The sequence below is a fragment of the Streptococcus sp. IsoGale021 genome (assembly GCF_031142795.1).
GTDB lineage: Bacteria > Bacillota > Bacilli > Lactobacillales > Streptococcaceae > Streptococcus > Streptococcus hominis.
The window spans coordinates 57672-99958 of record NZ_JAKZJH010000009.1 but is presented as its reverse complement, the minus strand read 5'-3'; the positions used below and the strand labels follow the sequence as shown (position 1 = coordinate 99958).

The following is a 42287-nucleotide window of genomic DNA, read 5'->3' as shown; positions in this document are numbered from 1 at the left end:
GATAGCTGGAAACATTTATTTGTTAAAGAAGTCCCCATGGCTAAAAAATATGAACTTCTAATTTTAGAAATGTCATATGAGATGGATACAATTATTAAAAAAAAGGAAGCAAGTAACAGGAAATTAACTTACTGACTTCTTTACTTTTAGGAAGATGGTGGCTGATATTTTTGAAGCTAGTTGATTCAGCTAAACAAGTTTATCTTATTGCTATCTTAACTAAAGCAAGGAAAACTATCAATCCAAATTTTTCTTCGGCTTATCAAAATGATAATTTCACCACTTTAATGATTAAATTTAATTCCCAATTGTCAAGTCAAGTGCAACAAAGTTGTTCCTCTGATTAAGTGAGTATCTTTCAAGCTGTTTGAGTTAGCTCAAACAGCTTTTTTGCGGACTGATAGCCATGGATTCGTCTAGGTCTTTCATTGATAGCCTTTGTATAGTCCTCTAAAAGTGTCGGATTTAGTTTTTTTAGTGAGGATCCTTTGGGAATGAACTCTCTTAATAATCCATTGAAATTCTCATTTGTGCCTCGTTCATAAGATGAATAGGCATGTGCCAAATAAACATCTAATCCCTCTATCTTACTCAATGATGAAAATTCGTTTCCATTATCTGTAGTTATGGACTTAATGGGATAAAGTTTCATACACTCTAAGACTGCTTGATTGACATACTCTGCTTTCTTTTCCACGAGTTTCTTTGTGACAGCATAGCGTGTTTGTCGTTCTACCAATGTTAAAATAGAAGGTTCTCCTATTGTCTTTCCACCCAGAACAGAATCGATTTCCCAATCTCCAAAACGGGAACGATTATTAATCTCTTCTGGTCTTTCTTCAATTGACTTTCCTAGATGTTTCTTGGTAGAGGGACGCTTGTTAAATTTCTTACGGATCCGCACTGCTCTTGGTAAATCAATAACCTTAATCTCTAACAAACCTTGATGGATATAGTTATAGAGCGTCTTGGTTGAAGGAACAACTGCATCTACATGTTGGAGTCTATAGGTATGAACAAAGGTATCCACGCTATGCACCCTTGGTTTCTCTAGCATCCCGATAACGGTTATGGGCAGCATCTGCATAATAGTGTTGGTAGTAGACCTTCTGCCCATTGACTTTTTTCCATTGTGTTATGGAACCACGATTAATTTCACGAATAATAGTAGAGCGATTTCTCCCCAGTCTACGAGCAATTTCAGCAGGTTTGAGTCCTACGCTTAAATAAGCTTCAATTTCTCCTCGCTCAGCTTCAGATAAGTGCTTGTAGGATTGATTTGTGGTAGAATAATTTGTGGACATGTTCATCTTCCTTTATACTGTTTTTCGCAACTCTAGTATATCAGATGAACATGTCTTCTGTGTTGCACTTCATTTTACAACAGGGCGATTAAATTTAATCGGAAAACACTAAAATTTTACAAAGAGAAACCAATCTACACTCTTGACGAAAACGATTTTTTAGGATAAAATAATAAACGTTGTGGCGGTATAGCCAAGTGGTAAGGCACGGCTCTGCAAAAGCTTGATCGTCGGTTCAAATCCGTCTACCGCCTTCCGTAACCTGATTTAACAGGAATTAACCGAATGAAAAGCCCGTAAAATCGGGCTTTTTTATTTTTTTGTTCGGTTAAATTAGGTCAAATATAATAAAATTGGTGGGTGAATTTGAGACAAACATTTTCAACAAGAGTTTATTTTTCATCAAAATAGTACAAAAAGTGAGCTAAACCAATAACTATAAAAATTGATTTCTAGCTCACTTTTTATTATAATTCAGCAATTTGGTTCAGATTTACTTCGGCAACTGTATCATTTCCGAATAGCGAAATAATCATTTTAACTTTGTTGTTGTCAATTTCGGTGATTTTACCCGTATAATCTGCAAAAGCTCCGTCAATAATCCGAACTGTATCGCCAACTTTCACATTGATGTCAAATTCTTGAACGGTTTGTCCCATTGAAATCAAGATTTGGCGGATTTCTTCTTCCAATAGTGGTGTTGGTTTGGAGCGGTTTCCGTGCGAGCCAACAAAGCCTGTTACGTTTGGTGTGTTCCGTACGACAAACCACGCTTCATCTGTCATCACCATTTCTACCAAGACGTAACCTGGGAAACGATTTTCTTCAACTTCTTTGGTTTTTCCATTTTTCTCCACTTGTACCGTTTGCGTTGGGATTTCCACGCGCAAAATATTTTCCAACATATTATAGGTTTGTGCACGTTGTAAAAGATTTTCTTTTACTTTATTTTCATATCCTGAGTATGTCTGCAAGACAAACCAGCCTTTATCAAAACTGTCCATCGTTCTTCCTTTCCTAAATAAAAAAGCCTGAGGGCTTCAGTTTCTTTTCTAGCCCTATTATACCACAAAAATGGCAAATGCAATCTTTTTACTACCATTTTTATAATAAAAGCCTACTTGATAAAACAACAAGCAGGCTAAAAATTAAAAGATATTTAACAATCGTACCAAACCTCTTGTGACAAGTAAGTCGAAAAGATAAATAATGACGACAAAGAAAGCTGTATATTCCATGACTGAGATAAAATCTATCCAGCTTTGCTTTCTAGTTGGCCAAGTTGTATCTTTTAATACTTGAAATGTATCTTTAATGAATTTCACAACTTTCTCCTATCTAGTTTCTTTATGAATCGTATATTTACTGCAATGCTTACAATATTTATTTACTTCCAGACGTTTTGGTTTTGGCGTACTACTCAATTTGATTGAATAGTTTCTCGATCCACAAACCGTGCACGCCAGACTCGCTTTTTTTAGTGCCATAACGCCTCCATCTTGTTTATTATATCAGGAAAGCCCATTTTTGACAAGTCTATTGGAACCAACTCTTAACCGTGTCCCAAAGATTCTGTGCTTTTTCAGGAATCTTAGCATCGTCAATTGCTTTCTTAGCTTGGTCAACCAAATTCTTGGCTTTATCTTGCACATCTTTCAAAATATCTGAATTATTGTTACTTTGATTCGTAGTGTTATTTGTACCATTCGTATCAACCGGTGCAATGCCATTTTTTGCATAGGCATTTTCGTCACCAAATTTCGTACCATTTGTGTACGGTAAGATACTATTTGCCACACTTCGGAAAATAGCTGAAGCTTCATTGGCACTGGTGCCTGTCAGATAATGATTTTTATCTGTCTTTGGGAAACCTAGCCACTGACTAATCACCACATCTGGTGTGTAACCAATAACCCATTGATCTCCTGATAAATCTGGGTTAAAGTCAGTCTCTGTCGTTCCTGTCTTCCCAGCCATATCATAGCCGTAAGGAGCCGCATAAACACCTGTACCATTAGTAAATGTTCCCAGCATCATACTCGTCATTTTTTCTGTTGTTGAGCGGTTAAGCACTCGCGTTGAAGTTGATTTATGAGTTTTGACTACTTGTCCACTAGCATTTTCAATTTTGGTAATCAAATGAGCATCATTCATAACACCATTATTGGCAAAAGTCGAGTAGGCTTGTGCCATTTGTAGCGGATTGGTTGTTACGCCACTACCGAGAGCCACCCCAAGAGTCTGATCCACTTTATCCATATTCAAGCCAAATTTTTTACCATATTCAAAAACTTTTTTCAGTCCCAACTCATTAGCAGCAGCAACCGCTGGAATATTTAAGGATTGCGCTAAAGCCTGATACATTGGCACAGTCGGACTGGCTTGAATTCCACCATAGTTGTTCACGGTGTAATTTCCGTAAGTCGTTGTGCTATTGTCCAACTCTTTATTGATGGACCAACCTGCTGCAACTGCAGGGCTGTAAACCGCCAAGGGCTTAATAGTCGAGCCAGGGCTTCTTGAAGATTGTGTGGCATAGTTAAAACTTCTAAAACCAGCACTCGTACTATTGATTTGCCCGACAAGCGCGCGAACACCTCCAGTTTTAGGGTCAAGCGCTACACTACCCGATTGGGCTCTTGTCCCATCGGCTGCTTGCGGGAATAAATCTTCGCGATCATAGATGACTTGCATGCTAGCTTGGTAATTCTGATCTAGCTCCGTGTAAATACGATAGCCGTTATTAACAATATCGGCTTCTGTCAAACCATAATCTCGAACTGCTTCATTGATAACCGCATCAAAGTAAGACGGATAGCGATAATCTGCCGATTTTCCTGTGTAAGCATCTACCAATTGACTGCCCAAACCATTCGCTGCTGCCTGATTGGCTGTTGCTTGATTGATATAGCCAGCAGCTACCATATTTTGCAGAACGGTATTGCGCCGATTGGTTGCATTTTTGATAGAAGCAATGGGATTGTATAGCTCCGGTCCTTTAAGCATTCCTGCTAAGGTAGCTGCTTGATCTAGTGTCAGCTGGCTAGCAGATACGCCGAAATATTTTTTAGAAGCATCTTCTACTCCCCACACACCATTCCCGAAATAAGAATTATTGAGGTACATGGTGAGAATCTGATTTTTACTATATTTCTTGGTTAATTCCAAGGCGAGGAAAAATTCCTTTGCTTTCCGCTCAATGGTCTGATCCTGAGATAAGTAAGCATTTTTGGCTAATTGTTGTGTAATGGTAGAACCACCACCAGAACGTCCCGCTGTCAAAATCGCCATGATAAAACGACCGTAGTTAATCCCACTATTTTTATAAAAAGAACGGTCTTCTGTCGCAATGACAGCATGTTGTAAATTCGGGCTAATCTGGGACAATTCTACGTAAGTTCCCTTTTGCCCTGACAAACTTCCAGCTTTTTTGCCGTCCTTATCATAAATAGATGTCGTTGCTTTCAAAGCATTCTGCAAATCATTCACATTAGTGGATTTGGCAACATAAAAGAGATAACCTCCTGTCACCAAACCAAAACCAAGTCCCAAAATTAAGACAATCTTTGTCAGGTGATAGCGACGCCAAAATCGACGAAATGGGTGTTGAGAAATCGGCTTTTTCCGACTTTTCCCAGATCGGCTCAAATGCGGCTCAGATTCTTCAACCTCTGTCACCTCTTGATGCTTGCGCTCAGGACTTTCCTTTTTAAAATGATTCACTACTATTTCAAATAACTCACTTAATTTTTTCATATCCTTATTCTATCACCTTCTCCATATCCAGACAAGAAGGGACCTCTTATCAAGCGTTTAGTTTAGAAAACTTTAAGAAATTATTTAATCTCGAGCTGCTTATTTTCAATCATCGGCTATTTTGTTACAATAACTATATGCAATTTACGATTACGATTCCACAAGGTTTACCAGAAATGACAGTCAAAGAGCTGCTGGAAGAACATTTTTTGATTCCACGAAAGATTCGCCATTTTCTACGCATTAAAAAACACGTCTTCGTCAACCATGAATCAATCAATTGGCAGAGTATTGTCCATCCACATGACGAAATTACGTTGATTTTTGACGAAGAAGATTATCCACAGAAATCCATTCTCATGGGAAATGCTAGCCTGGTGGAAGAACTATACCAAGATGAACACATCACCATCGTCAACAAACCCGAAGGCATGAAAACACATGCCAATGAACCAACGGAGCTGGCACTTTTAAATCATGTCTCTGCTTATGTTGGAAATACTTGCTATGTCGTTCATCGCTTAGACAAGGAAACAAGCGGAGCTGTTCTTTTTGCGAAGAATCCTTTTATCTTGCCAATCTTAAATCGATTGCTAGAAAACAAGGAAATTTCGCGTGAATATTGGGCTTTGGTACAAGGAGTATTCCCCCAAAAACGTCAAATCTATACAGATAAAATCGGGCGCGACCGTCACGATCGGCGAAAACGGCTAGTGGATAACAAAAACGGTCAATACGCTGAAACGCAGGTCACTAAGCTCAAAGAAATTGGAAACAACACCCTTATCAAGTGTCAACTTAAAACTGGGCGAACTCATCAAATCCGTGTACACCTTGCTCATCATGGGCTTCCTATCGTTGGCGATCCATTGTACAATCCTCAAAAGTCAGAGCGCCTCATGCTTCATGCTCATCGTTTAACTTTCACACATCCTTTTACACTCGAAAAAATTAGTGTCGAAGCTACCTCTCAAAGTTTTGAAAAAGGATTGATTTAAAAATAAAGGGACTACGAACTAAAAATTTTCGATTTTTAGTTCGTAGTCCCTCCCCCGCAAGAGTGCTCTTCCGAGCTTGAAAAGCAAACAGCTTTGATACTTGCTTCGCAAGTTTTATCTGCCACTATGATTGCTGGGCAAGGCTGATTTCCCGCCTTCAACAATTTACTGAATTGTTGAAGCTGAGTTATTCGTTTATTACTAATTCTAATAGAAGCTGGGACACTTTTTGCCCAGCCTCATTTTTTATGCAACATTAACAACTTTATAAATCGTTTTAGCCAGAGCAGCTTGATAATCTTCTGCACTGTATGCACGATTGGTAGTTACAGTCGCAACCTTTGTATCTAAATCAATTTGAACATCCGATACACCTTCCAATTTTAGGAAGTGCTCGGTGACATGCTTCACGCAATTTTGGCAAGATATATTTTCTAAAGTAACAATTTGTTTCATGATGAACTCCTTTTATGATTCTATTTTAAAGCGCCGTAAACGCAGCGCATTGGTGACGACAGAAACCGAGCTAAAGCTCATGGCAAGACCGGCTAGCATAGGATTGAGTAGCGGACCGCCAAATACATATAAAAGACCCATTGCGATTGGTATTCCTAAGGTATTGTAGGCAAAAGCCCAGAAAAGATTTTCTTTGATATTTTTAATCGTAGCCTGACTGAGGCGAATGGCTGTCACCACATCTAAAAGGTCGCTGTGCATCAAAACAATGTCGGCTGAGTCAATAGCCACATCCGTTCCAGAACCAATAGCAATCCCGACTTCAGCTTGCACCAGAGCAGGTGCATCATTGATTCCATCACCCACCATGGCAACCTTTTCCCCCTGCACTTGCAAATCCTTGACGGCATCTGCTTTGCCGTCTGGAAATACTCCTGCAATCACTTGATCGACACCAGCTTCTCTTGCAATAGCTTGAGCTGTTTCCTCACGGTCCCCTGTCAACATCACAACTTCTAAGCCCATTTTTTGCAATTCAGCAATAGCTTCACGGCTATTTTTTTTGATTGGATCAGCAACTGCTACCAGCCCCACCAATTGTCTATCCAAAGCGACAAACATGGCCGTCTTTCCTTGATGAGATAAGGAAATCAAGTCAGAGATATGTTCTCCGAGCTCGACTTGGTATTGTCTCATCAAGCTTTCATTCCCGATTAAAATTTCTTGAGCTTTTACTTGAGCTATAATCCCTTTACCTGAGATTGCTTGGAAATCCGTTACCGGTGCCAAAGATACGACTTCATCTTGAGCGGCTTCCAAAATTGCTACCGCCAATGGATGTTCTGAATGTTGCTCACTACTTGCAAGCAAATGTAGCAATTCCTCCCGTGTGACATCACCAAAAGTCAACACATCCGTCAAACTTGGTTTCCCTTCGGTAATCGTACCTGTCTTATCCAGAACGACAACTTCTACCAAATGAGCCGCTTCAAGAGCCTGTCCCGACTTAATCAAGACGCCATTTTCAGCACCCTTTCCTGTGCCTACCATAATAGCCGTCGGAGTTGCTAGCCCAAGCGCGCAGGGACAAGCGATAACCAATACCGCAATAAAGATAGAAAGTGAGAATTGCAGGCTTTCTCCTGCCAGAAAGTACCACAACAGAGCTGCTAAAACTGCCAAGCCCAAGACGATTGGTACAAAGTAGAGCGAGATTTTATCTGCCATAGCTGCAATAGGCGCTTTCGAGCCTTGCGCTTCCTCTACCAAATGAACAATCTGAGCTAAGGTTGTGTCCGAACCGACTTTAGTTGCTTCATAGTCAATAGAACCCGTTTGATTCATAGTGGCACTGGTAATCACATCTCCGATGTTTTTTTCAACAGGAACACTTTCACCTGTCATCATGGACTCATCTACATAGGTTTGTCCAGAGATAACCACACCGTCTACTGGCATACGTTCTCCCGGTTTGATCCGTACAATGTCTCCAACCTTGATGTCTTCTGTATCAATTGTGACGACTTCGCCATAACGAATAACCGTTGCTTGATTGGGCACCAAACTCATCAAACTTTGAATCGCTTGCGAAGTTCGTCCCTTGGCATTGGATTCCAGATATTTCCCCAGTAAAACAAGAGTGATAATCACACCAACTGATTCAAAATACAACTGGTGTACAAAAGTATGATGCCCCAGTAAAACTTGAACGACCGAGTACAAACTATACAAAAACGCTGCACTCGTTCCTACAGCAATCAAACTATCCATGTTCGGATGCCGTTTTGCCAAATTCCGAAAACCACGTACATAAAAACCGCGACCAACCCAAATCGCTGGCAAAGTAAGGAAAAATTGCGCCAATACAAAGGCAATGGGATGCGTCATGTGATCTAAAAAGGAGGGTAACGGCAAGCCAATCATGCTCCCCATTGAAATATAGAGGAGTGGCACGGTCGCTCCTGCCGCAAACCAAATCTGACACGCCATTTTGCGCACGTTTTCTTGCTTTTCTGCGACTTGCTTCGCATAATCAGACCGCCTTTGTTCTCCCTTTTCTGTCGCTTGGTAGCCTGCTTCTTTCACAGCGTCTAAGACTTGCTCGCTTGCAAATCCTTCTTTGGGAAAAACTGTCAATTTTTCCGTCGCCAAGTTCACCGTGGCTTCTTCTACTGTTGACAAATCGTTGACGACCATTTCAATGGTCATCGCACAAGCTGCACAGGTCATGCCGGATAATTTATACTCTTTTTTGTCTTTTTCCATTTCTTACTCCGCCATTTTCGATTGATTCGTGTCATCTTGGCAATGCGCGCCACAAGTACATTGACCTGGTGGACAATTGCACTGAATCGTCTCCGGCGCTTGTACCTGCTTTTCTTTTACAACATCTAGGATTCGAGATAAATCTGTTTGACTGAATTGATTGCTTTCTAGTATCGAAACTACTAAATCACCATGCTTGGTATTGCACATATTGTCAAGCAAGGTACGCCAACTATTTTCCAAGTGCTCATCTTCTAAAATTAACGCATCATAGTAAAACTTGCCCTCAATCTTTTCCATTGAAATAAACTCTTTAGTCTTCAGGCGATTCAGCAAGGTTTTGACAGTAGCCGGTTTCCAATCAAAATCAGCTTCTAAACGCTCTACCACTTCAGTACTCCGGCTATGAGGATACGCCCACAAAACGCGCATAACTTGCCATTCTGCCTGACTAATATTTTGTTGTTCCATTTTGTTTCGTCTCTTTTCTGATTACAATTGTAATTATCAATTCTTTTATAGTTTACATCTGTAATCATAATTTGTCAAGCAAAAAAATCGAGAAGATTGCTCAACTCGATTTTTCTCTTTCTGTATAGAAATTGTGTCTTTATCAATGCGCAAGCATTTCTTGGGCGATTTCTTGTCCACTTAATTTCGTTGGGTAATAAGTTGGCCAATTTTCCAATTCGTTAAAGAGGGCTTCTTGGCTTTCACCACCGTAGAAAATGTGAAAATGTGCTGCTTTCGTTGGGGCGATATTATGATCGCTAAATTGAACATATTTATACTTACCTGCGTCAGGGTCTGTCGCTTCAAACATGAAGCGCACGCCACGATTACCTTTCGAATACGTCAATGTATGCTTGCCAACATATTTATAAGTATATTTCTTCTTTTGTCCGTTGACTACAAATTCCATAGTCTTATCTGTGATATTGATATGAGACACATCTGTCTTGTAGCCTTTTTCGTAATAAGCCTTGTACTCAGCAGCTGTCATCTTACCACTTAATTTTGCTTTGTAATCAAAGACTTGGTCTAAAGTTCCATCTTGCAAATATGGATAAACGGATTGCCATTGACCTGCATAGTCAGACAACGTACGGTCTTTGACAGCACTATCTTCAAAGTAGCCATTTTGTACAGTCTTTGTATTTTTTTCTTTTTCAGCAGAAATTTCAGTACCAGCTTGATCTGTCGTCTTTTTCAAAGCTTTCAAGTTTGATTGCATGATGGAAATGTAGTCTGCTCCATCTTTTGTTTGCTTTTCAGTCAAACTTTCAAGCGGATTAAGCACATCTAACTTCACACCCGTTTCTTTTGCCAATGTAGAAGCCAATGCTTGAGAAGCATTTTCTTCAAAATAGATATACTTAATATTGTTTTTCTTAATATATTTTGTCAATTCAGCCAAACGCGCTGCTGAAGGCTCACTATCTGGTGAAAGCCCTGAAATAGGAACTTGTTTCAAACCATAATCCAATGCAAGATATCGAAAAGCAGCATGTTGCGTTACAAAACTTTTTTGTTTTGCATTTACTAAACCAGTTGTATATTCTTTATCCAGAGTTTCTAATTTCTTAATGTAGGCTGCTGCGTTTTTTTGGAAAGTCGCTTTCTTATCGGGATAGCGTTTACTTAAGCTGTCACGAATATTTTCCACCATTTTAATAGCACGTTTTGGTGATAACCATACATGAGGATCGTATTCATGATGATGTCCTTCTGTACCATGATCATGATCTCCTTCCTCTTCTGTACCAGGCAGTAGCAACATCTTCCCAGTCGCCTTCACCACATTCACTTTACCTTTTTTCAAGGTTTTAAGCAATTTTGGCACCCAAGTTTCCATGTTTTCATTTTCATAAACGAAAGTATCTGCATCTTGAATCGTTGCGACAGCCTTAGCAGAAGGCTCATATTCATGTGGTTCTGTCCCTGCACCGATTAGCAACTTAACATTGGCAGTATCGCCTGCCACTTGCTTGGTAAATTCATAAACTGGGTAAAATGTTGTGACAACATTTAATTTCCCATTTGCACTTTTTTGATTGGAACAAGCCACTAAAAAGATGCTCAGTAAACTTGCTACTAATAGACCAATTTTCTTCATTTCTTACTCCTATTTGATAAATTTTTTCAATAAATTTACTAGTAAAAATACGCCGACAAAAATAATCGTAATACTTGCACTGGCTGGCGTTTCTGCATAATATGAAATATACAATCCAGCAATCATACCTAAGAAGCCGATGATATTAGCCAACAAGATAACGGATTTAAAATTCTTACCCAACCGCAAGGCAATACTTGCCGGCAAAACCATAATGGTTGATACCAGCAACGCACCTGCCGCTGGAATCATGAGGGCAATGGCAACACCTGTCACAATGTTAAACAGAATGGACATGGTGCGCACAGGCAGACCGTCCACAAAAGCTGTATCCTCATCAAAGGTCAAAATATACATTGGTCGAATGAAGAGGAAGGTTAATGCCAGCACGATTGCCGCAATGATAAAGAGTGAAATCACCTGCTCCGTACTAATCGTGACAATAGAACCAAACAAATATTGGTCTAAGCTCATGGAACTAGAGCTTTTGCCCCTGCTCATCACAATCAAAGCAATGGCAAGTCCTGTCGACATCAAAATTGCTGTTCCGATTTCCATAAAATCCTTGTAAATTGTCCGCAAGTATTCTAAGAAGACTGCCGCAATCATCACAATAATGACAGTTGAAATCGTAGGTGAGATGCCTAGCACCAAGCCAAAAGCAACCCCCGAAAGCGACACGTGGCTGAGCGTATCACTCATCAAACTCTGACGACGTAAAATCAAGAAAGTTCCTAAAACCGGCGAAAACAGACTCATAGCAATCACTGCTAGAAAAGCCCGTTGCATAAAATCGTAAGCTAATAAATTAAACATGGCTCACCTCCTCCTTGTCACTTTCGTGAACATTGAAGCACCGCCATGGCGAATCTTGATTTCGCACCAAATGAATATTGCGGTCCGCATATTTTCGGACTTCCTCCGGATCATGCGTAATCATCAGCACAGCCTTGCCATGCCGATGTGCACTATGGTGCATCAAATCATAAAATTCATCCTTGCTGCCAGCATCCATCCCCGTTGTCGGCTCATCCAAGACAAAAATATCCGGATCCGAAGCAAACATGCGCGCAATGACTGCCCGTTGCTTTTGCCCACCCGAAAGCGAGCCAATCCGCTTGTCTCGATGTTCCCACATGCCAACGGCGTCCAGACTGACCTTGATATGTTCTTCATCATGCGCATTCAAACGACGAAACCAGCCTTTACGTGGATACCGACCTGATTTAACAAATTCATAAACAGTACTGGGAAAACCTGCATTAAAACTAGCGATTTGCTGTGGCAGATAAGCAATCCGCAGCTTCTTGCCAGCTGTATTCGTCTTAGAAATCGTCACCTTACCAAATCGAGGCTGCAAAATACCAAGACTAGCCTTGATCAAGGTCGTTTTTGCTGCTCCATTTTCACCTGTCAAAGTCACAAACTCACCACTATCCACATAATAGTTAATATGCTCCAGCACAGGCTCCTTATCATAATAGAAGGACAAATCTTCAACTGTGATATATCTCATTTTCCGATTTCCCCCACTAAGGTTTCTAAGAATTGTTGAATAGTTGCTTGCTCATCAGAACTATATTGATTGGCAATTTTTTCGTAAATTTCCAATGTATGCTGATGATGATGATGATGCTCCGCAGCAACTGGCTTCGCTAATTCTGTCAACCGATAAAAAATAACACGCGCATCTTTCACATCTTTAAAAGGTTCCAACATCTTTTGCTTAATCAATGACTTGATGGCCTTTGTTACCGCTGCCTGGCTAACATTTAAGCGCTTCGCCAACTCTGAGTTTGTCAGCGACTCCTCAGACAGCAACATCAAAATATGCTCTTGAGTATTGGTCAATGGCATACCACTCGTGCAAGATCCAATCAAAATCTCATGTTGATTCTCGGATTTTAAAATGATTTCATTTAAAAAACGATCAATTTCATGTGCTAGCTGACCCATTTTTCTCCTTTTCTGATTAACCAGTTAATTCTTTACTAGTTAAGTATATCATAAAGAAAATAAGAGTCAAGTGAAAATTTCAGCGCCTTTTTCATAAGAAAAGCCTGAGAATCACCTCAAGCCTTTATATAGCTTCTTTCGCGTTCGTTTTTTCCACGAAAATGACTTCAATTCTTCCATTGCTTCTCACACCATTTTCTCCCCTAAACATCAAAAAGGAAATCTAAAGAGAGACTCCATTTCTTGAGAGAATTCTCACTAGATTTCCAATTTTAGACTTATAGTTTTTCTGCAACCTTGATTTTATCAAGATTTCTTTTTGATGAGATAAACTGCACCGATTAAGGCGATAATTCCAATGAAAATAGCTAACGTATGAATGACCGTACCTGTCTTCGGTAAGTCCTTCTTCGGTGGAGTATAGCGATTTTCAAATGTCTTCACGTCCTTATCGTAGCTTACTTTAGCGTGCAACTGACCATTGCCATCGTCTGTCACTTCAACTGTAACTTTAATGACTTTCTTATCATAAGTGATTCCTTGAAGTTTTGTATCCTTCTCGGTGATCGTGTAATGATAAGTACCAGCTTTCGTGTACTCAATGGTGTCGAAAGTGACACTGCCATCTTGAGCATTCTTCTTGCTTTGAACAACTTTATCATCTTGGCCTTTCAATTCAAACTCAAACTCGCCATCTTTCAAAGCACGGCCTGTCAAGGCTTTTTTAACAGAGAGTTGGGTATTTGTTTTGGCAGCTGAGTAAGTGTTCTTGAAGGTCTGATCATCTTTTTCATAAGCAACTTTTGTTACTAATCGGCCTTGACCATCGTCTGTAACAGTGACTGTCGCTTTAATCACTTTCTTATCGTAGGTCACACCGCCGAGTTTCGTATCTTTTTCGGTGATGGTGTAATGATAAGTGCCTACCTTAGTATACTCAAGGGTATCGAAAGTGACGCTACCATCTTGTGCATTTGTCTTCGTTTGGCGAACTTGATCGTCTGTACCAGTCAGTTCAAATTCAAATTCCCCTTCTTTGAGGTTACGACCTTCTAATAGCTTCTTAGCAGAAAGAGTTGCAGTGACTTTATCTGATGAATAAGTATTCGTGAAGGTGTTTTGGTTGTTTTCATAAGCAACTGTTGCATGTAATTGACCTTGACCATCATCGGTTACAGTTACCGTTGCTTTAACCACTTTGGTGTCATATTTCACACCACCTAAAGTACCGGCTTGTTCCTTAATGGTATAAGTATAAGTTCCAGCTATTTTGAATGTCAACTCTTTGAAGGAAATCTTACCATCTTTAGCGTTCTTAACGGTTTCCACCACTTTACCGTCTGGGCCAATCAAGTCAAAGGCAAATTCATTCTCTTTCAATTCGCGACCCGTTAGCACTTTGTTCGCTTCTAATTTCGCAGTTGTTTCCTTAGCAAGGTAAGTATTGCGGAAGGTTGGATTAGCTGTATCATAAGATACTTGAGCAACTAGCTGACCTTTGCCATCATCAGTGACTTTTACAGTTGCCTTGATTTCTTTCTTGTCGTAAGTTACACCGCCTAATCCATTGTCTTTCTCTTTGATGGTGTAATGATAAGTGCCAACTTTTGTATAGTCAATCGCATCAAAAGTGACACGACCATCTGCTACATTTTTCTTCGTCTGACGAACGTTGTCATCAGATCCAACTAATTCGAATTCAAACTCTTGATCGTTTAATGCACGACCTGTCAGTTCTTTGGTCACGCCTAATTGTGCACTAACCTTTTGACTAGAGTATGTATTGGTGAAAGTTTGGTCGTTGTTTTCGTACGTTACTTTTGAAACCAGCTGACCTTTACCGTTATCGGTTACTTCAACTGTTACCTTGATAGTCTTGGTGTCGTAAGTCACACCACCCAAGCCTGTGTTTTTCTCAGTAATGGTGTACTTGTGTGTTCCTACAGTTTGGTACTTGATTGCGTCAAACTGAACTTTACCGTCTTTGTCATTCTTCTTAGTTTGAAGAACATCTGCCTTGCCATCTTCTTTCAGATCAAAACTAAACTCGCCATCCTTCAAAGCACGTCCGGTTAATTTCTTCGTGACAGAGAAAGTAGTATCGGTACCTTTGGCAGTATATTTATTTGTAAAGCTTTGTTTAGAAATTTTATTCTTACCGCTCTCGTCAAAACCGAGGTAGACGATATTGTAAATCAACTGTCCATCCTCTTCCTGTTGAACACGAATGGTAACCTTAATTGGTTGCTTGTCGTAGTCAACACCTGGAACCTTACCATCTTTTTCTTTGATAATGTAGTTGTAAAGACCAGCTTTGGTGAACTTAAGAGCTGTGAAAGGAATCGTACCATCCGCTTTATTCTTAACTGTTTCAAGTAGCTTGTTTTGTCCATCATACAGCTCAAACTCAAACTCGGCATCTTGTAGATTTCGACCCGTTAAGGCTTTCGTCACCTGCAGTGGCACTGTGATTTCTTTTGGTGTGAACGTATTCTTAAAGGTCGTTTTACCACCGTCATAAGTCGCAGTAGTACTTAGCTTCCCTTTACCATCATCCGTTACTTTAACTGTGACTTTGACTTTGCTCGAGTCATAAGTAACTCCTGTCAAACCATTATTTTTCTCTGTAATGGTGTAGTGGTACTCACCTGCTTTGTCGTAGTTAATAGCTTGGAACTGAACTTTTCCTTGGGCATCATTTTTAGCCGTTTGAAGAACATCTGATTTACCATCTTCCTTCAACTCAAACTCAAACTCGTCTTTTTGTAGCTGACGACCTGTCAGAATTTTATTTACCTCTAATCGGGCAAACGTTTTTCCTGGAGTGTATTGGTTGATAAAAGTTGGATCCTTCGTCTCCTTACCAGCTTTCGAATAAGTGACCTTTGTAACTTCAAGTTTTCCTCCCTTATCTTCGACAGTTACAGTTGCCGAGATAAGATTCGGTTCATATTCAACTCCTGGAACATCACCAACTTTTTCACTAATGGTATAATGATAGGTTCCTGCTTTAGTATATTTAAGCTCTTTGAATTGAACCTTACCATCAGCCGTATTTTTTACAGTTTCTAAAATCTTTTTATTTCGTTGTAGATCTTTGAGTTCAAATTCAAATTCACCTTCTTGAAGAGGACGACCTGTTAAAACCTTTTTCACTTCTAACTTAGCAGATGTTTTAACTGGAGTATAGCGATTATTGAAAGTTGGTTTTTTAATTTCTTCTCCATCTGTCATATAAATCACTTTGCTAACTTCAAGTTTACCGGATTTCTCCTTGACTTCTACTGTTACCGTGATAAATTTTTGGTCATAGATAACTCCTGGTGCAGAACCTTTGTTCTCTCGGATAAAATACTCATAAGTTCCTGCTTTAGTATATTCCAATGATTTGAAATTGACCTCACCATTGGCGTTATTTTTAACAGTTTGCAAGATTTTACCGACAGTTGGACTAACCTCAGTATTATCAACCAAATCAAATTCAAACTCTTGCGCTTTCAGTTTGCGACCAGTCAATGCTTTCTTAACGGAGAGTTGTACATTTGTTTTAGTAGCTGAGTATGTGTTCTTGAAAGTTTGATCATCATTTTCATAGAAAATTTCAGAATTCAGTTTTCCTTTGCCGTCATCTGTAACTTTGACAGTAACTTTTATTTCTTTCGAATCATAAGTGATACCACCTATACCATTGTTTTTTTCTTTAATAGTGTAATGGTATTCACCTGCTTTAGTATATTCAACTGTATCAAACTGGACTTTCCCAGCTGCAGTGTTTTTCTTCGTTTGGTGAATATGATCTTCCTTACCAGTCAATTCAAACTCAAACTCGTCTTCTTGTAGCTGACGGCCCGTAAGAACTTTGTTCACTTCTAATCGAGCGAAAGTCTTTCCTGGAGTATAGTGATTCTCAAAAGTTGGTTTTTTAGTCTCCTCACCAGCTTTCGAATAAGTGACCGTTGTAACTTCAAGTTTTCCTCCCTTATCTTCGACAGTTACAGTTGCCGAGATAAGATTCGGTTCATATTCAACTCCTGGAACATCACCAGCCTTTTCACTAATGGTATACTCATAGGTTCCTGCTTTAGTATATTCAATATCTTTGAATTGAACTTTTCCGTCAGCATCATTTTTCACAGTTTGGAGAATTTGCCCATTCTCTTTTAGGTCAAACTCAAATTCACCTGCTTGAAGTTTACGACCGGTTAGTTCTTTCTTCACCAAAAGATTTCCCTTTGTTTTATCTGGAATATAATGATTGGTGAATTTCTTTTTATCTTCTAAACCACCTTTGTCATCCTTACCTTTATAAGTGACTTCAGTAGTTAGCTTACCTTCTTGATTCCTTGAGACTTTTACTGTTACTTGAATATCATTTGGATCATAGTAGATTCCCTTTTCAGGATGGTCTTCACGTTTTTCAGAAATAGTATAGTTATATGTTCCTTCTTCGGTAAATTCAAGAGCATCAAATGTTACTTTCCCGTCAGCATCATTTGATTTTGTTTGAATCGGAGTTTGTTCACCCTGTTTCTTCAATTCAAACGTGAATTCTTTATCTCTCAGTTGGCGACCAATCAGTTCTTTCTCAACCTGAAGTTGAGCAGAAACTTTTTCATCTTTCTTATTAGTGATTGTTTTTCTGTAAGCTTTGTCTGTTCCAAAGTCAGTTGGCTTAACACGAATCTTTTCAGTTGATTTTTGGTATCCTTTTGGAGCTTCCACTTCTTCAATCGTATAATCGTCTTTTAACAGATTAGGAATTGTAATATCACCGTTTGGATCTGTTGTATACTCACCAATGACTTTCTTATTACTGTCACGCGTTACTTTAAATTTTGCACCAGCTAAAGCTTGTTTTGTTTTTTCGTCTTCTTTATGCAAGTTCATTGAGTAAACATAACCTTCTGCAAATCCGCCAGCAGCTCGATATACTAAAGAGATATTGACTTCTTCCGAAATTTTATCTTTTGAAGAAAGTTTTGCCTTATTTTTAAAAACTTCTCCACCCACCGGTTCATAGTTAGTTTTAACTTGATATCTGATATAGTAACCTTTAGTCCCAATATTTCCTAAGTGAGTTTGGAAGCCACGTTTATCATCATCCATTTTTATCTGGTGGTTAGTTGTAACATCTTTCTCATTATCGTGTTTCCACTCACCATTTTTCCAGGACCATCTTACTTCATATATACGGATACTGCTCTGATCAATTTGAATCCCCTTAGCATCGTCGTCCAGCCTATCTTGAACATTGACTTCTTTTAAATCAAGACCTTTTCTATTGATAGCAAGAGCATACTGAAGAAGAGATTTGTTAGCTCCATCTTGCCAAGCACTTTTTTCTAGTATACTTTCGATTTTCTTTCCAGGGCCTTGATAATGAAGTTTTCCACCAATCTTAGTTTTATGACCCACTTTAAAATCAAGATCTATGTCTTTTTCTATTTTAACTTTATTATGGTCAACAGCTGCATAAAAGAACAGTTCTCCTAAAACATCCGAATGTTCAGAAGGATATTTTGTATAGGTCAACGTAATCGTTTTAGTTGTGGGGTTGATTTTTGCATGCGCAACAACTTTATCTTTTGAATCCTTAACTTCAAAGTCTGTCCATTCTGGAAATCGTAAAGTTTCTGGTAACGTAATAGTTGTGGTGTCGCCTTCATTAACTGTGTTATTCGGAAGGCTAAATTTTACATGCACTTGGAAAGTTTCCCACATCTGTACACCCTTTTTGGGGATAGGGTTTCCATCTTTGTTTGTCACATACATTTCTGTGATAACATCATTCCATTCTTTAGCATTTGCAGCGCTAGAAAGATCGTACTTGCTTCCTTCGCTTCTAGGTGTTAAGGCAGGGGGTGCTCCTGGTTTGCTTTCGTTTTTTTCCTCCACATTATCAGTTTTCTTTGAAGCAGTATCTTCTTTTACTTGGCTCGAATCAGCACTTGCTTCCGTTTTATTTTCAGAAGCAGGCATTTCAGCCTTTTTCTCTTGGTTAGAACTGTCATTTGTGCCTGTCGAGTCAGTAGAAGGTGTTGTTTGTTTAGCTGTCTCTTCTTCTCTAGACGAATTTTCCAAACCTTTTTTCGTCTCTGACTGAGTTGTCAATGCTGAAGATTGATTCGTCAGCGTTTGAGCAACAGCACTAGCCGGTGATAAGATTGTCGAAGCCAGCAATAATGCTACCCCAACAAGATTCATCATTTTTTTAATCATTACGATTTCCTTTCTATAGTTTTTTAGAATTTTGCATAAAAGTACAAACTTCTAATAAGATCATTATAGCAACCCCTTTATGGCACTTTCAATCAAAATACCCTGTATTCTCGCTGTATTTCTTGACAGTCTGTAAAGTTTTTGATAAGTTATTTAAAAAATATTTTACTGGATCTGCAATCTCTGTAGTGAGGTAAATCCTTAGCAGAGATTAAGAAGCCCTGCTTTATTGTGATGCCGATAGTATCTGATTTTAAGTCAGTTTTTTTAAATCTAAGGCAAAATACAGTTTAGTTATGCTGTTTTTATATTTATACACATTTTTTATTGTAAATTTGTTTACAAAACGTAAACTTTTCCCAGATTTTTCGCTAGACTACATATATTTTTTACATTAAAATATGTATAAGGAGAGAGTAAGATGGTACTTAATACAAGAGAGAAGATTTTAGAAGCTTTTTTTGAACTTGCAATGGAAAATCCTCAGAAATCGCATTTTTCTTTAGCAGAAATTGCGCAAAAAGCAGGGATCTCAAGACAAGCGATTTACAAACGCCATTTTAATGGAAATTATGAAATTCTAGATTATATTCATAAAGAGCTTGATGCTGAATTTCAACTGATTTTTCAAGGTTATGATAAGAAAGTTTATCCTGACCCTTTTGTCTTTTTTGCAGAAGTGGTTATTCCTATCTTATACACCCACCGAAGGCAAATCAGTTGTCTCTTTAAGACAGCAGCAGATCCTTATTGGAGAGATTTTTTAAGAAATACGTATGGTCAATGGATTGAGCAGCACATTACGATTGATTATCAAAAATTAAACATTCCAAAAGAAAAGGCATCGCAGGTTCTTGTTGGAGGTATTCTCATCTTTATTGAAATTTGGATTACCCAACCTGAACCCACACCGCCTGAGCAGTTTTCCGAGACTTTTTTAAATTTGATTCATTTCCCTTTAACGGACTATGTTCGTTTCAAGCAAGCTTCTTCTAATGACAAACTAATCGTTACAAATAGTTTGGAAGATAAAAAAAGGAGTGAGACCGAACTAATATTGAAAATTCTTAGTTCACAGTCTCACTCCACAGCTCTTCCGAGCTTGAAAAATGAATGAAGAAGTACTTTGCTTCGCAAGTTGTAGTTGATTTAGTAGACAAAGAGCTTTGAAACCAGAGAACTGTTGTTCAGCCTCAAACAAGATAATTCAACTTTCAAGATGCTAATGTCTAATTTCTAATGTGCTATTTTAAGATTGTAGGAACGAGATAAGTTGTGATTTTCAAAAATTCAACTTGTCGCGCTCTTTTTTGTCTTCTCATCTTGTGGAGCGAATGATGAGATAGAGTAACCACAGCAATACCATTGTCGCTAAGACAAAAAGAAATTTTGCTAAGAATAGCGTATCTGGATTGAGGGTTAAAATTCCACCTGTCAGTAATAAAGCTAGGAAGATAAGGCTTAGTACAAGACGATTGGCTACGGATTCGATACGACGAAAGCGTTGATTGTAGTCAATTAAGTCATGATTGACGACTAAGCGACCATTCACAATCTGCTCCACTAGCTGATGAAGCCGTCTTGGAATACTTTTCCCATGTCGCAGCAAGTAGAGCAGTTCGATTAAGAAAGAATCGTAACTCAAAGTCTGGTACAAGATGTCTGATTTCATATTTTCAAGGAAATATTGCTTGGCTAAGGTCATCAGATTGATATTAGGAGCTAACTCGCGAAAAAGACCTTCAATTTGCAAGGCTGCTTTTTCTAAGATCGTCATCTGGGACGGTACTTGCAAATGATGACGCGTACAAATCGCTACTACATCCTCAAACATATCTGTAATAGACAAGGAGCCTAACTCTAAATTGCCGTATTTGGTTAGCATGCGTTCAACGTCTTGCTCTAATTGCAATTTATTGATTGGTTCACTAGCCGTCGTAATGGTCAGAATAGCCTGCGTCATCGAGTCAATGTCCTGTGTCGTAAAGCTAGACAACATGTCGTTTAGAGACATACGAAAACCTGTTTCCAATTCCCCCATAATTCCAAAATCAATAAAATAAATCTTTCCTTCATAGATTAAAAGATTACCTGGATGTGGATCACCGTGAAAAAAGCCATCTTTAAATACCTGCTTGATAAAGCTCAACATAAGTTTCTGACCAATATCTGCCAAATCGTAACCCGCTTCTTGTAAAACAGCATATTGATTGATACGGACACCTGGAATATATTCCTCCACAATCAAGTGCGGAGTGGTAAACTCTGGATAGACTTTTGGCACTCCAACACAAGGAATATCTTGATTATATTGGGCGAACTCATCCATGTACTTAGCTTCGTTGCGAAAGTCAATTTCGTTCAGCAATGTTGTCTGCAACTGTTGCAAAATCTTTGGTAAATCCACCATGGGCAGCAAATGTTTGGGAAAATGACGGGCTAAACGAACCAGAAGAGCAAGGTCTTCTGTAATTTGCTCTTGAATGTGCGGACGCTGAATTTTCAGTACTACTTCATCGCCATTTAACAAAACAGCACGATGAGTTTGTGCCACGGAAGCGCTCGCCAAATGCTCTTGTGAAACATCTGAAAAGAGTTGCTCAATCGGACGCTTTAACTCATCTTCAATCGCAGCCATAACTGTCTCTTTGTCCAAAGGATTGACGTCATCTTGCAGCTTGCTCAATTCCTTGATATAGATTTCTGGCAATAAGTCACTACGGGTAGATAAAATTTGACCGATTTTTACAAAACTGGGTCCTAGTTGTTCAAAAGCTTCTCGCAATTGCTTGGGAGCTTTTTTCTCGTCCAACGGTTTTTTTCGATCTTTCAGATTGGACCAGCCGACTGCACTAAAGGCTGTTAGAATCTCTCGTAAGCGTTTATTTGCCATAAGGTTATCCTCATTCTGCTTGTTATCATTATTTTTTCTTTCAAATCCTACTTTTAGTTTAGCAAAAAACGCAGTCTTTATAAAGTTGTGACTGCGTTATCAGGAAGATTATTCTTCTGTTTTTGAAAGCCCATTGAGCAACTGATCTAGTTTGTCTTCCAACCGTTCAATATCTTGCTTGGTGGCATATACATCATCGAATTGCTCCTCTGGACTTTCAGCCGTTTTTTCATTTACTTTGCGCTTTAGCTCTGACTGAAGCTGCTTGCCTTCATCCACCGTCAAGCGACCTTTGGCAATCAATTCTTTAACAAATTCAGTGGCTTTATCATAGGTCATAGATGTCAATCCAATACCTGCCAGCAAAACTTTTTTCAATTCGTCCATCTTGACACCTCCGTATATGAGAATCTTTCCACTTTCATTATAGCGCTTTTAAGCTATTTATTCTAGAGAAAATTGAACTGATAGACAAATTTTTAAAAAAGATCAACCACAAGTTTTACATTCAAAATAGTTAATAAAATAGAAACGGCATAAGCTAAGTAGGTATTCCATTTGCTGTTGACAAATTCGCCCATGAGCTTTTTATTAGAGGTGAAATATACGAGTGGAAAGATTGAAAATGGCAAAGCGACAGAAAGAAAGACTTGGGAATAGACCAAAAGATTGTCTAGCACTTGTTCTTTGTCTCCGTATAAAATAGCAACAATCACAACTGGCAAAAGAGCTAATAAGCGGGTTACCAAGCGGAGAAACCACGGTGGTAACTTCATGTTTAAGAAACCTTCCATCACAATTTGTCCCGTTAAGGTTCCTGTAATAGTTGAGTTTTGACCACTCGCTAACAAAGCCACTGCAAAGAGCGTTGAGAGGATAGGACTAGCAATAGCACCAGCAATTTGAGGGTCTTTTAAGGCATTGTACATTGCAGAAAAAGCACCAATTTTATCCGCATGTCCAAAGAATAATGCTGCCCCTAAAATCAACAGCAAAGAATTAACCACAAAAGCCAAACTCAATTGAATATTCGAGTCCCACGTCATAAACCGTACTGCTTCATGCACGGATTGTTTGGCTCTGTAATTAACTTTTCGCGTTTGGGCGATAGAAGAGTGCAAATACAAATTGTGCGGCATAACCGTTGCCCCTACAATGCCCAGTGCCAAGGTCAAAACGGACGTTCCATTTTTACTAGCCGTATGTTGATAAGCTACCACATTTGGCAAATATCCTGATAAAATATGATGAAGATTGGGCTTTGCAAGGATTACCAGATATAAGAAAATCAATAAAATAGTTAAAATCAGCGTTCCAACGATTGCTTCAATCTTACGAAAGCCTAATTTCATCAAAAAAAGCAACAAGAAAACATCAAAGACTGTAATCAGAATCGAAAATAGCAAAGACCAACCAAATAGTAAATGAAGCGCAATCCCTGCACCGATGACTTCTGCCAAGTCCGTTGCCATTAAAGCCAACTCTGTAATAACCCAAAGGAGATAGCGAACTGGCTTTGACGTATGAGCCGCAATGGCTTGTGCCAAATCCATCCTTGTGACAATTCCTAATTTTCCCGCCATTTGCTGCAATTGCATAGCCATTACAGAAGAAACCAAGACAGCTGATAAGAGCAAATAACGATAGGTAGCACCACCTACAACACTTGTAATCCAATTTCCCGGATCCATATAACCAACGGCAACCAGCATTCCCGGCCCTGAAAAAGCTAATAAAGTACGAAAGAAACCAGCGTTTTTAGGCGTTGCAATGCTTTGGTTAACTTCACTTAAGGAAACCTTTTTGTCTGACATTTCTATCATTCTTTCTATTGTAGAATTATTTCTACTATATATTATAGCACAAACTATTAACGGTGGTTAATTTATATTTTTATAATGATTAATATTTGGTGCTATTTAAACAATAAAATGCTTAGAATAGCTAAAATCGCAGGTCCGCCTTGAGTCAAGATGATTTTCTTGTTAGCTGTGGCTGCACCATACGCTGCAACCCCGATAACAAACAAAACAAAAACGGTCACAATTTCTAAATTATGTGAAATATACAAGCCATATAGTAGGAAAAGAGCTAAAAAGGCATTGTAAACCCCTTGATTTTTAAACAAGGAAGTAACGGACGGGCGAGATAATTCTTCCTTTGTCATATTAAAGACTCGGCTGGTGCTGTCTGACTGGGTAGCGATACTTTCTAGATAAAAGATATAGAGGTGTTCCAGTGCGACAAGTGTAGCTAATATAGTAGTAATGAGTGACATAATTTTTTCTTTCTAATGTTTTTCCACGGTAATCTGATCTAAGCCAGATACAAGTTTTTCTAATAAAGTGCTCAGCGTCCTTTTCTCATCATTCGAGAGAACTTTTTCCATTTGCTTTTTAACATCTACATGATAACTCGGTGGATCATGCAAAAGCTGCCCTTTTGCATGATCTGTTACATCCACTAAGACTTCTCGTTGATTTTTGGGATTGCGGCTCCGTTGAACATAACCGCGCTCTTCTAAAAGTTTGAAATGCCGAGTTAAAGCCGCAGGATCGATTTTTAAGACCTCTTGCACAGCAACTTGACTGCATGGAGCATTGTCCAATAAAAAATCCAGTATCTCGTACCGCGTTAAGCTAATTTCTAATTTTTGCTCAAAGAGTTGCGTGATAGCTTGATCGGTTAAATGCAATTGGTACAGCAGGTGAGGAATGGCAACCATATTTTCTCCTTTCCGGTTTTAATTGACTAGTCAACTATTGATGAGTCAATTATAGGTCATCAAAAACAGAAAAGCAAATATTTTGCCTTTCTTTAACGGATTATCTGTTTAATCTCTAGTAAATAGTCGATTTTGTGATTAATGTTTGGTCGATCATCGCAGAAATTGATTGATTGAATACCGCTGTTAAAGGCAACATCTACATCCAACGTCCGATCGCCGATATAGTAAGTGCTTGTCTTATCCAGCTGGTATTTCTCTACGAGATAGTTCACCCCTTCTGGGTCAGGTTTTCTTGCGAATCCATTTGCAGTAGTCACAATTTCTGTGAAATAATCCAAAATCTCTAAATCAGCTAAAACTTGGTAGGCATTTTCCCCTTTGTGGGTATAAACAAACTGCTGAATACCTGCTTCCTGCGCCCAAGCAAGAATAGTCTTAGCGCCATCCATGAGCTGAATGTGAGCATTTTTCTCTTGCAAACTTTGACCTCGAAAACAGTTCATCTCTTCAGCATCTAAACCTTTTGCTGCTGCAACTTTTTCCAGTAGTTTCTGAACAGAATGCTGCAAGATATAAGCATGGATAGCTGGTCTGTCAAAATCTAAGCCATAGTACATATAGGTTTCCTCAAGCCCTGCCAAAATCGCATCATAAGAATCCAGCAAGGTTCCGTCCAAATCCCAAATAAAAGCTTTTGTCATGTTATTTTCCTCATTTTCCGTTGATAGATGATTTGTAAAAAGATCCAGCGAAAGCCATTATCCAAAAGAGTGGCGCTCCAAACTCCGGACAAGCCCAATCCCAGAGTTACTCCCAGAAAATAGCCCGCTACAATGCGAATCAGCCACATACCAACAGTCGTGGCATAAAAAGGTAACTTGGCATTTCCCAATCCTTGCCAAACAGCCGTGTAGATGACTGTCCCTGCTGTCATAGGCATACCCAAAAGTGAAAACAGAATGACCGACAAGCTAGCTGTCACAGCGCTGCTGTCCTTTGTATAAAGATGTGTTAGTGGTTGACCCAGCGCAAAAATAAGTAAAGCCACCGGTAACATGAGCCCTAGAGATAGCCAGTAGGTCTGCTTCGTCAGCTTCCTAACTGCCTGAAAATCTGCCTGTCCTACTGTATGAGCCACCAACATAACCGTTGCGGTAGCGACTCCAAAGCCTGGCATATAGTTGAACTGGGTCAAAACCTCCCCAATAGCATTTCCCGCAACAGCATCTGTCCCGAACTTAACGATAATAGCAATAATCACCACGTCCCCAGCCCGCATCATCAGCCGCTCTCCAGCAGCTGGCAGAGATAAACGCAACAAGTCCCAATCCAACCTCCAACTCCAAGGTACTAGAGGCAGAGATAATTCTTTCCATAAAATCAAAACGCCTACCAGACGGGCTAAAATGGTGCCCAGCGCCACCCCAACAATTCCCATGTGAAAAATAAAAATCGCAAGACTGGAAAAAAGGACATTGAGCAGATTGCTCAAAAAACTGACATACATAGGCATGCGAGGGTTGCTAGTTGCTCGAATCAAGGAGCCTAGCGTAGTCATCAGACCCAAAAGGAGAATCATTCCCCCGATTAAAGCTAGATAAAGACCACCTGCATTGGCGACGGCAGGCTCCGTTCCTAGCCAAGCTAATATCCGGCGTCCAAAAACAAGAGAGAGAAACCCCAGAAACATACTCACAAGCATGGTAAGCTTAATGGCTTCGCTAGTATGATAAGCTAGATTGTCTCGATCTCCTTCTCCCAAACTTTTAGAAATGAGACTAGACACCGCTACTCCCAGCGCAATAAAAATGGCTTGGTAAATGCTGATGATATTGCCCGCAACGGAAACCCCTGAAATAGCCACGAGACCGAGACTCGCTACTAAATACGAATCCACCACTCCCATTAACATTTGCAAAAAATTTTCTGCCATAGCTGGTAAAGCGATGTTTAAAATCTTTTTGTAATTGGTCATCTATTAAAAACTCCTAAGATTGATTATACACTTTTCTGCACCAAGCTTACAACATCTTAACCACATAGATACTTTTGCAAAATAAAACACCCAGTTGGCTGACCAGCTGAGCGTTGATAATACCTTTAATTAAAGCCCTAGATAACTCTCTACTGCTGCCTGCATCTGGTCAGCGGCAACAGTCGTTTTATGGCGAACTTGTGCGGTTTCTAGGTTAGTAACTGCAGAAGGCACTGCAACTCCTGAAATCTCATGGAGTTTTACTAAAGCTTCAAAATCACTCAGACCTGTCTGCCCAGTCACAGCTTCGACTGCTACTACTGGGAATTTATAAGGACTGGCGGTTGAAGCAACGACAGTCGTAGTCTTATCACCTGTAGCTGTCCGGTATTTTTGATAAACAGCTGAGGCGACTGCTGTGTGCGGATCTTCAATATAGTTAGACGCTTCATAAACTCGTTTGATTTCAGCTGCTGTTTCAGCTTCGGTGGCATATTCTGCAGCAAAGAGTTCTAAAATGTCTGGGTCAAAATCAGTCAACTCATACTGACCATGCTGATTGAGAGATTTCATCAAATCTGCTGTCTTTTCTGCATTATTTCCTAACAGGTGGAAAATCAAGCGCTCTAAGTTTGAAGAAACTAAAATATCCATAGACGGACTAGACGTTACCTTAAAGCTACGCTTTTTGTCATAAACATGTGTCTTAAAGAAATCCGTTAGGACATTATTTTCATTAGAAGCACAAATCAACTTTCCGACCGGAAGACCAATTTGTTTAGCATAGTAGGCTGCCAAGATGTTACCAAAATTACCCGTCGGAACTGTGAAATTAATTTTATCACCAGCTACGATCTGACCAGTCTTAACCAGCTGTGCATAAGCATAGACATAATAAACAATCTGTGGCACCAAGCGCCCGATATTCATGGAGTTGGCAGAAGAAAATTGCAACTTGTGCACTGCTAGCCGCTCACGAAGAGCCGCGTCATTAAACATACGTTTAACATTGGTCTGGGCATCATCAAAATTGCCCTCAATCGCTACCACGTGAGTATTGTTCCCGGTCTGAGTGGTCATCTGCAACTCCTGAACCTTGCTGACACCGTTTTTAGGATAAAAGACGATAATTTCTGTTCTCGGAACATCCGCAAAGCCTGCCATAGCTGCTTTTCCGGTATCACCAGAAGTTGCCGTCAGAATGACGATTTTATTTTCCAGACCATGCTTTTTCACTGCTGTTGTCATCAAATGCGGGAGAATAGACAAGGCCATATCCTTAAAAGCAATCGTAGCACCATGGAAAAGCTCCAAATTGTATTGCCCATTCAGTTTCACCAAGGGAGCAATCTCTGGCGTGTCAAACTTGCTGTCATAGGCATTGTTAATGCAGTCATTCAGCTCTTGATCTGTAAAGTCATCTAAAAAAGCAGATAAAATCAATTTTGCAACTTCCTGATAGGAAGCGTCTTTGAGTTTGGCAAAATCCAGCTCTAGTTGCGGATAAGAAATTGGCGTAAAGAGACCGCCATCCGTTGCTAACCCCTGCAAAATAGCCTGACTGGCTGTTACCGTATTGTTTGCGTCACGCGTTGATTGATAAACTAAAGTCATGAATTTCTGTCCCTTTCGTGTAGTCTGTTCTATTATAACATGATTTATCAGAAAATTCTCGCATTTTATGGGAAATGTGAGAGAGTGGAGTTGGAGATTCTCAGTGTTTATATAGCTACCTCGAAAAGTTTTTTGACACTTTGAACTTTTATACTATGCCATTGTAGACATGACACTGATTAGATTGTCTCTATTTCCTACAGTGGACGCTTTGAGCTTGCCCTACTTCAATAAAGCCTATGCCTCTCTGATTTTTGAGTCATAGTCTTGTAGCATTTTATTTCAATGTCAAAAGAGACAGGATTTGTTTTTCAATAAGGATTAAATCATCAGCTTGCGATAGTGTTGGTATATTTAAAATAAAACGCTGTGCGAAATAAGCAAAAAGCAAACCAGCATTCGTTCTGATAACATCCATACCGCTGAGATTAGAATTGATTTGAGGGTTTTTGCTTTTTAATAATTGCCAATAGTCAGTAAAGTCAGTCAAGATCGACATTTGAATGTTAACTAATAGCGCTTCTCGTAATTCTGTATTGACCAAACATTCTTGCACAAGAATTTTAATGAGTTCTGCATTTTGAGCTAAAAAGTGAAAACGATCTTGAACAATGAAATGAACAGTCTCTTCCAAACGATGGTAGTTCTTAAGCCGCGGGAAAAAATCTTTCTTCAACTCAGGAATCATAGGCTGCATAATTTCTGATAATAATTCACTTTTAGTTTTAAAATATTTAAAGATGGTAGCCTGACTAACCCCAGCTTTTTCAGCGATCTGAGCAGTAGAGGTTCCATTATAGCCTTGTTGAGAAAAAAGTTCAATGGCAGCAACTAATGTTTTCTTTTTTCCAGCTGGCATTTGATGATACTCTAACCATTCTTTGTAGTTATGTAAAATATTACTGTTGTTCATAGTTACCTCACTTTTGTCTATTTTATTATACCTTGCGATAACGTTTAAGTCCAACAATATTGAGAACGGTTAAGATAGACAAGAAAATTAGGAGGACAAATAAGTCAGATTCTAGGTTAAGGATACTAGTCCCTTGTAAAACAATTTCTGATAACGCATGTCCAGCATAATAAAGAGGGAGGAATTTTCCCATAGATTGGATCCAGTTTGCCATGGAATCTAAAGGAATAATACCTGAGAAAAATACTTGCGGAACAATAATGATAGGAATGAATTGCATCATTTGAAACTCAGATTGCGCTAAAGTGGATAATAATAATCCAAAAGATAAAGCAACCAAGGCAAATAAAATATTGACTAAAATAACATCTATCATGCTTCCTAATACCTTTAGTTTTAACAGCCAAACTGTTGACAACACAATAATAGTTGTCTGTAAGGCTGCAACAGCGCCATAAGAAAGAATGTAACCAAAGACAATATCTGAACGTTTGACTGGGGTTGCTAAAAGACGATCAAGTGTTCCTGTTGTTCGTTCCTTAAGCAAGGCCATACCTGAAATGAGGAAAACAAAGAAGAAGACGAAAAAGCCCATCAAGATTGGGACCATCTTAGTAAAAAAGGTGGTATCTTTATTGCCGTAAATATAATCTTCAGAAATATCAAATGTCGTTTGTTGAATATTAGTTTGTTTGGTTTGATTAAGGTTAGCTTCACTCATATCAGACTGGCTATTATTTTGATATTGGTCTGGCAATCTATTCGCTTGGGATGCTTTTGCACTCGCTTGTTGTTGTGCCTTTTTGAGATTTTGAAGCAATTCCTGTATTTGCACTTGTTTTAGAGTGCTTTTAACAGCCTGCCGCGTTAGCGCGGTTTTGCTAGTATCGGTATTAGCATAGGTGAGCTTATATTTTTCTTTGCCTTTATAAACTAGTACGGCATCTGCCTTTTTGTCTTTTAAAGCCTTTTTAGCCGCATATTCTGTTTTATAGCCTTTAGTACTGATGTGTTTAACACCATCTAATGACTTTTTAACAGCATTTGAAACATTTACGGAAGCTATTTGAACATTCGTATCGGTACTGGCAGAAAAAGCAATATTCATGATCCACATGATGAATATTGGAGCCAAAAACAAAAGTGCCAGAGACCGTTTGTCACGTAATAATTCTGTCAATACCTTTTTTGAAATCGCGAAAATTCTCATCATAATTCTCCTTCTGCCTTTAAGAAAACATCTTCGATGGAATTGACTTGATAGCTTGATTTTAAATTAGCAGGACTATCAAAAGCCATTATTCTACCATCTAGCAATAATCCAACTTTATCTGTTAATTCAGCTTCATCCATGACATGTGTTGTCACTAGGATACCAACGCCGTTTTTTTTGAGTTGACGCAGTTCTCGCCAAACTTGACGACGCAGTGCGGGGTCTATCCCAACAGTCGGTTCATCTAGGATGAGGAGGCGAGGATTGCCCAAAAGAGCAATTGCCAAAGAAAGTCGACGCTTCATTCCACCGGAATAGCCCGCAACAGTTTTATCGAGGTGTTCAGATAAATCAACAACCTGAACAGCGTGGTGAATAGCTTGAGAAAGTTCTGTTTTCGTCAGCCCTTTCATTTTTCCAAAAAATTCCAGATTTTCTGCCCCAGATAGACTTTCGTAAAGGGCATCGGATTGTGCCATGTAGCCGATATCTCCTAAAACTCGCCGGTTAGGCATCTGATGATTGAGAACCAGCGCCTTCCCTTCGTTGGCTTTTTCCATTCCGAGCATAGTCTTTATCATCGTTGATTTTCCAGCACCAGACGGTCCAATTAAACCAACAATTTCCCCTGCTTCTAGATGGAAACTAACATGATTAAGAACAACCTGACTGCCAAAATTTTTTATCAGGTTTTGTAAATCCAATAATTTTTCCATAAAAAACCTCTTTCTAATAGATGAGTGATTACTCACTATCTCTACAATTCCCATTATAGTAAGTAATCACTCACTTGTCAAGTGGAAACTTCTTAGCTTTTAAAATAAATATTGCTAAAAGCGTGAATCTTATTAACAGGTAATGAAAAATCAAAGAGCCGAATTGTCAGTAACAGTAAGTATGACAAAATGAAGTTAACAATGTGTGATTTTAATTTTCTTCAAGTATAAAAATAGGAAAAGCTGTCGTTATTACAGAGAAATTTAAGAGAATTTTGGATGATTGTGCAGAATTAGGCAGGCTGAAGCCAACGACACATCATGAGTTTTTCAAAGAATACTAATAGATGACCACAGAAAAAAGCTGCTTCTTTTTCAATCAACAAAAGAGACGATAAATGTGATGAATTTATCGTCTCTTTTGTTATTATTTTATTTCCAATTTGTCAGCGTAGAGGTCGGCTGGCTAAAAACTTTGCAGAACTCTCTTTGTAAATTGTTTTACAGCCTATTTTCAGTGATTTTTTAATGCTCTCACATCTTTATTTCACCTTCATTACTCTCACTAGACTAGCGCGCTCGGCTTCTTCTAGCTTCATCTCGATATAATGAATGGTCTCTGTGAGATCTGGAATGGTTGCATACTCTAGACCATTGACCCTACGGCGGGTCTTTTCAATCTCATCTGCCATCAGCTGGCAGCTCTTTTCAATCTCTGCTAAGCGCAGGAGGTCGGGCAATAGGTTGCCCATATCCTCAATCGTCTCATCCATTTGGCTGTTAGATGCCACATAGCTATAAACTACATCTCCCTCGTCATCACCATAAGGATTGTCAATATGAGCATGCATTTTTGGCACCTGCACACTCATGATATTTTCCTGTTCGATATGAAGGTTGACTTCTCGCATAGGAACAGCAAAAATCTCTTCTACCATGAGGTCGCTTTCTAAGGCTTTTGCCAATACAAAATCCTGCATGTGGCCGACCAGAGCTGATTCAACTTTTTGGCGGAGGTGATTGTTCTCGCGAACAGCCTCAATGAAACGACGCATCAGTTCATCCCGTTTATCCTTGAGGAGTTTGTGACCGCGAGTAGCTGTTTTCAGTCGCTCTTTTAGATTGTTCAGCTCCATTCGGGTTGGTTTGACATTCAAACGAGTCATCGACTCACCTCCTTAAATGTGCTGCTTGCTTTCTGGTAAATATTGGTCAATCATGTCGTCCTTGATCCGCTTAAGCTCCGTCCGTGGCAAGATAGACAACAATTCCCAGCCTAAATCCAGACTTTCTTCAATCGTCCGATTGGTATAAAAACCTTGATTGATGTACTCTTTTTCAAATCGTTCGGTAAATTGAACATAGAGCTTATCGGTGTCAGATAAGGCGGATTCTCCCAATACAACCGCTAATTCTTTGGCTTGTTTGCCTTGTGCATAAGCTGCAAAGAGCTGATTCATAGTTGCTGCATGGTCTCCCCGAGTCTTTCCCTCGCCAGAGCCCTTATCCTTAAGACGCGAAAGAGACGGCAGTACATTAATCGGTGGACGATAACCGCTGTTGTAAAGGTCACGCGACAGGATAATCTGACCTTCGGTGATGTAACCTGTCAAATCCGGAATGGGATGAGTGATGTCATCCTCAGGCATGGTGAGGATAGGAATCTGCGTCACCGAGCCTTTCTTCCCCACCAAGCGCCCTGCTCGTTCATAAAGAGTGGAAAGATTAGTATAGAGATAACCCGGATAACCTCGACGCCCCGGCACTTCTCGGCGAGCCGCAGATACTTCACGCAATGCCTCGCAGTAATTGGTCATATCTGTCATGATGACGAGAACATGCATGTCTTTTTCATAAGCCAAATATTCAGCGGCAGTCAGGGCAATCCGCGGTGTCGCAATCCGCTCAATAGCAGGATCATTGGCTAGGTTGATGAAGAGGATAGAGCGATCAATAGCTCCCGTCTCTCGCAAATCATTCATGAAAAATTCGGCTTCTTCAAAGGTAATCCCCATAGCCGCAAAAACCACCGCAAAATTTTCTTCTGAATTGAGCACCGTAGCTTGACGAGCAATCTGGGCAGCCAATTCCTTGTGAGGCAGACCTGAACCAGAGAAAACTGGCAATTTTTGTCCTCGAACTAAGGTATTGAGGTGATCAATAGCTGAAATCCCCGTCTGGATAAACTCATCGGGATAATCTCGCGCGACTGGATTGATCGCTTGACCGTCAATATCTAGATATTTCTCAGGCAAAATGTCAGGCCCCCCGTCAATAGGCTTGCCCATACCGTTGAAAATTCGTCCTACCATATCTTCTGACACTGGCAATTCAAGCGGTCGACCAGTAAAACGAACCTTGGCTTTTTCTAGATTGATACCGCTGGAGCCTTCAAACAGCTGCACCATCGCCTTGTCTTCCTGCACTTCCAAGACCTGTCCCTGACGCTTGGTTCCATCATGGAGCTGGATTTCCACCAGCTCATTAAAATGCACACCCTCAACTTGCTCCACAATCATCAAAGGACCAACAACTTCGCTGACGGTACGGTATTCTTTAATCACGTTCATTGTCTGCTCCTCCTTGGGCAAGAATATCATGTAAGTTTTCTCGAATAACAGCATCCAAATTCCGAATTGCATCCAGCTGCTCTTCTGGGATAAATTTAGAGCGAGCAATTCGATCTCGCAGCTCCACAGTACCGTTCATGATTTCGGTAAAGTAGGCACCTAAATTCAAGGCACGATTGGCTTCCTCATCAAATGTTAAAATATTAGTGAGCAAAGCTACTTGTTTTTTAAAAGAAGTGTAGGTATCCACTTCGTCAAAAGCATTCTGCTGCAGGTAATCCTCACGAATCATTTTAGCTGTATTCATGGTGAGACGATCCCTTTCAGACAGAGAATCCAGACCAACCAGCCGCACGATTTCCTGTAGTTCACTCTCTTTTTGAAGAATGTTCATTGCCTTGGTTACCTTTTCTGACCAAGTCAACTGTTCATGTTGATTGATATAGTGCCCTACCTCATCTAGATAAAGTGAGTAAGAACTAAGCCAGTTGATAGCCGGAAAGTGACGACGTTGTGCCAACTGAGCGTCCAATCCCCAGAAGGCCTTGACAATCCGTAGAGTATTTTGCGTGACGGGCTCCGAAATATCTCCACCTGGAGGGGAAACGGCACCAATTGCAGTAATACTTCCCTCGCGCTCGTCACTACCTAAGGTTTTCACCCGACCGGCTCGTTCGTAATATTCAGCAATCCGACTGCCGAGATAGGCAGGATAGCCTTCATCGCCCGGCATTTCTTCCAAACGCCCGGACATTTCCCGCAGAGCTTCTGCCCAACGTGAGGTCGAATCTGCCATAATGGCCACAGAGTAGCCCATATCTCGGAAGTACTCAGCAATTGTAATTCCTGTATAGATAGAAGCCTCACGCGCCGCAACTGGCATGTTGGACGTGTTCGCAATCAGAACAGTTCGTTGCATAATTGACTGACCAGTTACTGGATCGATTAGCTCTGGAAATTCATTGAGCACATCGGTCATTTCATTGCCCCGCTCACCGCAACCCACATAAATCACGATATCCACATTGGCAAACTTAGCAACCTGATGCTGAACAACGGTCTTTCCCGCACCGAAAGGACCTGGAACAGCAGCCGCACCGCCCTTGGTCACAGGGAAAAAGGTATCAATCACTCGTTGACCCGTCACCAAAGGCTCCTCTGGAATTAGCTTTTGAGCAAAGGGGCGACCTCGACGAACCGACCACTTCTGCATAAGACTGCCAACAAAGACGGAGCTGTCTGCCTGTTCAATCTCATAGACAGGCTGATCGACAGTATAGCTCCCCGCTTTTATCTTAGTCACACGACCGCTGACACCAATTGGCACTAGAATGCGGTGGACTACCAGCTCGGTTTCTTGAACCGTACCCAGAATATCTCCGGCTGTTACCTCTACTCCAATCTCCAGACAAGGCACAAAGTCCCACTTGGTCTCACGATTCAGATGAGGCAGCTGCACTCCGCGCACCAAAAAGTCACTATTAGTTACTGTTTGAAAGCGTGCCAAAGGCCGCTGAATTCCGTCAAACATTTGCGAAATCAGCCCCGGCCCTAATTCGACCGACAACGGACTCCCCGTTGTTCCCACCGGCTCTCCTGGTCCAAGCCCAGAGGTCTCTTCATATACCTGAATGGAGGCCTCATCTCGACGCATCTCAATGATTTCCCCAATCAATCCCAAATTGCCCACACGACAAATATCCTGAATATTCGCTTCCTGCATCCCAGAGGCAACTACCAAAGGACCCGAAACTTTTATAATCTTTCCTTGACTCACAATCTTCCTCCATTCTTGGGAGATTTTTGCTTATTTTCTATCCTTGCTGTGAGCTTGAAACCCTTCTTAGCTATCTCTACAGCAAAAATTGATACTTCTTATTTTAAAAATCAGATAAGGCTTTTATTTGTTGCCCATTTTCATCAAAATTATCTGGGCTTAGCCATTTTTCTAAACGAGTTTTGACCGCTGGCCAGTCCCTGTCAATCATGGCTAGCCAATCAGTATCTCGGTTACGCCCTTTATAAACAACTGCCTGACGAAAAGTGCCTTCGTAGATAAAACCAAGCCTTTCTGCTGCGTATCTTGAAGGTTGATTGAATGCATCGCATTTCCACTCGTAGCGGCGATACTCCAGCTCCTCAAAAACGTAACGTGCCAACAGATATTGGGCTTCTGTCGCCAGTCTGGTTCGTTTCAATTGGGGCGAATAGGTCACAGAGCCCACCTCAATGACACGGCTACCACGATTAATTCTCATTAGAGCAAAAGTACCCAATGCCTTGCCACTCTCCTTATCTACAATGGCATAGTGGAATCGATCCTGAGCTGCCAGCATCTAATCTAGCAAGGCCGACCATTCTTCCTGACTTTGAACAGGATTTTGAAAGAGATACGTCCACATATCAGCAGGAGAATCCGAACCATAGACTTCATACAAATCCGACCCATGTTTGTCCTTGGACAGACATTCAACGATAACATATTGTCCTTCTAGTCGCTCCAGATTGGGCAAATCTCCCGGTTTGAAATTCGGCAGGGCATCTCCAATGGGCTGGCCTAATTCATTCATTTTCATAAAAACCTCACAATATATCCTGTCCAACTGCTTTTTCTACGTTCTCGCGAATACGCTTCTGTCCTAATCCCATTACCCCTTTATGGGTCGGAATTAAGATAATCGCTGGCAGCACTTGCTTATCATAGTAAGCCAGCGTTTCAGGGATTTCAGCAGCCATATCTTCTGTCAAATAAATAATAGCAAAATCTTCTCGACTCAATCGCCGTAAAGTATTCACCGCTTCGGTTGCTTCGGTGACTGGAAAAGTCTGAAAACCAATCAGGCGAAAAGGCAGAATGGCATCGCGGTTCCCCACCACACCAATTTTATAAGTTTTACTGGCCATAAATCGGTCTTATCCTTTCTTTAATCATCTCTACTGGAAGCTGATTTGTCAAACCAGTCAAAATAAGTCGAAGATTCTTCACTTCCAGCTCTTTTCCCAATAAATAACGAGCGAGCGGAAGCGGACCACTTGTTTCAAATCGCCCTTGTTCTAAGAGCTTAAACTGAACCAAGTCTGCCAAATACTCCAGTTCAAGATTTGTCAACTTACCCGAACGCATTTTTTCTTCATAAGTGCGTAATTCCGCATCAAATTCTAATGGATTGACTTTGGAAAACCAGCCAGCAAGATCGCCTTTTTCTGCCAACTCAATCCACTCTGCACTCGTCAAAGAGCCTTCATCTGATAACAACTGTGTCATAAAACTATGCGGTTTTTGGTGACGAATGGCACGCTGCACCGTTGTTGCATTGTAAAAATCAATCGTCAACCGCACCAGTTGCTTAAGCCGCTCGTCTTCAAATGCAGACTCCAAGCTTTTTAAGTGTTTGAAATAAGCCAGATCCATTCCAATTTCCAGAACGCGCACATCTTGATAATCTTGATATTCCGCCCAAGTTGCTGCTATTTCATCCGCCATAAAATTAGGACAATGTTCAGCAGAAAAGGTTGCAACCAAATGCTCCAAAATATATAAAGGATAAGGTCCAACCGCAATCAACAGATGTTTTAAATTTAAGCCCGTCGCCTTGTGCTTAAGCAGCACCTTAAGATTGTGATAGGTATATTTGAGCGTAAAAAGCTCAACCAAGGCAGAGTCTGGACTGACTTCAAAAGCCCAAGCGTACTCTGCAAACAAATGTTTCATGAGAAACTTCTCAATCGCATTTAAGTCTGTTAGTTGCTCATAATCCAGATTATAAACCGTTCCTTCCAAAGCTGCTGACCGACTTTCAGAAGTGAAAGTCCGCAACAACTGCTCGTATTGCGCTAAGCTTAAAAAGCTACTCTCATGAATGCTAATTTCTGTATTCACTTGAGCGAAGGTCTTTTCATTCATAGAACGCCTCCTTAGTCTGCTTCATCTTGGAAAATCGTCTGAGCAAGCTGATAACTCTCCTCCTGCCACAAAGAATCCACCAAACTGCGGTAGAGGTAGTTATCGTCAATATTGCCTCGCGAAAGGAGAAAACCTGCTTCTCCACTCACAGGAGAGGAAGCCAATCTTACGTGCGGATAGTGCTCTAATAATCGTTCCAATTGTCCAGCCGAATATTTAACCAATGTCCGTGAGCCAACTGTCAAAACAAGCTCTTCTTGCGGATACTTTTTTAAGACCTGCTCCAAGAAAGCCTGCTCCTGCTCGACCGACCAGGCCGCCATTTGCTCATAAGCCCCTGCAAATAATTCTTTCAAAATCCCTTGCTTGGTCGCCAAAGTAGACTGGCGTTTTTCATTTTCAAGCTGCTGCACTTCACGCTGTACCTGACGATTGATCGCTTTTATTTCTTGCTCACGCTGTTGCAGTTTTTCTTGTTTCAACCATGCTTCTTGCTCTTTAGCTTCACGCTCAATAGACTCTTTAGCATCGGCTAATAGCTGCCGCCCATTTTCATGCGCCTGCTCCAAAACAGAATCCCTCAAATGAGATTCAAATTCCATATCTGCCTCCTTCTATGAAATCTTGTTTCAAGACATTGAACCTGTCTCATTTTACATTCAATACCATCAAAAGAGATACAACAAAGGCAAGGATAGCATAGGTTTCTACCATAGCAGCAAGGATAACCCCTTTCATGACGTCTTCAGGTCGCTTTGCCAAAATCTGCATACCAGCGGTTGCTACATTTCCTTGATATTTAGCAGAGTAATAACCAACAATTCCGATTGGAAGTGCGGCAAAAAAGAGGGCTAGACCTGTCTGAAGAGCCATTTCAGGCTGGATTTTAAAGAAAATCAAAATCCCGATAACAAAACCGTACAAGCCTTGCGTACCTGGCAAAAGCTGTAAAATCAAAGCGCTAACGAATTTCTCAGGTTGTTCTTTTAATAGGGCTGCCGCAGCCTGACCGGTTGAACCGACATTGCGCGCAGAACCGATACCGCTGAGAAAAATCGCAAAAACCACACCGAGTGCGGCAAAAAAAGCACCACCGTAAGTTGAAAAATAAGATGAAAAAGCTTGCATGAATAAACTCCATTTCTAATAGTAAACATTATTTATTTAGTAATTTTGTCAATGACATAAAACTTCTAGCTGAGCTGCTAAAGTAATTTCGCTGTGCTATTTTTTGTAGCGGACATATTTCTCTGCTGGCTTCAAAGGTTTAAAAGCTTTTCCGCCACCGTCGTAGAATTTCCCAAAAAATTCAACAAAAATCAAACGCGCTCCGTGCACATAGCCTGATAAAAAGGAGAGAAACATATTGATACCGTGGAGGGCGAGAAACAGCACAATCCCAATACTAAAGCGAGCAAAAGGCGGAAAGAGACTAACAATTAAGTTAAAGGCTGAGCCAATGCTTGCACCAGCAAGCCCCAAAGCCATGAGTCGCGTAAAGCTCACCAAGTCTCCCACATAGCTGCTGATATTGTATAGATTAAACAGTGCAGGACCCAAACCTTTCAAACTCCTAGCACTGATAATAGAAACCAGTACAATGCCCACAGCATTTACAATAGCCAGCCATTGCCCGATAAAGCCGACAATAGCAAGAGCTGGGAACAGTCGTCCCGCTGCTAGCAAAGCCAACCCGATGAGAATCAACATCCAGGCAAAACCCGAATTATAAGCTGCCGCATAATCCTTCATGCGGATATTCTTTTTACCACTGAGGAAAAGTCCTGTCATGACTGTCACAAAGCCAATCACGACCGAAATAATCAAAATAGTGATCACATCTGTGCTGGTATCAATGAGCGCAAAAGGCAATTTGAAGCCAAAGAAAGAACCATAAATCACTCCCCAAAGTGCAACGCCAATTCCTAAAATTCTAAAAAAGCGTAAATTCTTTGCCAGGCTTGGCTTGACATGTAAAGTCTTCAAAGCCCAAGTCGTTCCGCCAAAAAGCAACAAACCATAGCCAATATCAGCCGCCATCATGCCAAAAAAGATAAAGTAGAAGACCGAAACAACGGGCGTTGGATCTTTATCTTCGTACTTCGGCAGCGAATACATCTCTGTCACCAGCTCAAAGGGCTCAATCAGAGCATTATTTTTAAGTTTTGTCGGGACTCGCTGTCGATCGGCTTCCGTCAGTTCATGGATTTGAAGCAAGACAGCACCGCCAAATTGCTGCGCGAGACCCGTTTTCAAATCTTCTATCTGCCCCTGCTCCATCCAACCCTCTAAAGCAACCAAATTCTGCGTGCTGGCAAGGGCTTCCTTGCTCTCTTGGCGAGAGGTGAGATTCAAAATATAGTCCAATTGAAGCTTGAGCTGTTGCAGCTCCTCATTAGATGCCGCTAGTTGTGCTTGCGTTGAAGTTATGAGTGCTTCTTGCTCTTTTATCGTCTCTTGCAAGGCTGTCAAACGCTCTTTTGGTAATTCTTCAAAAGCATATTCAAAAGGTTTGAAACCAAGCTCTGTCAAGAATGCTTGCATTTCCTTAGCTGCTTCTGCTTTACATAGCACAAGAATTCCACTTTCTGTGGTACTGGTGAAAATCTCTTGGACTTCCAGATTAGGATAGTCCCGCAATCGAGCATTTAGCTGATTGTTCTCACTGCTTGGAATGCTTCCCACAAACGCACGAAGATGTTTAAAATGCTTAAGCGCTGACGGCGTAACGGCTAAACTCGCCCATTTTTCTAGCTCTGCCATCTCCGACTGAGCCATCTCTTTTACTTCCTGCGCTCTTGCCAACGCTTGAAATTGTTGCTGAATATTGACAAGAAGAGCTTCTTCATCACGCGCCTGCCCCGCTTGCTCTAAATCCACAAACGTTATTTCCAAAGGCACTGCCTTCAACGACTCCAGTAATTTTTTCTTGGGCACAAACGCCTGCAAACGTTCAATCATATTGGCAAGTTTTTCCTGCCGCCGAGTCAAAGTTTGAAGATGTTCCGAGAAAGACTTATCAGGATTCCACACCAACTCTTGCTCAAAAGCTCCCTGCCAAGTCTCTTTTGCCTGCAAATCCTGAACCTCAACTGACTGGAGATTTTGCAAATAAGAAAGGACATCATCCAACAAATCTTTTGGCAATAGCAACGACAACTCTTGCATGTGACTAATGGCCATATTTTTCTACCACCCTGTCCACAATCATTTGCAGCAGTACCTCTTTTTTATTTGACAAAGCTGCTTGGGCTTTTTCTTCGTTCTCTTGTCTCGTTTTTTCTAAGTCTTGTGTCAAGTTGGCAATCTCTTTTTCAGATTGTTCTTTTAACTCAACAAGCAATTGTTGCTTTTCTTCATCATAGACTTTCTCTAGCTGTTTCAGATTGCTGGCAGCTTGCTCTCGCAATTCCTGAATTTGACTTTTGTAGCCCGCCAACACTTCATCTGCTGCTTGCTCAATTTCCTGCATTTGCTCAAGAGTAGCATTCGTCATATCTCGCACCTCCTTTTGACACAATAGGTGTAACGCTTTCTTGTGTAAATTATAACACATTTTCAAATCATTCGTCACAAAGTTTTATTGGTTTTCTTCGCTTAATTGAAATCATTTCACCCTATGCTATTTATCAAGCTACCTAGCGTCCTATTTTGTAAAACTATGTTATAATACAAATAGGTTTTTCAAAACATTTGTTCTATATCATTACAAGTAAAGAGAGTACATCTATGGAAAATACGCAGCATATCTTAACAACGATTGAAAGCCACTTTGATAGCATGACCGACTTAGAAAAGCGGATTGCCAACTACTTTTTGAGCCCTTCTAGCATCTATGACGATCTCTCTTCTCAAAAAGTTGCGCAAGCTCTCTACATCTCTCAAGCAGCCTTGACACGCTTTGCAAAGAAATGCGGATTTAAAGGCTACAGAGAGTTTAATTTTCAATACCTTCATCAATTGCAAGAAAACGCGGAACAGGACGAGAAAGTACAAAATGACTTATCTCGTAGAGTGCTACGAAACTATGCTCAAATCCGTCAACAAACTGAGGAATTGGTTGACGAAGACAAACTGCTGCGCGTTGCCAATCTCATCGAAGCAGCTGACCGCGTCTATTTCTTTGGGACGGGAAGCTCTGGTCTTGTCGCACGCGATATGAAACTGCGCTTCATGCGGCTTGGTGTTGTCTGCGAAGCGTTGACAGATCAAGACGGTTTTGCTTGGACAACCAGTATCCTAGATGAAAATTGCTTGGTTATTGGATTTTCTTTGTCCGGAGGAACGCAATCTATCATCAACAGTCTCATCGACGCTCAAGCAATGGGTGCGAAAACGGTGTTAGTAACAGGACACCCCAACAAAGTCAAAGAAACCTTTACTGAAATCATCACTGTTGCCATTCAAAGCAAACCAGAGTATATCTTACGCATCTCAGCACAGTTTCCTATGCTACTTATGATTGACCTCCTTTATGCCTTTTTCCTAGAAATTGACCGAGAAAAGAAGGAAAAAATCTTCAACAGCTTTTGGGAAAATCAAAAATTAAACGGCTATTACAGGCGACACAAATAAGGGATCAAATAAAAATGAGCATCTCCTCACCAAAGGATTTGCTCATTTTCATTATAGAAGGCTTTTCGTTAATGATGTTTATTTTTAAAGTGATAATAAGCTCCAAACATCCCTGC

At 40.3% G+C, this 42287-nt stretch carries 36 protein-coding genes, 1 tRNA gene and 2 pseudogenes (1 of these 39 only partly in view); 4 read left to right on the top strand and 35 right to left on the bottom strand.

Going from position 1 to position 42287, the window contains the following annotated elements; translation table 11 throughout:
- Window positions 1-358: 358 nt before the first annotated feature.
- A pseudogene (locus tag RG565_RS07600) lies at window positions 359-1304 on the bottom strand (IS30 family transposase).
- Between the two features lie 183 nt (window positions 1305-1487).
- Here RG565_RS07600 and RG565_RS07595 point away from each other — a divergent pair.
- Window positions 1488-1558 (top strand) — tRNA-Cys (locus RG565_RS07595).
- A gap of 213 nt (window positions 1559-1771) precedes the next feature.
- On the opposite strand, the gene nusG is transcribed toward RG565_RS07595, so the two are convergent.
- The 4 genes from nusG to pbp2a all read right to left on the bottom strand — a co-directional run bounded on the left by nusG (window position 1772) and on the right by pbp2a (window position 5060).
- Window positions 1772-2308, bottom strand: a complete 537-nt coding sequence (gene nusG, locus RG565_RS07590) for a transcription termination/antitermination protein NusG (protein ID WP_003040842.1) — start codon at window positions 2306-2308, stop codon at window positions 1772-1774.
- Between the two features lie 144 nt (window positions 2309-2452).
- The gene (gene secE, locus RG565_RS07585) at window positions 2453-2629 is read right to left on the bottom strand and encodes a preprotein translocase subunit SecE (protein ID WP_049534599.1); all 177 of its coding nucleotides are present in this window, start codon (window positions 2627-2629) and stop codon (window positions 2453-2455) included.
- Between the two features lie 9 nt (window positions 2630-2638).
- Entirely contained in the window at window positions 2639-2791 is a 153-nt protein-coding gene (rpmG, locus tag RG565_RS07580) for a 50S ribosomal protein L33 (RefSeq protein ID WP_003074882.1), read from the bottom strand.
- Between the two features lie 49 nt (window positions 2792-2840).
- Window positions 2841-5060, bottom strand: coding sequence for a penicillin-binding protein PBP2A (gene pbp2a, locus RG565_RS07575; protein WP_247937253.1), 2220 nt, complete (start codon window positions 5058-5060; stop codon window positions 2841-2843).
- A gap of 137 nt (window positions 5061-5197) precedes the next feature.
- Between pbp2a and RG565_RS07570 the strand changes: the two genes are divergently transcribed.
- Window positions 5198-6058, top strand: coding sequence for an RluA family pseudouridine synthase (locus tag RG565_RS07570; protein ID WP_247937254.1), 861 nt, complete (start codon window positions 5198-5200; stop codon window positions 6056-6058).
- 246 nt (window positions 6059-6304) lie between these two features.
- Here the strand turns inward: RG565_RS07570 and RG565_RS07565 are convergent, their stop codons facing one another.
- From RG565_RS07565 to RG565_RS07530, 8 genes are all read right to left on the bottom strand, one after another.
- On the bottom strand, window positions 6305-6514 hold the full coding sequence (locus RG565_RS07565; RefSeq protein WP_247937255.1) for a heavy-metal-associated domain-containing protein: 210 nt from the start codon (window positions 6512-6514) through the stop codon (window positions 6305-6307).
- 12 nt (window positions 6515-6526) lie between these two features.
- Window positions 6527-8779 carry a heavy metal translocating P-type ATPase gene (locus RG565_RS07560; RefSeq protein WP_247937256.1) on the bottom strand — a complete coding sequence of 751 codons (2253 nt, stop codon included), beginning with the start codon at window positions 8777-8779 and terminating at the stop codon, window positions 6527-6529.
- Window positions 8780-8782: 3 nt separating this feature from the next.
- Window positions 8783-9250 (bottom strand): CopY/TcrY family copper transport repressor, encoded by a 468-nt coding sequence (locus tag RG565_RS07555; protein ID WP_022526399.1) that lies wholly within the window; start codon window positions 9248-9250, stop codon window positions 8783-8785.
- A 142-nt stretch (window positions 9251-9392) separates the two neighbouring features.
- Window positions 9393-10895, bottom strand: coding sequence for a zinc ABC transporter substrate-binding protein AdcA (locus tag RG565_RS07550; protein WP_247937257.1), 1503 nt, complete (start codon window positions 10893-10895; stop codon window positions 9393-9395).
- Window positions 10896-10904: 9 nt separating this feature from the next.
- Window positions 10905-11711 (bottom strand): metal ABC transporter permease, encoded by an 807-nt coding sequence (locus RG565_RS07545; protein WP_003032021.1) that lies wholly within the window; start codon window positions 11709-11711, stop codon window positions 10905-10907.
- Entirely contained in the window at window positions 11704-12411 is a 708-nt protein-coding gene (locus RG565_RS07540; protein WP_049534612.1) for a metal ABC transporter ATP-binding protein, read from the bottom strand. The genes RG565_RS07545 and RG565_RS07540 overlap by 8 nt, the downstream gene beginning before the upstream one ends.
- Complete coding sequence (locus tag RG565_RS07535) at window positions 12408-12851, bottom strand: zinc-dependent MarR family transcriptional regulator (RefSeq protein ID WP_049534613.1); 444 nt, start codon at window positions 12849-12851, stop codon at window positions 12408-12410. Before RG565_RS07535 ends, RG565_RS07540 begins: the two co-directional genes overlap by 4 nt.
- Window positions 12852-13157: 306 nt before the next feature.
- Entirely contained in the window at window positions 13158-19070 is a 5913-nt protein-coding gene (locus tag RG565_RS07530) for a Spy0128 family protein (protein WP_247937258.1), read from the bottom strand.
- Between the two features lie 421 nt (window positions 19071-19491).
- Between RG565_RS07530 and RG565_RS07525 the strand changes: the two genes are divergently transcribed.
- The gene (locus RG565_RS07525; RefSeq protein ID WP_308937465.1) at window positions 19492-20187 is read left to right on the top strand and encodes a TetR/AcrR family transcriptional regulator; all 696 of its coding nucleotides are present in this window, start codon (window positions 19492-19494) and stop codon (window positions 20185-20187) included.
- 201 nt (window positions 20188-20388) lie between these two features.
- On the opposite strand, the gene RG565_RS07520 is transcribed toward RG565_RS07525, so the two are convergent.
- From RG565_RS07520 to RG565_RS07420, 21 genes and pseudogenes are all read right to left on the bottom strand, one after another.
- The gene (locus RG565_RS07520) at window positions 20389-21963 is read right to left on the bottom strand and encodes an AarF/ABC1/UbiB kinase family protein (protein WP_247937260.1); all 1575 of its coding nucleotides are present in this window, start codon (window positions 21961-21963) and stop codon (window positions 20389-20391) included.
- Between the two features lie 108 nt (window positions 21964-22071).
- Window positions 22072-22350 carry a phasin family protein gene (locus RG565_RS07515; protein ID WP_247937261.1) on the bottom strand — a complete coding sequence of 93 codons (279 nt, stop codon included), beginning with the start codon at window positions 22348-22350 and terminating at the stop codon, window positions 22072-22074.
- A 92-nt stretch (window positions 22351-22442) separates the two neighbouring features.
- Window positions 22443-23777, bottom strand: a complete 1335-nt coding sequence (locus tag RG565_RS07510) for an Nramp family divalent metal transporter (RefSeq protein ID WP_080977787.1) — start codon at window positions 23775-23777, stop codon at window positions 22443-22445.
- A gap of 101 nt (window positions 23778-23878) precedes the next feature.
- Window positions 23879-24241 carry a DUF1304 domain-containing protein gene (locus RG565_RS07505; protein WP_049517221.1) on the bottom strand — a complete coding sequence of 121 codons (363 nt, stop codon included), beginning with the start codon at window positions 24239-24241 and terminating at the stop codon, window positions 23879-23881.
- Window positions 24242-24253: 12 nt separating this feature from the next.
- Window positions 24254-24688, bottom strand: coding sequence for a MarR family winged helix-turn-helix transcriptional regulator (locus RG565_RS07500; RefSeq protein ID WP_247937262.1), 435 nt, complete (start codon window positions 24686-24688; stop codon window positions 24254-24256).
- A 92-nt stretch (window positions 24689-24780) separates the two neighbouring features.
- Window positions 24781-25392, bottom strand: a complete 612-nt coding sequence (locus RG565_RS07495; RefSeq protein WP_247937263.1) for an HAD-IA family hydrolase — start codon at window positions 25390-25392, stop codon at window positions 24781-24783.
- Window positions 25389-26666 (bottom strand): MATE family efflux transporter, encoded by a 1278-nt coding sequence (locus tag RG565_RS07490; RefSeq protein ID WP_247937264.1) that lies wholly within the window; start codon window positions 26664-26666, stop codon window positions 25389-25391. Before RG565_RS07490 ends, RG565_RS07495 begins: the two co-directional genes overlap by 4 nt.
- A 129-nt stretch (window positions 26667-26795) precedes the next feature.
- Entirely contained in the window at window positions 26796-28280 is a 1485-nt protein-coding gene (thrC, locus tag RG565_RS07485; protein ID WP_247937265.1) for a threonine synthase, read from the bottom strand.
- 277 nt (window positions 28281-28557) lie between these two features.
- Window positions 28558-29193, bottom strand: coding sequence for a TetR/AcrR family transcriptional regulator (locus tag RG565_RS07480; RefSeq protein ID WP_247937266.1), 636 nt, complete (start codon window positions 29191-29193; stop codon window positions 28558-28560).
- Window positions 29194-29218: 25 nt separating this feature from the next.
- A complete protein-coding gene (locus tag RG565_RS07475; RefSeq protein ID WP_181971886.1) occupies window positions 29219-30403 on the bottom strand; it encodes an ABC transporter permease in 1185 nt (394 codons plus the stop codon).
- A complete protein-coding gene (locus tag RG565_RS07470) occupies window positions 30403-31122 on the bottom strand; it encodes an ABC transporter ATP-binding protein (RefSeq protein WP_070670705.1) in 720 nt (239 codons plus the stop codon). Before RG565_RS07470 ends, RG565_RS07475 begins: the two co-directional genes overlap by 1 nt.
- Window positions 31123-31664: 542 nt before the next feature.
- Entirely contained in the window at window positions 31665-32288 is a 624-nt protein-coding gene (locus RG565_RS07465; protein WP_247937267.1) for a V-type ATP synthase subunit D, read from the bottom strand.
- A gap of 12 nt (window positions 32289-32300) precedes the next feature.
- Window positions 32301-33692 (bottom strand): V-type ATP synthase subunit B, encoded by a 1392-nt coding sequence (locus RG565_RS07460; RefSeq protein WP_003041062.1) that lies wholly within the window; start codon window positions 33690-33692, stop codon window positions 32301-32303.
- Window positions 33679-35469, bottom strand: coding sequence for a V-type ATP synthase subunit A (locus tag RG565_RS07455; protein ID WP_195323387.1), 1791 nt, complete (start codon window positions 35467-35469; stop codon window positions 33679-33681). Before RG565_RS07455 ends, RG565_RS07460 begins: the two co-directional genes overlap by 14 nt.
- Window positions 35470-35572: 103 nt before the next feature.
- Window positions 35573-36268: pseudogene (locus tag RG565_RS07450) on the bottom strand (GNAT family N-acetyltransferase).
- Between the two features lie 7 nt (window positions 36269-36275).
- Window positions 36276-36596 carry a V-type ATP synthase subunit F gene (locus RG565_RS07445; RefSeq protein WP_049511870.1) on the bottom strand — a complete coding sequence of 107 codons (321 nt, stop codon included), beginning with the start codon at window positions 36594-36596 and terminating at the stop codon, window positions 36276-36278.
- Complete coding sequence (locus tag RG565_RS07440; protein WP_247937268.1) at window positions 36586-37596, bottom strand: V-type ATPase subunit; 1011 nt, start codon at window positions 37594-37596, stop codon at window positions 36586-36588. The genes RG565_RS07445 and RG565_RS07440 overlap by 11 nt, the downstream gene beginning before the upstream one ends.
- A gap of 11 nt (window positions 37597-37607) precedes the next feature.
- Entirely contained in the window at window positions 37608-38198 is a 591-nt protein-coding gene (locus RG565_RS07435) for a hypothetical protein (protein ID WP_247937269.1), read from the bottom strand.
- 46 nt (window positions 38199-38244) lie between these two features.
- Complete coding sequence (locus tag RG565_RS07430; protein ID WP_003027244.1) at window positions 38245-38724, bottom strand: V-type ATP synthase subunit K; 480 nt, start codon at window positions 38722-38724, stop codon at window positions 38245-38247.
- Between the two features lie 96 nt (window positions 38725-38820).
- The gene (locus tag RG565_RS07425) at window positions 38821-40779 is read right to left on the bottom strand and encodes a V-type ATP synthase subunit I (protein ID WP_268732212.1); all 1959 of its coding nucleotides are present in this window, start codon (window positions 40777-40779) and stop codon (window positions 38821-38823) included.
- Window positions 40769-41092, bottom strand: coding sequence for a hypothetical protein (locus RG565_RS07420; protein ID WP_247937271.1), 324 nt, complete (start codon window positions 41090-41092; stop codon window positions 40769-40771). Before RG565_RS07420 ends, RG565_RS07425 begins: the two co-directional genes overlap by 11 nt.
- A gap of 233 nt (window positions 41093-41325) precedes the next feature.
- On the opposite strand from RG565_RS07420, the gene RG565_RS07415 reads away from it, so the two are divergent.
- On the top strand, window positions 41326-42171 hold the full coding sequence (locus RG565_RS07415) for a MurR/RpiR family transcriptional regulator (RefSeq protein ID WP_003028566.1): 846 nt from the start codon (window positions 41326-41328) through the stop codon (window positions 42169-42171).
- Between the two features lie 68 nt (window positions 42172-42239).
- Here the strand turns inward: RG565_RS07415 and RG565_RS07410 are convergent, their stop codons facing one another.
- Window positions 42240-42287 carry the end of an ROK family protein gene (locus RG565_RS07410; RefSeq protein ID WP_003040949.1) on the bottom strand. Its footprint extends 837 nt past the window's final position, so only the last 48 of its 885 coding nucleotides appear in the window; the start codon falls outside the window, past its right edge; the stop codon is at window positions 42240-42242.

What these genes read in the sequence shown, in the direction of transcription:
- nusG (WP_003040842.1), bottom strand. Translation starts at nt 2,308, where the DNA reads ATGGACAGTTTTGATAAAGGCTGGTTTGTCTTGCAGACATACTCAGGA.
- rpmG (WP_003074882.1), bottom strand. Translation starts at nt 2,791, where the DNA reads ATGGCACTAAAAAAAGCGAGTCTGGCGTGCACGGTTTGTGGATCGAGA.
- pbp2a (WP_247937253.1), bottom strand. Translation starts at nt 5,060, where the DNA reads ATGAAAAAATTAAGTGAGTTATTTGAAATAGTAGTGAATCATTTTAAA.
- RG565_RS07570 (WP_247937254.1), top strand. Translation starts at nt 5,198, where the DNA reads ATGCAATTTACGATTACGATTCCACAAGGTTTACCAGAAATGACAGTC.
- RG565_RS07565 (WP_247937255.1), bottom strand. Translation starts at nt 6,514, where the DNA reads ATGAAACAAATTGTTACTTTAGAAAATATATCTTGCCAAAATTGCGTG.
- RG565_RS07560 (WP_247937256.1), bottom strand. Translation starts at nt 8,779, where the DNA reads ATGGAAAAAGACAAAAAAGAGTATAAATTATCCGGCATGACCTGTGCA.
- RG565_RS07555 (WP_022526399.1), bottom strand. Translation starts at nt 9,250, where the DNA reads ATGGAACAACAAAATATTAGTCAGGCAGAATGGCAAGTTATGCGCGTT.
- RG565_RS07550 (WP_247937257.1), bottom strand. Translation starts at nt 10,895, where the DNA reads ATGAAGAAAATTGGTCTATTAGTAGCAAGTTTACTGAGCATCTTTTTA.
- RG565_RS07545 (WP_003032021.1), bottom strand. Translation starts at nt 11,711, where the DNA reads ATGTTTAATTTATTAGCTTACGATTTTATGCAACGGGCTTTTCTAGCA.
- RG565_RS07540 (WP_049534612.1), bottom strand. Translation starts at nt 12,411, where the DNA reads ATGAGATATATCACAGTTGAAGATTTGTCCTTCTATTATGATAAGGAG.
- RG565_RS07535 (WP_049534613.1), bottom strand. Translation starts at nt 12,851, where the DNA reads ATGGGTCAGCTAGCACATGAAATTGATCGTTTTTTAAATGAAATCATT.
- RG565_RS07530 (WP_247937258.1), bottom strand. Translation starts at nt 19,070, where the DNA reads ATGATTAAAAAAATGATGAATCTTGTTGGGGTAGCATTATTGCTGGCT.
- RG565_RS07525 (WP_308937465.1), top strand. Translation starts at nt 19,492, where the DNA reads ATGGTACTTAATACAAGAGAGAAGATTTTAGAAGCTTTTTTTGAACTT.
- RG565_RS07520 (WP_247937260.1), bottom strand. Translation starts at nt 21,963, where the DNA reads ATGGCAAATAAACGCTTACGAGAGATTCTAACAGCCTTTAGTGCAGTC.
- RG565_RS07515 (WP_247937261.1), bottom strand. Translation starts at nt 22,350, where the DNA reads ATGGACGAATTGAAAAAAGTTTTGCTGGCAGGTATTGGATTGACATCT.
- RG565_RS07510 (WP_080977787.1), bottom strand. Translation starts at nt 23,777, where the DNA reads ATGTCAGACAAAAAGGTTTCCTTAAGTGAAGTTAACCAAAGCATTGCA.
- RG565_RS07505 (WP_049517221.1), bottom strand. Translation starts at nt 24,241, where the DNA reads ATGTCACTCATTACTACTATATTAGCTACACTTGTCGCACTGGAACAC.
- RG565_RS07500 (WP_247937262.1), bottom strand. Translation starts at nt 24,688, where the DNA reads ATGGTTGCCATTCCTCACCTGCTGTACCAATTGCATTTAACCGATCAA.
- RG565_RS07495 (WP_247937263.1), bottom strand. Translation starts at nt 25,392, where the DNA reads ATGACAAAAGCTTTTATTTGGGATTTGGACGGAACCTTGCTGGATTCT.
- RG565_RS07490 (WP_247937264.1), bottom strand. Translation starts at nt 26,666, where the DNA reads ATGACCAATTACAAAAAGATTTTAAACATCGCTTTACCAGCTATGGCA.
- thrC (WP_247937265.1), bottom strand. Translation starts at nt 28,280, where the DNA reads ATGACTTTAGTTTATCAATCAACGCGTGACGCAAACAATACGGTAACA.
- RG565_RS07480 (WP_247937266.1), bottom strand. Translation starts at nt 29,193, where the DNA reads ATGAACAACAGTAATATTTTACATAACTACAAAGAATGGTTAGAGTAT.
- RG565_RS07475 (WP_181971886.1), bottom strand. Translation starts at nt 30,403, where the DNA reads ATGAGAATTTTCGCGATTTCAAAAAAGGTATTGACAGAATTATTACGT.
- RG565_RS07470 (WP_070670705.1), bottom strand. Translation starts at nt 31,122, where the DNA reads ATGGAAAAATTATTGGATTTACAAAACCTGATAAAAAATTTTGGCAGT.
- RG565_RS07465 (WP_247937267.1), bottom strand. Translation starts at nt 32,288, where the DNA reads ATGACTCGTTTGAATGTCAAACCAACCCGAATGGAGCTGAACAATCTA.
- RG565_RS07460 (WP_003041062.1), bottom strand. Translation starts at nt 33,692, where the DNA reads ATGAACGTGATTAAAGAATACCGTACCGTCAGCGAAGTTGTTGGTCCT.
- RG565_RS07445 (WP_049511870.1), bottom strand. Translation starts at nt 36,596, where the DNA reads ATGGCCAGTAAAACTTATAAAATTGGTGTGGTGGGGAACCGCGATGCC.
- RG565_RS07440 (WP_247937268.1), bottom strand. Translation starts at nt 37,596, where the DNA reads ATGAATGAAAAGACCTTCGCTCAAGTGAATACAGAAATTAGCATTCAT.
- RG565_RS07435 (WP_247937269.1), bottom strand. Translation starts at nt 38,198, where the DNA reads ATGGAATTTGAATCTCATTTGAGGGATTCTGTTTTGGAGCAGGCGCAT.
- RG565_RS07430 (WP_003027244.1), bottom strand. Translation starts at nt 38,724, where the DNA reads ATGCAAGCTTTTTCATCTTATTTTTCAACTTACGGTGGTGCTTTTTTT.
- RG565_RS07425 (WP_268732212.1), bottom strand. Translation starts at nt 40,779, where the DNA reads ATGGCCATTAGTCACATGCAAGAGTTGTCGTTGCTATTGCCAAAAGAT.
- RG565_RS07420 (WP_247937271.1), bottom strand. Translation starts at nt 41,092, where the DNA reads ATGACGAATGCTACTCTTGAGCAAATGCAGGAAATTGAGCAAGCAGCA.
- RG565_RS07415 (WP_003028566.1), top strand. Translation starts at nt 41,326, where the DNA reads ATGGAAAATACGCAGCATATCTTAACAACGATTGAAAGCCACTTTGAT.